The organism is Xenorhabdus bovienii SS-2004 (genome assembly GCF_000027225.1).
GTDB classification, from domain to species: Bacteria; Pseudomonadota; Gammaproteobacteria; order Enterobacterales; family Enterobacteriaceae; genus Xenorhabdus; species Xenorhabdus bovienii_C.
On the sequence record NC_013892.1, the window covers coordinates 1,844,932 to 1,902,602 of the forward strand.

Here is a 57,671-nt window from a genome sequence, read left to right on the forward strand (position 1 = left end):
ACTTCACCATGAATCAGCAAAGGTACTCCCAATTTTTCCATGGTTTCCAATAAGGGATAGATCTTTTTGGTATCAGAAACACCGTGGCTGGAGTTGGTTGTTGCATTGGCCGGATAAAGTTTGCAGGCAGTAAAGACCCCTTCTTCATAACCAATTTCAATTTGTGAACTGTCTGTTGAGTCAGTCAAGTAACAGGTCATGAGGGGGTGGAAATGATGGCCTGACGGAATGGCAGCGATTATCCGATCCCTATAGGCTTTGGCACTGGCAACATCTGTTACTGGAGGGGCTAAGTTGGGCATGACAATAGCTCGGCCAAAGAAACGGCTGGTATGAGGAACAATGATTTTTAGCATATCATCATCGCGGAAATGGACATGCCAGTCGTCAGGGCGGCGGATTTTAATTGTGTATGATTCAGTGGTCATGAAACCGGCTCCAGAATATAAGAGGAAAAATGATGGATGCTGATTCAGCACTCCTTAAGCCGGAGGAGGATGATAAAACGAAAATAGCTAAATAGCTATTATTGAATGATAAAACTCTATGAATTTCGAAAAGTTAGTCTTTTAAATATTATATGCAGGGTATTCAGAGGAAATTTATCGTATCAAAAAACGGAAAAAATAGAAGTAATAACACGAGGGTGAATTGAATTTGGCTCCTCCAACTGGACTCGAACCAGTGACATACGGATTAACAGTCCGCCGTTCTACCAACTGAACTATGGAGGAATTCCTTCAAGACGGGATGCATGTTAACGGTAGCTTTCACTTTTGTCAAAGGAGAAAATAACAATAACTATTTGTTTGCAGATAATCTGTACTTCGTGATGTTTTTTTGGACTTTTTTGTGTTTGCTGGGGAGGTATCAGAAAAACTGCCAACATAAATAGAATAAGCAGAGGCACTAAAAGTAGGGGATGATAGCAAGAATCTTGCAATGTCCAGAAATACATAGTGAAAAACTAACTTTAAAAGGAAAAATGGCTGGAAGGGAAAATGTTAGAAAGCCCGACTAGCAGAGCTAAATCGGGCTTTCTTAAACTTGGCTCCTCCAACTGGACTCGAACCAGTGACATACGGATTAACAGTCCGCCGTTCTACCGACTGAACTATGGAGGAATCGCTTCATTCCTGAGAACGAAACGAATACTAACGATATTGTTTTCGTTTGTCAAAGCAGAAAATAGCAATAACTGTTTGTTTGCTGAGAATATAGACTTGTTGTGGTATTTTTAGTCTGAATTTGTATTTGGATGGAAAAAAATACATCTGGAGCAGATAAGTTTGCAGAAAATAGATAACAAAAAGCCCGGTTAGTGGAACTAAACCGGGCTTTCTCGAATTTGGCTCCTCCAACTGGACTCGAACCAGTGACATACGGATTAACAGTCCGCCGTTCTACCGACTGAACTATGGAGGAATTACTTTGTTCCTGAGAACGGAGCGAATATTAGGGGAATGATTCAGGCTTGTAAAGCGGAAAAATGGAAAATAAATTTAAGTGTCTAACTGATGTGCAAGGTGATGATATTTTGTTATTTTTTACAGCAAAATATGACCATATTGTAATTTTCCATACCTTACTCAATCTCTTATTACTTCTTTGTTACCACCTTGATAAAAATTCAGCAAATCGATGTAAAGAGTAAGGAACAAATTTACCAACGTGAGAAAAGAGCACTTTGATATCGATCTGACCGACAAAAAACTTGAATACAGTCGGTTAAAAGTACATCTGAGTAAGGAGGGTAGCTGATTGATAAAATCAAAAGCAAAAATCCCGATTAGCAGAACTAAATCGGGATTTCTTTAATTTGGCTCCTCCAACTGGACTCGAACCAGTGACATACGGATTAACAGTCCGCCGTTCTACCGACTGAACTATGGAGGAATTGCTTCGTTCCTGAGAACGAGGCGAATACTAGCGATGAACGCTGGGAGTGTCAACGCAAAAATTCTATTTCCCTATCGTTTGCTTATCCTGTGAACGTATTGTGTCATGATTGAACTGCCTTACTGAAATTAAGCACTTTTATTCACCATTTCGGAAGGATGAAAATAGGGTGATTGTTCTGAAAAGGCAACTATAAATACATCATAAAAACAAATTCCGTCTTTTTTCCTCATGATTCTTTTGATCTCATCTTTCATTTCACTGGGTACTTTAGGATGAGTAAGTATTTTATTGATGGCTTTATGGGATACTTTTTCGTTGACGAACCATTCTCCGTTATAACAGACACGTAAATCCAGTACATCAATGTCTTCAAAATGATACACCGGCTTTATATCGAAAAGTAAAACGGCTGCCATGGCGACAAAAAGCACTGTAAATAAAATCAGTGACCAAGTACCAAAATAGGGAGAATACCCCATGAGCATGACAAGGAAAGCATAAGCAATAACCATTGCCAAGCATAGGTATGGATGATGATGAATAAAGGTACTATTGAAATGTACTTTACCATCACGGTGTTCTTCGAGATTAATCCGCTTAAGATCCTGAATCAATATCTGTTTGATGATATTCATAATACTAACCCGATTATTGTAAAAACGCGTTATCGAATTGAAGGTTATGCCATTTTTAAGGCTAGCATGCTCGGAGGACATATCTGTATATCAATTGCCTTATTTTATTTATAAAATTGTTATTGTCTGGAAACAATATCGATATTTTTGCTAAGATAAAAGTTGAATAAATCAAATAAAATTATAATTGTACCTATTCATCATGTCATTTTGTTCTAATATTGAGCACATGCGACTTTTTTAAATCGATAATACATAAAAAGGTTGCTATTCCTGTGCGGTCATGAGTTAATGCGTTTGGCCTGATAAACAGACCTACTTTATGTACGACATCTTGAGTTAATGAGTTATGTGTAAGTGCTATCTCCGGTAGCCTTTGTTGACCGTTTCCTTCTTAGTGCCTCCATAAGTAATAGCTGATACTGGCCAACACATGCCCGAGGTGGCGAGTTTTTTTTGATATATAGGAAAGTCAAATGTCTGACAAAATGAAAGGTCAAGTGAAGTGGTTCAACGAGTCTAAAGGCTTTGGTTTCATCACTCCAGCTGATGGTAGCAAAGACGTATTCGTTCACTTCTCTGCCATTCAAGGTAACGGTTTCAAAACTCTGGCTGAAGGCCAGAACGTAGAATTCACCATTGAAAATGGTGCCAAAGGCCCAGCAGCAGCAAACGTAACTGCTATCTAATCAGCCTTTATGCCTTTATTTAAGCTCGCCACACTTAAATGTCGTGGCGGGCTTTTTGTTTTTTTATCTTAGTTACTTTTATGCCAATTTATTTGGATGAGAAAAATAACAGGATGAAGAATGCGTTTGTCACCTATCCCCCAGACTCAGATAAAAATGAGTCACACGCTATTTAAGACCTATGATTTTTTAATGAAAAAGGCGATATCTAGTCGAATTAAGTATTCGGCATTATATTCCATGTGCAAGATAAATAGGTTATCTCTTTAGGTTATCTATGTGGTGTTCAGCGGGTATTGGCGTGTTATGCAGACTGGGTCAATATTGGTCTGCGAGTATTGCCACAAGCATTATTCTGTGTGCGAACATTCTCTTGAGAGAGGCCCACAACGGATTAATGCCCAACCTTATTAACAAGCTTTAGGTTTAGAACAACGCTATAAGATCTATATTGTTTGTGATATTCATGATGAAATCCTAGTAAGGACACTGATCCTACAAGCAATTAGTGGGTTAGGTGTCAGATTGCTACAGAATTGCTCACTTAGAATAATTTCATATTACTAATTCCATTATTTTATATCTATCAGTGGATAAGAACGGGTGATATTCCACCTATCTCTTGAACTCAATAAGGTGTTATCTAAAGCCAGCCAACCTTACACATGAAAAAGCACCTTATGCGTTTCTTCAGCTAATCCATCACTTTCCATAATTCGTTTAATTATGTCCTGATGCTTTTGGCGATGATCATTTTTTTACTGATTACTTTTTGTTGCCACGTCATGAAAATGGAATAAATATAACCGATATTATTATTATATTGATGATAATTTCATTGAGTGGCTTATTCTTGTTCTGACAGGGAAGATACCTCAGTACCTCATTGAGCATGGCTAAATAAGTGGCACTATAGATTTGATTGATCAAGCGGTTGCCAGGTATGGGAACGAAAAATCTGGTATTTGTTTCCTCAGCAGCTCCAGAAAAATTGATGAGTTATCTTTTGATTTTGTTAGACCTAGCTTGCCAATTTCTGTTTAAGAACAGTAGAAAAAGTACTAATCGACGGGCAATGGGACGACTGAGTAAATTCCATCAGTATGCTCTCATATGAGGTTAAAGGAGAAAATAATTTTTCTCACTGAAGAAAATCGTAACAATGTGATGGATCTGGTTAACCTCTATAAAGAGTAAGGTTTCAGAGGGTTAATCTTAGTGACAGGGGAGTTAAGTCTTGATGAAGTGAAACATCTATTTTCTGTTGCTGATGAAAAGGAGATAGTACTGCAAGTTTTATTAACATTTTTAGATTTGCCAAAAGTGAGTGCGGCGATGGCAATTACTGCATTAAGGGAAAATGACGTTTCAGCTAAGGCGCTTAACGGAGATAGCCCTGTCATTACCGCAGAAATTTAGATCCTAGTAATATTTTTATTAGTTTTGATATTGAATTTGCGAGTGATGAAGACCTTTCAAAAGAAGTGGAATTAAGAACAGCATTTTGTAAGTTAACCCTACGGAAAAGTCACGCATTTTAAAATAATTGACACACAGTTAGTTTTTTCTGTAATGGAATAAATGATATGTCTACATTGCGGTATGCTGATATCGATATTTCTATTGACACGAGAACCGATACTGCAAAAGGGTCAGAGGATATCATTTTGTTTGATAAAAATCTGATGGTATTAGGGGAACGAGTAATAAAGAGTAGGGAAACGTTTGGGAATAAGTATTTAAATATGACAGCCAGTCGGATTTCATGAATGTATTTTTGATACTGATTACCAGAGTATTTATTCCATTTTTACTGATGTTAGCCATCTATTTGCTTGTACAAAACCTAATGTACGATATTTCACAACTGTCTTTTGCGTAAGACAAAATGGATAAAAACTTATTGAGAATTTTTCGCAAATAGATATAAAGAATATAGGACATTTTATGATTGGGTTAGGGGCGATATTTTCTATCTTAGATATTACAATATTCGCTATGATTCTATGTGTATTTATAGTGAGCTGTGTGGAACATCAGCTTTATTCCAATAGACTAATTTATGGAAGGTCAGTTGTCTCAGGCACTGGCTGTACATATGTTGCGTACATAAAAAGTTCTGTTTGTCCAAAGTATCGTCGCATTATCTGTGTTATTAACGGAATCAATAACTATGACACTAGGTATATACCTGCCATTTTTACCATTTGATGTACTAATTGGATTACAGTCATTGCCTTAAAAATATTTTTTTTGGTGAATAAGAACACTAATATGCGATTTCGTTATCATCCAAATGATGAAGCAATTTTACATTCATCACGTTGGTGGATAGTTGTAAATAATTCTCATTAATTAACATCTTATTTTGTGTGGATTAAGGTGGCCGCCCACATAGCGGTTGCCATTAGCAATTTCATCATGACTCATTTTTACAGATATTTCGAATAGGTATTGATGTTATTCTTCGAATATGATCTTACTATCACAATAAATATAAATTTAATGAGGTAATAAGGTCATATTTACCCGTTATTCTTTTTATTTGAATCGTTACTTTTATATGTTCTATTGTTACTTATATTTTAAATTAAGTAAGATAATTTCCTTTTTCATGTTTATTTATTCTGTTTACATTTCCTGTTTTTTATTTAAAGTGTTTTTTCTTCTTTTAATTGTATTTTATGTTATAAGAATTTATTGTTAAATTTGTATTTGGGAGTTATTTTGTTTCTATTTTTTATGTTATTTAAGGAAATTAATTTTCTGTTAATGGGGGATTTTTCTTTTGCGTACACGGTCAGTCACTCCGTTCTGTATAAATGGCATAAACATTGATTATTCTTAACATTGGTAAAAAAGAGAGCGCTTTTAATGATAAATTTATCTTATTAATAATGAGTGTAAGGTAGTCAAAGAGGAGAAATAACCACCAGTGAGAATTTAGTTAAATTTATACCATAAACTGTCTATCTATGAGTTTATTTTGTTAAATTAAATTTATATATTATGGCGGTCTGGTGCGGTTTCTGTGGTTTTGAATAGTAGTGGCTTTTGTTGCGTTCTCGAAGCCTTGTCCGCTGTATTTACTCTAAGGTAGGGATGTAGATGTTTTTTTATTTCAACATCATACTGTATTTTATCTTATTTTTGTGATCTGTGTGATATTTATGCGTAAAGTGGCTTGAATGCCACCTTTTCCTCTGTGTGAAAAGAATACGATCGTAAACCAAAAATGATCAGAGTAGTAGCTTTTTAATAACTAGTATTCACATATAATTAATAAATTTGGCATAACTATGATCTAAGTCAACTTATAGTGGAAGATGAGTACCTACCTACATTATCAAGAAGCAAATTTTACTAACATATTGAAAATTTAACTAAAGTATATATTTTTTATCGCCATTTTAAATTTAGAAGTTTAATAGATCGTATAAAACAAAAAACAGTCCTTAATATTTTTATTTAGATAATTTAACTTATTAATTGTAGACTATTTCTCGTTTTCTGTTGCTTGAATAGTTAATGAGCTAGAATCATAATAAAAAGTGTCAGTTTTGTGATGCATGTCACATAGTATTTAAAATGGCATATATTCTCCGTTGTATAAGTTGATGATTCAGGAGTAAAGTTAATTAGCATTAAGAATATTCTTAATCAATTGTGGCAAGTGCATTAATCAGATGACGCAATAATACTTTCACAACCCATTACCGAAATATTTTAGAAATTGGGCGATCCCAAGAGTAATACAAAGGACAGTTACTGCTCTGGCTAAAGATGTATATTTCAGTTATGTCGGAGATTATTGAATCTCATGCTACTGGTAATTTTGTCGTGAGTGATTCTTTGATCACTTAATTAATTTTTCATATAATCGGACGGGATATATAGAAATGAGTACGGTTGAATTGCTCAAACATATTTATGACATAAATTTATCGTATTTGCTTTTAGCGCAACGGCTAATTAACCATGAGAAAGCATCTGCGATGTTCCGTTTAGGTATTAGTGAATCGATGGCTGATACGTTGGCCGAGCTGACATTGCCTCAGTTAGTAAAATTAGCTGAAACTAACCAACTGATTTGCCATTTTCGGTTAGAAGACCACGAAACGGTGCTGCAGTTAACGAAGGAATCGCGGGTGGACGATCTACAACAAATTCACACAGGTATTTTGCTGTCTACTCATCTTTTTCAGCAGTTATCTGCGCTGGATGACATTTCAATCAAAAAAAGAGCGTGAAGATGGTTGAAAAAAGTATTGTTCAGGAAGCGAAAGATATTCATCTTGCAATGGAACTCATCACTTTAGGTGCACGGTTGCAAATGCTTGAAAGTGAAACACAATTAAGCAGAGGGCGGTTGATCAGGCTGTATAAAGAGTTGCGGGGAAGCCCTCCGCCTAAAGGGATGCTTCCTTTTTCGACGGATTGGTTTATGACTTGGGAACAGAATATTCACTCTTCTATGTTCTACAATGCTTATCGTTTCTTGATGAAAAGCGGGCATTGTGACGGTGTTGAAGCTGTTGTAAAAGCTTATCGACTGTACCTTGAACAATGTCCTCCAAGCAGCGAAGGTGGGTCTGTTCTGGCATTGACCAGAGCCTGGACACTTGTCCGTTTCGTTGACAGCGGGATGCTACAGCCAACAGAGTGTCGCTGCTGTGGTGGCACTTTCATCACGCATGCCCACCAACCGGTGAACAGCTTTGTTTGTAGTCTTTGCCAGCCACCTTCACGAGCGGTAAAAAAACGTAAACTTTCCGTTCTGCCTGCCGATACTAATTCACAACTGCTGGATGGATTTGCTCAGCAAGCTATGTGAATTTAAATGGGAAACTTAAAAGCAGGTTACAGGTTTTTTATGTGCAGACCTGTAACTTGCTCTGTCATACCGTTCTTCGTTTACTAATTCGCCCTGTTCAAATCCCATCTGCTCACCAACTTAGCTAAAGGATATCGCGTGTTAGTACTTTTAGGATATATAGTGGTTTTTGGTGCGGTAATTGGTGGCTATCTGCTTGTCGGTGGCCACATGGGCGCACTTTATCAGCCAGCGGAATTTCTGATTATTGCAGGTGCAGGTATTGGCGCCTTTATCGTCGGCAATAATGGCAAGGCGATAAAGGCAACACTGCGTGTTTTACCAAAAATATTGCGCAGATCAAAATACAACAAAGCGATGTACATGGATCTCATGGCGCTGCTGTTCCGCCTGTTATCCAAATCACGCCAAAATGGGCTTCTGGCTTTGGAACGGGATATCGAAAATCCACACCAGAGCGACATCTTCACACAGTATCCCCGTTTGTTAAAAGATCCCTATTTGATGGATTTCACCACTGATTATATGCGTCTGATCATCAGTGGTAACATGAATCCCCATGAAATTGAGGCCTTGATGGATGAAGAAATCGAGACTTATGAACAGGAGAGTGAAGTCCCTGCGACCAGTCTGGCTATGGTTGGAGATTCATTGCCTGCATTTGGCATCGTTGCCGCCGTCATGGGAGTGGTTCATGCACTCGGATCAGCGGATCGTCCGGCAGGGGAACTGGGTGCGTTAATCGCCCATGCAATGGTGGGAACATTCTTAGGGATTTTATTGGCTTACGGGTTTGTTTCTCCTCTGGCAACCTTGCTGCGTCAACGTAGCAGCGAACAGGTAAAAATGATGCAGTGCATCAAGATTACACTGCTTTCCAGCCTGAATGGTTATGCTCCACAGATTGCGGTTGAATTCGGCCGTAAAACATTATTCCTCACAGATCGCCCTTCATTTACGGAACTTGAAGAACATGTTCGTCGGGTTAAATCGCCTGTACAACAAGAAGTTGAAGAATAATTATGAGAGCGAATAATGTTACTGTCATCAGAGTAAAAAAACGCAAAAAACACGGTGAGAAGCACTGTGGTGGATCATGGAAGATTGCATATGCCGATTTCATGACTGCGATGATGGCGTTTTTTCTGGTCATGTGGCTGCTATCGATCGCCAGCCCACAGGAGTTAACCAGCATTGCAGACTATTTTCGCACTCCCTTGCAGGTAGCGATAAACCAAGGGCCGCAAAGCAGCGATAGCACAAATCCGATTCCTGGAGGAGGGGATGAAGTTTTTCAGCAGGATGGAGAGGTTTTTCGCGAATCTAAACTTGTTGAATCCAATAAAGAAAAACGTCGTCTGAATCGCCTGCACCAACAACTTGATCAACTTATTATCACCGATCCTCGCCTAAAAGAACTACGTCCTCATTTGTTGATCGACATGATGGATGAAGGGTTGCGCATTCAGATCATCGATAGGGAAAACCGCCCGATGTTTATGATCGGCAGCGCAAAGGTTGAGAGCTACATGAGAGATATTTTGCAGGCAATTGCACCGATTTTGAATGAAATTCCGAACAAAGTCAGCCTTTCTGGTCATACCGATAATTTACAGTATGCCAATGGCCAAAGGGGTTATAGCAACTGGGAACTCTCTGCGGATCGTGCAAATGCTTCAAGACGAGAATTACTGAACGGTGGCTTGGATGAAGTCAAAATCCTGCGGGTTGTTGGTATGGCATCCACTGTGAGTATGCAGAAAGGCATTGATCCTAATGCACCGGTTAACCGCCGTATCAGCATTGTTGTCTTGAATAAAGATGCAGAAAAACGGATTGAGCAGGAAAACAGTGGTGGTGACGCCATGACCGCTAACAATAGTATGGATATGCAAGAAGTCATCAGAACGGATTCGAATAAGGGAGCGCCTTCTCAGCAATCCACCGAACAATCCAATGAAATCACAATATCGGTGCAGACTCAGATTGAACCGTCCAGTGATACTAATAAGGTGACAGAGTAAGTAACGATGGATATTACCGCGTTTTATCAGACCTTCTTTGATGAAGCAGATGAATTATTGGACGATATGGAGCAGCATTTATTGCTGCTCGATGCCGATGAACCTGATCATGAACAACTAAATGCAATTTTTCGCAGCGCCCACTCCATCAAGGGAGGCGCTGCAACTTTTGGTTTTGCCAAGCTGCAACAAACCACGCATGTTTTGGAGAATCTGCTAGACAGTGCCAGACGTGACGAAATACGCCTGACTACTGACATTATCAACCTGTTTTTAGAAGCGAAAGATATTATGCAGCAACAATTGGATGCCTATAAAAGTTCTCAGGAGCCGGATGAAGATACATTCAATTATATCTGCGAGACATTGCGTCAGCTTGCCTTAGAGCTACAGGACGATAAGCAGGATAAGAGTGCTGACGCTGCCGCCCCGGCAATTCAGTCTGAACCTGCATTGAAAGAGACTGTACTGGAAGCTGAAGAAGAACAGACAATCGTGATCAATCAGCCAGAAGAAAAAAATCTTCCGGCAGGCAAAGCTGATCAAGGGAGAATCCGCGTTCATCTATCCGGGCTAAAAGAACGCGAAGTCTCCTTGATGAAGGATGAATTGGGGCATCTTGGTGATGTTTATGATGTTGAACAGACCGCAGACAGCCTTGAAGCTTCATTGATCACATCTGCAACAGAGGATGACATCACCGCTGTAATGTGTTTTGTGATTGAACCTGAACAGATAACATTTCTGCCTGTTGCGGACTCGCATCCGGCAGAAGAAACTGAAGCAGACACTCAGTCTGAAAAAAAACCAGCGGCAGAAGGTGTGGCAATCGAAAGTCGAGTAGCTGCAAGTACAATAAGTACCGATAAGCCACAGCCTGCTGATGTGCCACAAAAATCAGAAGGACATGGAGTAGGGCGTCCGGCCTCGCGTCCGGTAGCTGGTTCACCACGTCAACGTGCTGAATCTTCCAGTATTCGTGTTGCTGTTGAGAAGGTGGATCAACTCATCAATCTGGTGGGAGAACTGGTCATTACCCAATCTATGCTGGCACAGCATTGTGATGGATTGGAGCAGACAAAACATAGCGAGCTGCTGAGTTGTATGGCTCAATTGCAGCGAAACTCCCGTGATTTGCAAGAATCCGTCATGTCGATCCGTATGATGCCGATGGAGTACGTTTTCAGCCGATATCCACGTTTGGTGCGGGATTTGGCAGGTAAACTGAACAAAAAAGTGGAACTGACGCTGATCGGCAGCTCAACGGAACTCGATAAAAGCTTGATCGAGCGGATTATTGATCCTCTCACGCATCTAGTACGCAACAGCCTCGATCACGGTATTGAAAACCCGGAAAAACGGATTGCAGCCGGAAAATCAGAAACGGGTAACTTGACACTCTCGGCTGAACATCAGGGCGGCAACATCTGCATTGAAGTTATCGATGATGGAGCAGGCCTGAATCGCGAGAAGATCTTGGCAAAAGCGCGGTCTCAAGGCCTGAATATCAGTGAAAACATGAGTAATGAAGAAGTTGCTATGTTGATTTTTGCGCCTGGATTCTCTACCGCAGAAGTGGTAACGGATGTTTCTGGTCGCGGCGTCGGAATGGATGTTGTTAAGCGCAATATTCAGGATATGGGTGGCCAGATTCAGATTAGTTTCCAAGAAGGGAAAGGGACGATCATTCGCATTTTACTGCCGTTAACATTAGCAATACTGGATGGCATGTCCGTCAAAGTCAATAGCGAAGTCTTCATTCTGCCATTGAGTGCTGTGGTCAGTTCATTACAGCCACAGGAAGAAGATATCTATCCTCTGGCGGGTGATGAAAAACTGCTGCAAGTCCGTGGAGAATATTTACCGCTACTGGAATTGTACCGGATATTTGATATTTCGAGCGGAGAAACCTCGCCAACCAAAGGTATTGCCGTCATTGTCCAGAGCGCGGGGCGCCGCTATGCTTTGCTGGTGGATAAACTGGTCGGACAGCATCAGGTGGTCGTTAAAAATATCGAGAGCAATTACCGTAAAGTACCTGGCATTTCGGCTGCCACCATTATGGGAGACGGTAGTGTTGCCCTGATCATTGATATTCCTGCTTTGCAGAAACTCAATCATGAACAGTTGGCTACGCGTAAGGCGGAGCTGGTGAATAAAAAAATAACACAGTGAAAGGTAACATCATGTCAGCCATAGAAGAATTCAGTAAATTATCGGGGGAAACAACCGGAAAGGAATATCTGGTTTTCACCTTGGGTGACGAAGAGTATGGAATTGAAATACTGAAAGTGCAGGAAATACGCGGTTACGACCAAGTTACCCGGATTGCAAATACACCTTCTTTTATCAAAGGGATAACCAATCTGCGTGGGGTGATAGTTCCCATTATTGACTTGAGGATCAAATTCTCGCAGGAAAACGTCACTTATAACGACAACACCGTCGTGATTGTCCTGAACCTGCTTAATCGTGTGGTGGGAATTGTGGTCGATGGTGTGTCCGATGTGCTGTCTCTGAAGGACGATCAAATTTGTCCAGCGCCGGAGTTTGCGGTTACCTTGTCAACTGAATATCTGACAGGGTTAGGTTCCATTGATGAACGAATGCTGATTCTGGTAGATATCGAAAAACTCCTGAACAGTGAAGAAATGGCATTGGTGGATTCTGTCGCTAAGAGCTGATATTTCAGGGCTGCCGTGATTGTTGCCACTCATTATAGCCAGTCGAGCAAAACGGCAGCCTTACTTGTTTTAGATCAAAAAAATAGTGCAAAAACTCAATTTTTTGGATTACACATAAAGTTCCCTTTAAGGGTGCCGATAACACTGGCATAGCAATTTATTACAAAAGGGAAGTCATGTTTAACCGAATGAAAATAGTGACGGGGCTAATCTCAGTCATCATATTATTTGGTGCTCTGCAATTTATCTCCGGGGGACTGTTCTTTAATGGTTTAAAGAACGATACAGAAGCCTTTGATTTATTGGATAAAATGCGGCAGCAGCAAAAATTATTGGATGAAAGCTGGATCAACCTGCTGCAAGCCCGTAATAACCTGAACCGCGTTGGCATCATCTATATAATGAAAGAACGCGATCTTGATGGTACTTACCAAATTGATGATGTTTTGGCTGAATCTAAAGTCAGTCTCGCTCGTGGGGAACGCCGCTTCGAGCAATTTGAACAGCTCAAAAAATTGCCCATACATGATCCAGACCATCTCCAACGTTTAAAACAAACTCATCATGAATATCTTAACGCGCTCAAAGAATTGGATGGATTTCTGGCAAAAAAACAGTATAAAGAATTTTTTGCTCAGAAAACCACCGACTATCAGAACGCTTTTAATGTGGAATATGACTACTATCTGAACCAGAATCAAAAACTGTATGATGAAGTGGCGCGCGAAGCAGATATCGCTTATCGCAATATCATCATTAGCTTAATCTCCGTGTTTGTGCTGCTGATTTCGGTTATGACAGTAAGCTGGATTGGCTTGCGTAAGGCATTGATCAATCCATTGAATAAGCTACTGGAAAATATTAAAGCCTTCTCGAAAGGTGACTTGACTCAAACCATCAATGTGTCCGGTACTAATGAAATGGGCATGCTGGCGGTTGGTTTGAGGCATATGCAGGATGAGCTGATCCATACCGTCAGAAGTGTTCATCAGAGTACGGAAACCATCTATACCGGCACCAGTGAAATTGCCGCAGGTAACAACGATCTCTCTTCTCGTACAGAACAGCAGGTGGCCTCGCTGGAGGAAACCGCTGCCAGCATGGAACAGTTGACGGCAACGGTCAAACAGAATGCTGACAATGCCCGTCAGGCCAGTAATTTGGCTGACAACGCCTCCGATATCGCCCGTCAGGGAGGTAAAGTGGTGGCGAATGTGGTGCAAACCATGCATGACATTGCTGATAGTTCCCGCAAAATTTCTGATATCACTGGTGTGATTGATGCCATTGCCTTCCAGACTAATATTCTTGCCCTTAACGCTGCGGTAGAAGCTGCCCGTGCAGGTGAGCATGGCCGCGGTTTTGCAGTGGTTGCCGGCGAAGTTCGCAATTTGGCACAACGCAGTGCGGAAGCGGCCAAAGAAATCAAATCCCTGATTGAAGACTCTGTGGATCGTACTGACACCGGCTCTGTGCTGGTGGAAAGTGCCGGCGAAACGATGAATAAAATTGTTGATTCTGTGACCCGCGTGACTGACATCATGGGGGAAATTGCATCGGCATCTGATGAACAAAGTAGAGGAATTACTCAAGTTGGTGTCGCTATTTCTGAAATGGATAGAGTTACACAACAGAATGCGTCACTGGTTGAACAGTCTGCGGCCGCAGCAGCGGCACTGGAAGAGCAGGCCATGATCTTGACCAAAGCAGTTGCGTTGTTCCAGCTACCGGAGCAGGCCGAAAGGAAGCAGTCTGAAAAAAGAAAACATGAAGTTTTATCGACGATAAAATCGCCGACTCCTCCAGCTAATAAAACGAATCCTCCTGTGCTGAAGAAAGGCAGCAATGTGGAAGACCCCTCTAATTGGGAAACATTCTAAAAAATAATAGCGATAACCACGGCTGCACAATGCAGCCGTTAAACGAGGTGATTACATGTTAGGCAGGCTTCGCATATCAACCAGTTTATATCTATTACTCATGATGTTTTGTGTTATGCAAATTATTTCGAGCGGTTTGTCTCTGGGAATAATTCATACAGACCAGTCATATATTGAAAGAATTGATTTGGGAACTAAACGAAGAGATACCCTTGGATTGAGCTGGGCAGCAATGCTGCAAACGCGTAACACTCTCAACAAAATTGCTATTGGCCAAAAAGTGGGTCAGTCGCAGGATCAGATCGACGCGATGGAAGCGTTGCTCAAAAGCTCATTGAATGAAGCTGAAAGGAATTTCGCACAGTTCAGTGCCTTACCTCAGATAGAAAAGAATGACCAAAGTGTCGCCTTATTGGCTGCGGTTGAACGTTCTTACCAAGAATATATTAATGCGTTGAAAGAGCTGAAAATATACCTTTATGAAGGGAATTTCCAGGCATTTCTTGATCAGCCAACAGAAAATTACCAGCGTCAGCTAGAAGTCGCATACAACAATTACATGCAGTATCTCGGCCATAACATCAGCACAGCGGTTTCCGATGGTGCCTTTTACTATAAAGTTTCCATCGCCATGTTTTTCGGTTCTATCCTGATGGTATTTGTTGTTTCGGCATCAGCGCACTGGTGGATGCGACGTAATCTGCTCCGGCCGTTTGATAATATGCGAGCCTGTTTTCAGGATGTAGCAGAAGGCCGCCTGAATAAAGAAATTGCTGTCACGACTAGTGATGAGATTGGCGATATATTCAGAAAACTGCGCGATATGCAGCAATCTCTGATTAAGTCGATTGCCTCTGTACGGGACAATACCAACCAGATGTATGCCGGTATTCAGGAAATTACACAAGGCAATACCGACCTGTCATCACGCACTGAAGAACAGGCTGCATCGCTGGAAGAAACCGCTGCCAGCATGGAAGAGCTCACTGTTACTGTCAAACAGAACGCTGAGAACGCACGTCAGGCCAGTGAGCTGGCAGTATCTGCTTCCCAGACGGCTTCGAAAGGCGGTGAATTGACCGTCAGCGTGGTGGCTACTATGGATGAAATTGCCAACAGTTCGAAGAAAATCAGCGCTATTATCAGTGTCATTGATGGCATTGCCTTCCAAACCAATATCCTGGCATTAAATGCGGCGGTTGAAGCAGCGCGTGCCGGTGAGCAGGGACGTGGGTTCTCTGTCGTGGCGGGCGAAGTGCGTGACTTGGCGCAACGCAGTGCTGAGGCGGCGAAAGAAATCAAAACCCTGATCGATGAATCTGTCCATCGAGTTAACCAAGGTTCTGAGCTAGTTAATCACGCCGGAAACACCATGGATGAATTAGTCAAATCAGTAAACCAAGTCACTGAACTGATGGCTGAAATTGCCGCTGCTTCTGATGAACAAAGCCGTGGTATTCATCAGGTTGCCCAAGCTGTCAGCCAGATGGATCAAGTCACACAGCAAAATGCGGCTTTGGTGGAACAATCTGCGGCAGCGGCTGCTGCGCTTGAAGATAAGGCCGACACATTAGTGAAAACCGTTGCTTTATTTGAACTGTCTGAAAGCTTAGATAATGAGTATGACCATCAGACATCCTCTGCTTCAAAAATGACCGATGAGTATATCGCAAGTCAAGTACGCTGAGGTCAGATGAAATCCAATTTAGCAGCCTCAGATACTGATGCTATTTCACCGCTGAACTTTATGTTTCAGCGGCATATTTTGTCGGATGCACAATTTGAACGCATCTGCCAGTTCATCTATCAACGGGCTGGTATTGTACTGGCCAAAAATAAACGTGAAATGGTTTACAACCGCCTGGTCAGGCGCTTGCGTGTACTGGGAATCAATGATTTTGGTCAATACCTGTCGATTCTGGAACAGAATATTCATAGCAAAGAATGGGAATTATTCATCAATGCATTGACTACCAATCTCACGGCATTTTTCAGGGAAGCTCATCATTTTCCCATTTTGGCAGCGCATGCCAGCAGAAAAAATGCAGGCACATATCGAGTTTGGAGCGCAGCCGCTTCGACGGGAGAGGAACCGTATTCTATCGCCATGACCCTGTGTGATGCATTAGGGCATCGGACAAATCGGATAAAAATCATTGGCAGCGATATTGATACTCATGTGCTGGAAAAAGCCCGTCAGGGAGTATATCGACTGGAAGAATTACAGCACATGAGTAATAGCCAAAAGAAAAAGTATTTTTTCAAAGGCATTGGTTCCTTTGAAGGATATGCCAGAGTGCGTCCCACACTGGCTGAACTGGTTAGCTTTCAGCACTTGAATCTATTGGATTCTGACTGGGCGCTCGAGGGTAAGTTTGATGCGATATTCTGTCGCAATGTCATGATTTATTTTGACAAAAAGACGCAGGAAAGAATTTTGCGTCGTTTTGCCAATTACTTAAAACCGGATGGTTTGCTCTTTGCGGGGCATTCCGAAAACGTCACTCAAATCAGCCGAGAGTTCTACTTGCAAGGACAAACCGTTTACGGTGTAGGTCGTCGGGCAGGAAGGGGTCATGAATAAAATAACTGTACTGTGTGTGGATGATTCGGCGCTGATGCGCCAAATCATGCGGGAAATAATCAATAGCCACCCGGATATGGAGGTGGTGGACTGCGCGCCAGATCCGTTTGTTGCCCGTGATTTAATAAAAAAACACAATCCTCAGGTATTAACACTGGATGTAGAGATGCCACGCATGGATGGCATTGATTTTCTTGAAAAATTAATGCGTTTGCGTCCCATGCCGGTTGTGATGGTTTCGTCTCTGACGGCGAAAGGATCAGAAATTACATTGAAAGCACTGGAGCTGGGTGCGGTCGATTTTGTGACCAAGCCGCAACTGGGCCTTCGCGAAGGAATGCTGGCCTATAGTGAGCTGATTGCCGAAAAAATCCGCGCTGCGGCGCAGGCAAAAATCAGTACCATGCCATCCAGTCCTGTGATTGCTACCCCATTGAATTTCAAGCCACTATTATCCAGCGAAAAACTGATCGCAGTCGGCGCTTCGACAGGGGGAACAGAGGCAATAAAAAACCTGTTGCAACCTTTGCCTGTCACCAGCCCGGCGTTACTGATCACTCAGCATATGCCGCCGGGTTTTACACGTTCATTTGCAGAAAGGCTCAATAAATTAAGCCAAATCACCGTTAAAGAGGCGGAGAATGGTGAGCGGGTTCTGCCGGGGCATGCTTACATCGCACCGGGGGATCACCATATGGAACTGTGTCGTAGCGGAGCTAATTATCAAATCATGACTACCCGCGCTCCGCCGGTCAATCGTCATCGTCCTTCCGTTGATGTGCTGTTCCGCTCCGTTGCCAAACATGCGGGACGCAATGCCGTTGGTGTCATCTTGACCGGAATGGGTAGTGATGGAGCTGCCGGCCTGCTGGAAATGAAACAGGCAGGTGCTTATACGCTGGCACAGAGTGAAGCAAGCTGCGTAGTCTTTGGTATGCCACGAGCGGCGATCCAGCTGGGAGCTATTGATGACATTATGGATATTCAAAAAATCAGTAAAGCGATGCTGGCCAAAATCAGCGCAGGGCAATCGATTCGTATTTAGTTGTTGTTATTTGATGTTAACTTTTGCGGCACTGTGCTGCCGGATGAATGAAATTCCAAGGAGTGTTTATGGCAAGTAAGGATCTGAGATTTCTGGTCGTCGATGATTTTGCAACTATGCGTCGCATTGTACGCAATTTATTGAAGGAACTGGGCTTCAACAACGTTGATGAAGCTCAGGATGGAGCTGAAGCACTCGCTAAGCTTCGTGCTGCTGAATTTGATTTTGTTATTTCTGACTGGAATATGCCCAATATTGATGGTCTTGAACTGCTGAAAATCATTCGCGGTGAAGAAAAGCTGGCTGCCTTACCTGTCTTGATGGTAACGGCAGAGGCGAAGAAAGAAAACATTATTGCAGCAGCACAGGCCGGAGCCAGTGGTTACGTCGTTAAACCGTTTACTGCGGCGATCCTGGAAGAGAAACTCAATAAAATATTTGAAAAATTAGGGCTCTAAGGAGACAAAATGAGTGAAAATCCAGTCATGCCGAGAGATGAGGCAGTTACTACCAGTGAAATAATCAGTCGTATTGGGCAGTTAACGAGAATGCTGCGCGATAGTCTGCGTGAACTGGGGTTAGATCAAACCATTGCTCAGGCGGCTGAGGCGATCCCTGATGCGAGGGAGCGATTGAATTACGTTGTCCAGATGACGGCACAGGCGGCTGAAAGGGTGCTGAATTGCGTTGAAGAGGCACAGCCCCACCAGAATGAATTGGAATCTTCGGCGAAATCCTTAACCCAGCGCTGGGATGAGTGGTTTGCAAACCCGAACAATCTGGAATTGACAGAGGCTCGCTCACTGGTGACAGATACCAGAGATTATCTCAATCTTGTACCTGAACATGTCTCATTTACCAATACTCAATTGCTTGAGATCATGATGGCGCAAGACTTTCAGGATCTGACAGGGCAGGTCATCAAACGGATGATGGAAGTTATTCAGGAGCTGGAAAAACAACTGGTTATGGTGTTAATGGAAAATATGCCTTCTGACCAGATGGCCAAAGCGAAAAAAGAAAACGACAGCCTTCTTAATGGCCCTCAGGTTAATCAGAATGGAGCAGGTGTTATTGCCAACCAAGCACAGGTTGATGATTTATTGGATAGTTTAGGTTTTTGATAACGAATGACGGGACTTTATAACGAATAGTACAGAAGGCGAAATAGGGGGTTTCTACCACTTGCAGTTGTGGTTTGATCAATTCATTGAGTTTTTTCACATGGCACATCGGCACACCTTGGTGGAAATGATGTGCTGTGTGGATGTGATTACCGTTCACGTACCATGCGATGAGCCGGTTAGTGCTCTTTGTTTGAAAAATAGCCCTCTTTTTCGGGTGATTTTTGGGATTTTGCTCTTAGCTACTATACCTTTAGTATTCATTGAAGGTTATTTGCCAACATTTTTCAAAGTGAAGCAGGGAAAGTCAGCCATGTCGGTGGTAGTAGAGGTTTTATTAAGTAGTTTGTTGAAGTATTTTCAGTTTCTGGAGGGATGTATTGAATAAATAAAATGTAGCGATATTGGGAATAGTTACCTAATGTGTGAAGTTCATCAAAATAGCATACATAAAAAATGAATAATGATTATGCCGCGTAAATCGAAAGTTTAACAGAATGTATAAATACGGTTAAATATTTTTAAAAATATAACTTACTTATTTTATTAATGTATTGCAATTCATTCATTGCAGCTAATGAAATGAATAAATGATTTTTTATTAATGTAAAATCATGTTGATTCAATAAAATATATTGTAAATATTAATGGAATACTTCATTAAATATCTCTTGGGTAATAAAAAATATAACATGAAAATAGTGTAATTTCGAGGTGATTATTTGTAATTAAAGATCTATTTAAATAGTATTGTTACTGTTTTTGAAGAGTGTATTAAAGATTATTGAAATGTATAGCATAAAACTCTATATAATTTATTTAATTAATAATTATTTTGTGCGTTTTCTTAGGATTATAATTCATGGCGGTGTTTTTAGACGTCTTATATAAAATGATTGATAAATAAGCCATATTAATGCTCTTTTATTGGGAATCATCATGATATGAAAATACTTTTTTAATTATTTTACAAAGAGTATAGAGGTATCCTTATGTACAATACAGAAAATATATTGTTTAGGCTTAATAGGAACAATCCCCAAAAACCGATGACATTGATTCATATTATGTCAATGTCATTCTCAGCATTCAGGAAAGAAGCCAAAGATACACTGAATTGGGGAGAGAATCATCACCTGTATCTAACCGCCAAGAAAGCCGAAAAAGAAAACAGGATTTTTGACGCACGTTTATTATCCCGCACCAATTCGCAGTTACCTGCCATTTGAAGGGATTAATATTCCGAAAGATAAAGATACAAGTGCACTGGTGCTGAGTTTCCCCAATGTGAACGTTAAACAGAAAACAATGTTTCTCAGTTTGAACGGCATCGTTTTCTGTTTAACGTTTGCTACACCATTTGCAAATAATTGCTTACTTACTGCAAACAGGCTCCCTACGGAGGAGACTGAAGGAGCACGATGATATGACACAAGATTCACAGGACATGACAGTAACACAACTGTCTCTACCCAAAGGGGGCGGTGCGATCAGTGGTATGGGTGACGCCATCAGTAATGCAGGGCCGGATGGGATGGCTTCGCTTTCTGTGCCTTTGCCTATCTCTGCCGGTCGGGGGAGCGCACCGAATTTATCCCTGAACTACAGTAGTGGGGCAGGAAACGGGCCATTTGGTATTGGCTGGCAATCCAGTACCATGGCTATCAGCCGTCGTACTCAACATGGCGTACCGCAATATCACGGTGAAGATACTTTTTTATGTCCGATGGGAGAAGTGATGGCAGTTGCCGTCAATCCGAGCGGGCAACCCGATGTACGTCAGACCGATAAACTATTAGGCGGGCAACTGCCTGTTACTTATACTGTTACGCGTCATCAGCCCAGAAATATTCAGCATTTCAGCAAACTTGAATACTGGCAATCGCTAACGGATGTGGAAACCACGCCTTTTTGGTTAATGTATTCACCTGATGGGCAAATTCACATTTTCGGAAAAACTGAGCAGGCTCAGATCGCTAATCCGGCAGAGACGTCACAGATTGCCCAATGGCTATTGGAAGAGACCGTAACACCAACGGGAGAACACATTTATTACCAGTATCGGGCAGAAGACGATATCGGTTGTGATGACAGCGAAAAAAATGCCCACCCTAATGCCAGTGCTCAGCGTTATCTGGCTCAGGTGAACTACGGTAATATCACACCTGAATCCAGCCTGCTTGTGTTGAAGAATACGCCACCTGCTGATCACGAATGGCTATTCCATTTGGTATTTGATTATGGTGAACGAACGCAGGAAATAAACACGGTTCCTCCTTTCAAAGCACCTTCAAACAACTGGAGAATACGCCCAGACCGTTTCTCCCGCTTTGAATATGGTTTTGAAGTACGAACCCGCCGCCTGTGCCAACAAATTCTGATGTTCCATCGCCTGAAATCTCTTACAGGAGAACAGATTGACGGAGAAGAAACTCCTGCCTTGGTTGCCCGTCTGCTTCTCAGTTATGACCTGAACGACAGCGTGGCAACCCTGACTGCCATTCGGCAAATGGCGTATGAAACGGACGCAACCTTAATTGCTTTACCGCCACTGGAGTTTGACTATCAGCGCTTTGAGGCAAAAGTCACGCAAAAATGGCAGGAAATGCCTCAATTGGCTGGATTGAATGCCCAACAGCCTTACCAACTCGTCGATCTCTATGGTGAAGGTATTTCCGGCATCCTGTATCAGGATCGGCCTGGGGCATGGTGGTATCAGGCCCCCATCCGTCAGAAAAGTGTTGAAGATATTAACGCGGTAACCTATAGCCCAGTAAAACCCTTACCTAAGATCCCCAGTCAGCAGGACAGGGCAACGTTGATGGATATCGACGGTGATGGACATCTGGATTGGGTTATCACTGGCGCAGGCATTCAGGGACGGCACAGTATGCAGCCGAATGGCGAATGGACACACTTTATTCCCATTTCTGCACTGCCAACAGAATATTTTCATCCACAGGCACAACTGGCGGATCTGGTGGGAGCCGGGTTATCTGATTTAGCGCTGATTGGTCCCAGAAGTGTGCGTTTGTATGCCAACGACCGGGGAAACTGGAAAGCGGGTATTAATGTTATGCCACCTGATGGTGTGAATTTGCCGACATTCGGCGGTGATGCCAGCAGTCTGGTCGCATTTTCTGATATGTTAGGGTCGGGACAGCAGCATTTGGTAGAAATTGCCGCTCAGAGCGTTAAATGCTGGCCGAATCTAGGACATGGCCGTTTTGGTGAAGCTATTCTGCTGCCGGGGTTTAGCCAACCGAGTGGAATATTCAATGCTAACCAAGTTTTTCTGGCAGATCTCGATGGCTCCGGCACCGCCGATATCATCTATGCACACAGCAAGTATCTGGAAATTTATCTGAACGAAAGCGGCAACCGTTTTAGTGCACCCGTTCGACTTGATTTGCCGAAAGGGGTGATGTTTGATAATACCTGCCAGTTACAGGTGTCGGATATTCAAGGATTGGGCGCTGCCAGCATTGTACTGACCGTACCTCATATGGCACCGCGCCATTGGCGTTATGATTTTACTTACAATAAACCTTGGCTGCTCAATGTCATCAACAATAATTCTGGTGCAGAAACCACTTTGTTTTATCGTAGTTCCGCCCAATTCTGGCTGGATGAAAAAAGTCAGATCGAAGAATCGGGGAAATTTGCAGCGAGTTATCTTCCTTTTCCCATACATTTGTTGTGGCGCAATGAGGTTCTTGATGAAATTACCGGTAATCGGCTGACTAAGGGCATGAGTTATGCCCACGGTGCATGGGATGGCAGAGAAAGAGAATTCTGCGGATTTGGCCGTGTAACGCAAATTGATACCGACGAATTTGCCAAGGGAACCACAGAGAAAACGCCGGATGAAAATATCTATCCTTCCCGTAGCATAAGCTGGTTTTCCACGGGTCTGCCCGAAGTGGATTCTCAACTTCCGGCAGAATACTGGCGTGGTGACGATCAGGCATTTGCCGGCTTTACACCGCGCTTCACTCGCTATGAAAAAGCGGATGCAGGGCAAGCGGGGCAGGATATCCCGATTAAAGAACCGACCGAAACAGAAGCGTATTGGCTTAACCGCGCCATGAAAGGCCAATTACTGCGCAGTGAAGTCTATGGTGATGACAAAACAGAAAACGCTAAAATTCCGTACACCGTCACAGAAGCCCGTTGTCAGGTCAGATTAATTCCCAGCAATGACGAAGCCGCGCCGTCGTCTTGGGCATCGATCATCGAAAACCGCAGTTATCACTATGAGCGTATCGTCGTCGATCCGAGTTGCAAACAACAGGTCGTGCTCAATGCGGATGAATATGGCTTTCCGCAGGCAAAAGTGGATATCGCCTACCCACGGCGTAACAAACCGACACAGAACCCCTATCCGGATTCGTTACCGGATACTCTGTTCGCCGATAGCTATGACGACCAGCAAAAACAGTTATATCTGACAAAACAGCAGCAGAGCTACTACCACCTGACTCATCAGGATGATTGGGTGCTGGGTCTGACGGATACCCGATACAGCGAAGTTTATCATTATGCACAAACTGACGCTCAAAGTGATATTCCCAAGGCAGGGCTGACATTGGAAGACCTGCTGAAAGTTGACGGCCTGATAGGTAAAGACAAGACGTTTAGCTATTTAGGGCAGCAGCGAGTAGCTTACGTGGGTGGAGATGCAGAAAAACCGACACGTCAGGTGCGGGTGGCTTATACAGAAACCGCAGCTTTTGATGACAACGCGCTGCATGCCTTTGATGGCGTGATGACTTCTGCTGAACTGACGCAACAGTTGCTGGCGGGTGGGTACCTGTACGTACCGCAGGTTTCTGATGCGGCAGGTAGTAGTGGAAAGGTATGGGTAGCTCGACAGGGATATACCGAGTATGGTGATGCTTCTCAGTTCTACCGGCCACTCACCCAGCGCAAGAGCTTGCTGACCGGAAAATATACACTCAGTTGGGATACTCACTATTGTGTGGTGGTAAAAACCGAAGATGGTGCGGGAATGACCACGCAAGCGAAGTACGATTACCGCTTCCTGCTTCCGGCACAATTGACAGATATCAATGATAATCAGCATATTGTGACATTCAATGCATTGGGACAGGTGACTTCCAGCCGTTTCTGGGGTACAGAAAATGGCAAAATGAGTGGTTACTCTACGCCGGAAAATAAACCGTTCACAGTGCCAGATACCGTCGAAAAAGCCTTTGCTTTGCAACCGGCGATCCCGGTTTCACAGTGCAACATTTATGTGCCGGATAGCTGGATGCGGCTTCTGCCCCAACAGTCTCTGACTGGCCGGCTAAAAGAGGGGGAAACCTTGTGGAACGTATTATACAGGGCGGGTGTAGTGACGGAAGATGGTTTGCTCTGTGAACTGGCCTGCCGTCGTTGGCTCAACCGTCAGACAACGTCTTCAATGGCAGCCGTGACATTACAGCAAATCTTGGCTCAGACTCCACGACAACCTCCCCATGCCATGACGATCACGACAGATCGTTATGACAGTGATTCTCAGCAGCAACTTCGGCAGTCAATAGCATTGAGTGATGGTTTTGGTCGTGTACTGCAAAGCGCGCAGCGTCATGAAGCAGGAAAGGCATGGCAGCGTGCAGAAGATGGCTCTTTGGTTGTTGATAGTACCGGTAAACCCGTTGTTGCTGATACCACAACGCGCTGGGCAGTATCTGGTCGCACAGAATACGATGGTAAAGGGCAGACGATCAGAGCTTACCTGCCTTATTATCTCAATGATTGGCGCTATGTCAGTGATGACAGCGCACGGGATGATCTGTACGCCGATACCCATTTTTACGATCCTCTGGGGCGTGAATATCAGGTAAAAACCGCGAAAGGCTTTTGGCGTGAAAACAGGTTTATGCCGTGGTTTGTAGTCAATGAAGATGAAAATGACACGGCAGCACGTTTAACATCTTAGCAACTCGCTCAACCTTCCCTGTTATATATGCGGGGAAGGTTCAGACTTCTTTTAACGTCAATGATGCGAGTGCCAGTGGTCGGTAAATCGCCAGTATCGGTCAGCAAGGTGGCTAACTGCAGTTTCGTTTTGGTTAATTCCCGATAAGCCTTCATAATCCCACAGGCAAATATTTATAAATTGTTGACAGAGAAACATGATAAATAAGGGAAAGTTGTTTTCTGGTATGCCCCTTATCCAGCAATCTGGCGGCCTGCTGCCGATCTTCTTCGGTAAATATCACCGGCCGCCCACCAATGCGCCCTTGTTCCCGCGCTGCGGCTAACCCTGCATTGGTTCTTTCAACAATCAACTCTCGCTCCATTTCCGCCAATGCGCTCATCACATGAAAGAAAAAACGTCCCATCGCGGTACTGGTATCAATGCTGTCGGTCAGGCTCTGAAAATGAATTCCGCGGTCATGCAGCTCTGAAATCAACGTCACCAGATTTTTTACACTGCGTCCCAGACGATCCAATTTCCAGACCACCAGCGTATCACCGGATTGCAGATACTTTAAAGCGCGTTTCAGCCCCGGACGATTGGCGGTTTTTCCACTGATTTTGTCTTCAAAAATGCGCTCGCAGTCAATATTGACCAGCGCATTTTTTTGCAAATCACTATTTTGGTCATTTGTTGACACTCTGATATAACCGACTCTTGCCACTGATAATCCTTCAATACCCCCAAAACCATTTATTATGCAAATAATACCTATTTTTTTATATAAAAAACTATTAATTTTCTTGATTGCGAGATAAAAGTTGGTTGATCCAGGTTTGGCATTTGAGTTAGTGATGGATAGGTAATTGTATCCGGAAGATCAATACATCGTTACCAGAGCGAGTGACTTAACTCACAGGATCAATTTTTTCTTACCAATGATAACCAATTGTCCTCGCTTATTTTCCCAAAATGCTCTTTATTTAATTGAAACAATTTTGTTGCCAATTTGTTATGCAAGATTATGGGAGTGTATATGGAACTGATTACACAATGGTTAAATGCGATAAACGGGATAGTATGGGGAATACCTATGCTGGTTGGTATTCTGGGCATTGGCATTTTTATGCAAATCCGCCTGTCCTTCTTACCGATCCGAAAATTGGGAACGGGGTTTAAGTTACTTTTTCAGAAAAATGAACAGCGTGGTGAAGGTCAGATCTCTCCTTTCAATGCCTTGATGACTGCATTGTCTGCAACAATAGGAACAGGAAATATTGCCGGTGTGGCGACGGCTGTCGTAATGGGCGGGCCGGGAGCATTGTTTTGGATGTGGATGACGGCATTATTGGGTATGGCAACTAAATATTCTGAAGCCGTGTTGGCGGTACGCTTTCGTGAAACAGATAAAAATGGCAACTACGTTGGCGGCCCCATGTATTACATCAAAAATGGCTTGGGGAAAAAATGGATTTGGTTGGGAACACTGTTCGCTTTCTTTGGCAGCATAGCCGGTTTTGGCATTGGTAATACCGTACAGGCCAACTCCGTGGCTGATGTACTGCAAAGCAACTTTGGTATTGAAAAAACTGCGACTGCGGGCATTCTGGTGATTTTGGTCGGAGCGGTACTGATTGGTGGTATCAAACGCATTTCTGATGTGGCCGGCAAGTTGGTTCCCGTCATGACTGTCGGCTATTTTGGTGCCGGCATCATCGTACTGGCACTCAATATCACCGCCATCCCAGAAGCCTTTGTCTTGATCATTAAATCTGCATTCACTCCCGTTGCAGCACAAGGTGGGTTTGCCGGTGCAGCAGTCTGGGCGGCGATCCGTTTTGGTGTTGCCCGTGGTGTATTCTCCAATGAAGCTGGTTTGGGTAGTGCTCCGATAGCCCATGCTGCGGCAAAAACCCAAAATCCCATCCGTCAGGGTTTGATTGCTATGCTGGGGACATTTATTGACACCATCATCGTCTGTTCCGTCACCGGGCTGACCATCGTTATCACTGGCGGTTGGTTGACAGGGGAAACAGGGGCAACGCTGACAGCCTCCTCATTCTCTACGGTGATTCCGGGAGGTAATTACATTGTTGCTGTTGCTCTGGCTATTTTCGCCTTTACTACCATCTTGGGATGGAGCTTCTACGGTGAAAAATGTATCCAATACTTACTGGGGCCAAAAGCCATTGTGCCTTTCCGTATTGCCTGGATCATAGCACTGCCGATTGGTGCCACTCAGTCGCTGAACTTTGTCTGGTTGCTGGCGGATACACTCAATGCCATGATGGCGATCCCCAACCTGATAGCTCTTGCGCTGCTAAGCCCTATCGTGTATCGCTTGACCAGAGACCATATCCGTGACGTTAACGCCGATAGCATCGAAGTTAAAACAGCAGCCAAAACAGATTAATATCACCTATATTATCAGTGATAAGTAACACCAATCACACGATGCCGGAGCCTCCCAAGCTCCGGCATCGTGTGATCCCCCAAATACCTCTGCAAACTTTGCAGTATTCCCGCCATTGAATTTCTTGGTTTTTGTCATGCTTAACACAATTTTATTTGCTCTTTCCCAAAAGCAATTTTTCTGCATGCAATAACGAACGCTCACCAAGGAAAGTCGTGGCTGAAGATAGCGATCTCGAAAAAACCGAAGAACCCACGCCCCATAAACGGGAAAAAGCCCGCAAAGACGGGCAGATTGCGCGTTCAAAGGAACTGACTTCTATCCTGATGCTGGTGGGAGGGGTAAGCCTGCTCTGGATGAGCGGAAATTCGATCACTCATGAACTTTCACTGATGGTTTTTGAAGGGTTTAACTTTGACCATAATATGGTCAGCAACGATAAGCAGATGATTCAGCAGGTCGGTCGCTTATTGAAACAGGCAGTATGGGCATTGCTGCCAGTATTCGTTGGTCTGGTTCTGGTTGCCCTCAGTGCACCGACATTGATGGGGGGGCTGATATTCAGTTCAAAATCTATCAAATTTGATTTGGCTAAGCTGAGCCCGATCTCTGGATTGAAGAAGATCTTCTCCATGAACGCACTGGCAGAATTGTTCAAGGCCATATTGAAAGCCTCGCTGGTCGGTGGTGGAACTGCCCTGTTTATCTGGCTGAATTGGCCGGCTATGTTGAACTTGACTGCCCAGCCCCCGCTGATGGCGTTGAGTGATGCCATGATGATGCTGATCTTTGCTGGCTACATTGTCTTATTTATGTTGATACCGATGGTGGCGTTTGATGTGCTCTATCAAATCCGCAGCCACTTGAAAAAGCTGAGAATGACCCGTCAGGAGATCAAGGATGAATTCAAGGAGCAAGAAGGTGACCCACATGTAAAGGCTCGCATTCGTCAACAACAACGGGCGGCTGCGCGTAAGCGTATGATGAGCGATGTGCCGAAGGCTGATGTTATTGTGACCAACCCGACCCATTATGCTGTTGCCTTGCAGTATGACAGCAAAAAAATGGGTGCCCCAAAAGTATTGGCAAAAGGGGCGGGGCTTATTGCCTTACGCATCAAAGAGATTGGTGCAGAAAACCGAATTCCGTTATTGGAAGCGCCACCACTGGCAAGGGCGTTATTTCGTCATGCCGAAGTGGGGGGCTTTATTCCTGCGACGCTTTATGCTGCCGTCGCTGAAGTGCTTGCCTGGGTTTACCAATTGAAACGTTGGAAACGAGAAGGTGGCCTGAAACCGAAAACACCTGAAAATCTGCCGGTGCCATCTGCACTGGATTTTGCTGGAGAAAATAATCGTCATGGCTAATCTGGCCTCATTACTTCGTTTACCGGGGAATATAAAAGGCTCCCAGTGGCAAATGCTTGCGGGGCCTGTACTGATCCTCATGATTTTGTCAATGATGGTGCTGCCGTTACCACCATTCCTGCTTGATCTGCTATTCACTTTTAATATTGCACTTTCCATCATGGTCTTGCTGGTAGCGATGTTTACCCGTCGGACACTGGATTTTGCCGCATTTCCGACTATTCTGCTGTTCTCAACATTACTGCGCCTGTCACTGAACGTTGCATCTACACGTATCATTCTGATGGAAGGCCATACGGGTTCAGCGGCAGCGGGACAAGTGGTGGAAGCTTTCGGACACTTTTTGGTTGGTGGTAATTTCGCGATTGGTATCGTGGTTTTCGTTATCCTGATCCTGATTAACTTTATGGTCATTACCAAAGGTGCGGGGCGTATTGCGGAAGTCGGTGCGCGTTTTGTGCTGGATGGCATGCCCGGTAAACAGATGGCGATTGACGCTGATTTAAACGCTGGCTTGATTGGTGAAGATGACGCCAAAAAACGCCGCGCCGAAGTGACACAGGAAGCAGACTTTTACGGCTCAATGGATGGTGCGAGTAAATTCGTGCGCGGAGATGCCATTGCCGGATTGATGATTCTGGTGATTAACATTATCGGTGGACTGATTGTCGGTGTTGCCCAGCATAATATGAATCTGGGAGATGCAGCGGAAGCTTATACCCTGCTGACTATCGGTGACGGGTTGGTAGCTCAGTTGCCCGCTCTGATTATTTCCACGGCGGCGGGTGTGATTGTGACCCGAGTGGCGACCGATGAAGATGTCGGTCAGCAAATGGTGACTCAGCTTTTCAATAACCCACGGGTGTTGATGTTGAGTGCAGGAGTACTGGGCTTGCTTGGTCTGGTGCCGGGAATGCCTAATTTAGTTTTTCTATTATTCACGGCGGCATTGGCGGGTTTAGGATACTTCCTGCTGCGCAAAGATAAAAATCCGCTTGCGGCACAGCACGAAGAGATGAAAGCCGTAGAGGAACAGCAACAAACCGCAGAAGCCTCATGGTCTGACGTACAACTGGAAGATCCACTGGGCATGGAAGTGGGCTATCGTTTGATCCCAATGGTAGATTTCCGCCAGAATGGTGAACTACTTGGGCGTATCAGTGGCATCCGCAAAAAATTTGCGCAAGAAGTGGGCTATTTGCCACCGGTGGTGCATATTTGCGATAACCTGGAGTTGGCGCCTGCCAGCTACCGTATTTTGATGAAAGGGGTCGAAATTGGCCGTGGTGAAGCTCACCCAGGACGCTGGCTGGCAATTAACCCTGGTGGCGCAGTTGGCGAGTTACAGGGAGATTTGACGCAAGATCCTGCTTTTGGTCTGTCTGCGGTCTGGATTGATGATTCCCTGCGAGAACAGGCGCAGGTACAGGGTTATACCGTTGTTGCGGCCAGTACCGTTGTTGCGACTCACCTGAACCACCTGCTATCTCAACATTCCAGCGAACTGTTTGGAAGACAGGAAGCACAGCAACTGTTTGAGCGTGTCAGCCAGGAAATGCCGAAACTGACGGAAGATTTCATACCTGACGTGGTGAGTTTGACCACCTTGCACAAAGTATTGCAGAACTTGTTGGCAGAGCAGGTGCCGATCAGGGATATGCGTACCATTATCGAAACACTGGCTGAGCATGCGCCAACACAAGCTGATCCTTATGAATTAACCGCCACGATTCGAATTGCGCTTGGCAGAGCCATTGCCCAGCAATGGTTCCCCGGGGCGGATGAAATCAAAGTTATTGGGTTGGATGCAGGCCTTGAACGCCTGTTACTTCAGGCATTGCAAAGCGGCGGAGGGCTGGAGCCTGGTTTGGCCGAAAGCCTCGAACGGCAGGCGGCAGAAGCGCTGGAGCGTCAGGAAATGTTGGGTGCACCGCCTGTACTGTTGGTCAATCATGCACTGCGTCCGCTGCTGTCTCGTTTCCTGCGCCGCATATTGCCGAGATTGGTTGTGTTGTCTAACCTTGAAATCACCGATAACCGTCAGATCAGAATGACGGCAACGATTGGTGGAGCAAGATAAACATTAATAGCATGATGACAAACCTCACACAAACGGTGAGGTATGTCAGGATTTTTCCGATACCATTACTGACAGTGTCATTAAATATGGCAATTTAGTTTCTTTTCTTTTTAGTCAGGTGCTTAAGCCCGATGTAATCTGATGAGATTGACGCTATGTGGGACGTCCATCTTATCAGATCAGGGCTGAGCTAATATATGAGACTCTGTTTTTCGGCCTAAAAAGCGGTTCCAGATATCGAATTTTTACTATTCGTAGAGTACAAAGTCTTTTTTTTATACCGCTTAGCATATATTTTCATCTTGTTGCAACTCTCGGTTATGGAGGGGTTTTTTCTAAATTAGATTCACTTACACAGTGTATTTAGCTAAGTCTTTAGGGGTTATTTTCTTTGACACATGGTCTTTATTAATAGATAAAACTATTTTTCCATGTAATCCATCCAAAGGATTATCACCTATTTTTTTTACCGTCAAAATTGCAGCTCTATTTTTAACTCCGGAAAAAATAGAGTCATCTTCATTTTTAAGCCTATTAATATCTCTTGGAGAATACATATCATTAATCATGACTTCTTTAGAAATATTCTCAGGGAAATAGAGTTGGCCTACAAAGTAGAATTTATCTTCCTGTCTTTTTTGTACATTCGCACTCCTTGCTGATAAATGGATATGTATAGCTCTTCCAGCATAAAATCCAGGGAAAATTGTGGTGAATCTGACTATGCCTTCTTTATCTGTTCTTTGTGCCCCACGAAGAAATATGCTTTCATCCGTTCTTGAAATCGTCCCGATATCACTAGATGGAGCCTCGAGGTCTGGATTAATATATTTCCAACCTGAATATTTCCCCATTGAATTACAATGCCATATATCAATAAGGATATCATCTAAAGGTTTACAGGTTACAGAATCAATGATTTTCATTGTCAATAACAAAGGTATTCCTTGTTCATCCTCTGTGATATTCCTTCTCAGCAGTTTGTTATTTATAAAATATGGGCCTGACATTTCCTCTGGAGTCAACTCGCAAACACCGATGCCAATACCATCTCCTTTTTCTGGTTGACTAGGTGAAGAGGCGAAGGCTCCTGCTGGAAGCAGAGGTAATAATGAAAATATTGCACCAGTAACACTAGCCTGTTTCAGAAAATGTCTTCTTTCATTTTTCATAAAGTGGTTCCTTATATTCCATTTAATAATATTATTTGTTGTATAATTTTAGCTTTATTTTAACAGATGAAAATGGCGTAAGTTCACGATGAATCGTATTGTGTAAAGTAAGAAGATTTAATCTTATTTTATGTTAAAGTTAAATAAAATAAATTCTCTATTTAATTTTTTATTATTTTTAATAAGATGGATTTATTATTATCAGAAATATTTATCAGTGTCTAGTATTTATTTTTAAATGGTTTTTATTTTCGAGATAAGTCACAAAAAACCGTTATTTATAATTTTATGTTGTTTTTTTATTATAATATTTATATCAATTATTATTAGTGTTCCTAAATTGAAGTTATTAATTACTATGAAATCTTCTAATTTACGATTTTTGATATGGGGATCATTTTTCTGATGATAAATATTGATAGAAGTGCTCAAACGATTGATGCAGATAAGGGGCTTGAAAAAAGAATTTATATGCTAAAACGGATAATGAGAGCGCATGTCTGCGGATGAAGTTTTTGAACAAAATAGCTGGATTAAAGGGACGGAGAATTTATTGACTGGCAAGAGCATGGGAACTTTCCGCGTTTTTATCTGAAGCCGCATTTGCAGTAAAAAAACTGACGAAAAAACTTAACCGAGAGAAAACATCAGACACTTCGAAAATACAGGTAAATAAATGGAATGGTGTGATACTTTAATATCTGGGTGGCAATGCTTTTATTCCGTTTCTGCGTAGATAAAAGAAAATAATAAACTAAAACAGATGATGTTTTTAATTGCCTTTTTTATACTCCCCCTAAAATAGATTCATTAACGAACTCAGCGATATCTTTTAACAGATTTACTTTCAAATTTTCACAATGAATTTTTTTAATGTTAATTTATCTTATCCTGTCTGCTTTTATATGGTTAATGAGTGATGATTTAAAAAATTATATTTATATGCTATCCATTTTATGGCACCGCACTTCATAGCTGCCACGAACGAAGTTATTTGTATGTAATTCCAACGGATAGAATTTGTACGTAAACAATAAGTTTTGCTGAAAATAGCCTCATTTTATACAAATAATTAATTTATTAACCAAGAATCCGAAGATTAGCTCCAGCGATCAATTAATTAATATCAATAGGAAATTCCTATCAATTATAATTAATTGATCGTTAATAACAATTTTAATAACAAAATGAGTTGGTGTATCTTTCTCCAGCCACTAAAGTGGAATTTTTTAATTAAGGCGTGTTAAAACTAATGCCGTTAATCAAATATGCGAGATGTTATAGGTATGGAAACCCGACATGGATAGTTGTTTAAGGTTGATTATTTTTTATAAAACATATGGATAGAGTTATTTTAACCACCTCACCAATTGACACATCATTTATACGTAATAGGCATAAGTCATCAGGTCAAGCTCAGGATTCCTGACCAGATGTTTAGAGGATTACAAAAATTGTTTGTGCGTATAAAAGCAGCTCTCATTAGTTTTTAAGGTAAGTTGCCTTGAATCTTGGGAATATATATTTGCAACGTGTAAAACAGTATAACCAAGCTGGGCATCTATACGGTTATCTGAAAGGTTGCTGATATATTTCTACCTATTTTGAGTAGTCCAATATTACGCTTTTCGGCATCATGTGCACTATTGAAGAGCCTCTTGTGTATTAATAGACTCTAGTAAGGAATATCATTCTTTATTAGCAGGAACATACCCTTAGTTTTGTTCTTAAAAACACAATTATCATTTATTAAAATTTATTGAATTTTCTTAACCGAAAATAGGTATTTTTATTTCGCTCGAGGGAATTTTTATGTTTGTAATTAAAGGAATAAAAATGAAATTATTAAAATTATTTATCGCAGCAGTTATTTCTGGATCTATGGCTGCACCGGCATTCGCTGCTGATGGCACAATTAACTTTAACGGTAGGATTACTAAGGCGACATGTACTGTCAGTGCCTTAACGGATAATAGTGTCAATTTACCTGAAGTAGGCGCGACTGCCCTTGCAGGAAAAGGTACAACCGGGGGAGAAACTCTCTTTAGAATTGGTCTGGAGAACTGCGGGATAGTGGGTGGTTCGGCTAATGTGCAGGTGAAGTTTGGCGGTGTTAAAGATAGTATCGATGGCAATCTGCTGAGAATTAACTCTGAGAGTGGTGGAGCGAAGGGTGTTGGCATTGGTATTTATGAGAAAGATGGTAGTACGCCAATTAATATGGGGGCGCTTAGCAAAGGGATTCCGGTAGTTTCACCCGCAACTACACTTGAATTTAAGGCTAAATATGTGGCTACAGAAGCAACTGTCACGCCCGGTACAGTGAAAGCTTCTACGGACTTTACACTAGACTACGAGTAATTCCTTACATTCCCCATTTACTGTTTTTTTATTGCTTTTGTGATATCTCCACCGTATTCGGTGGGGATGTCTCTCATTTTTAGTTTGTGTAGGGATATTGTTATGTTAAAACGTTTTTTGTTCGGGTTGCTATTGTCCCTGCCGGTTGTCTTTGCCGCACCCGTCCATGCCGGAATAGCGCTCAGTAGTACCCGGGTGATCTATGAAGCATCTCAACGTGAAGCGACTATTTCCGTAATCAACGACAGTAAGGAGCATGTTTACCTTATTCAGTCTTGGGTAGATACCTTTACAACAACGACCGAACTATCTGATCGCAAAGCGCCATTTTTAGTGACACCACCCTTATTCCGTCTGGATGGCGAGCAAGAAAACCGTCTGCGAATTATCCTGACAGATGACTCTTTGCCTCGGGATCGTGAATCTGTCTTCTGGTTGAACGTTAAAGCGATTCCTGCGGTGGAAAAAAACGATGCAAACCGCCTGCTGATATCGGTGAAAAACCGGATAAAGCTCTTTTATCGGCCAGCCGGACTGACAGAACAACTGGCGGATAATGCCTATCAAAAATTGACTTTTTCCCGCCAGAATGGGCAATTAGTGGTGCAGAATCCAACCCCTTTTCATATCTCTTTCCACAACATTACGGTCGGGAATAATCCAGTACCGGAAGCCGGTATGGTCGCCCCGTTCAGCCGCCGTCAATGGCCTTTACCCGCAGGTTCCGGTAATACCGTGACTTGGTGGGCTATCAATGATTTTGGCGGCACCACTGAGCCACAGCATCAAACATTATCATCCTCGTAATAACCGATAATTCAGAAGATATTTTATGTTATGAGTTTGATTACTCCTTCTATCCGTGCGCAGTTAATATTGCTGCTGTTGGCCGGGTTCCTGCCTGTCGCTGGGTATGCCAGTGACTATTTTGATCTCGATGCTCTGGAAATTCATGACCCGTCTGCGCCGCCGCCTGATTTGAGCTATTTTGCAGAGAAAGGGGGTAGTGCACCGGGGACATACCATGTTGATATCCGTGTTAATGGCCAGAATAAAGGTGCACAGGATATCCAGTTTGTGCTGGGCGCCGGGAGAAAACTTCAACCCGACTTATCGGTTCAACAACTGGCCGACTGGGGAGTCAATGTTGCGGCTTTCCCGGTCTTGAACTCAAAAATGCAGGTCACTGACCTGGCTGACATTATCCCTTATGCCAGCACCTCATTACAGCTTGGTCAACAAACGCTAATTATCAGTATTCCTCAGGCGGCGATGACGGCTGAAGCGCGCGGTGCGATTGATTCATCACTTTGGCAACAGGGTGAATCGGCGCTATGGATGAATTACGATTTTAACGGTGCTGAAACTCGCAGTAAGAGCGGCTCTAAAACCAACAGTATCTATATGAATCTGCGTAGTGGATTAAACTGGGACGCCTGGCGCTTACGGAATTATTCTACTTACCACCGAGTCAGTAGCGGTGAGTCACGTTGGGAAAACCTTAACACGTATCTTCAACGTGATGTTCATCTGCTAAAAAGCCAGTTGGTGATAGGTGAAACCAATACACGTGGAGAGCTGTTTAGCGGATTTGCTTTCCGCGGTATTACCCTGATGTCTGATGATAATATGTTACCGGACAGTCAGCGGGGATTCGCCCCGATAGTGCGGGGAATAGCGGAAAGCAATGCACAGGTTACCATTCGTCAGAACGGATTCATGATTTATCAGGCTTATGTTCCGCCCGGGGCTTTCGTGATTGATGACCTTTATCCTGCCTCCTCAGGAGGAGACCTGAATGTGACTATTCAGGAAGCGGACGGCCGTGAACGGCACTTTGTTCAGCCCTTTTCGTCGGTTCCTATTATGTTACGGGAAGGTGGGTTCAAATACAGTCTGACGGCGGGAGAATACCGCACTTCGCACGAACAGATTCGGCAGCCGCTCTTTATGCAGAGTGAAGTTTATTATGGCCTGCCACATGCCACAACTGTGTATGGCGGTACGTTATTGTCTCCGAACTATCAGGCCTATGTCGTTGGTGTCGGATACAGTCTTGGCCGTTGGGGTTCTTTGTCTTTTGATATCACGCGGTCACAGGCTGATATTATCAATGAAGGTCAACAACACGGCCGGGTTTACCGGTCGCAGTATACCAAAGACTTCGAGCAGACGGGGACTCGCTTGTCGCTGACCAGTTACCATTACTCTTCACCACACTTTTATGATTTTCAGGACGTTAATAACCGGGCTGCACATGATGAGCTGTCATATCAACGTAAACATAAATTTCAGCTTAATCTGAGTCAAAACTTGTCGGATTATGGCAGCATCTATGTTTCCGGCTATTTGCAGGATGATTGGGGAAGCCGTAGTACGACCCGGAGTTTAAATGTCGGGTACAGTGTGAATTATGCCGATATCAATTATACCCTGAACTACACCCAAAATATGAGTTCAGGTAACTCAACAGCCGATAACCAACTGGCATTCAATATACAGGTTCCGCTCGACCGCTGGCTGCCGAACAGTTGGGCTACCTATAGTCTCAATCATAATCGCCAAGGAGATATGAACCAATCAGCTGGACTGAGTGGTACGGCTCTGGATGGCAATGTTCTGGGTTACTCTCTACAGCAGCGTTACGGTAATAACGGTCAGAATTCCAGTGGGAATATTAATCTCAACTATAAAGCCCGTTATGGGGAGCTGTCCGGTGGATATAACTATAACAATAGCTCGCAGCAGATTAACTACGGACTCAGGGGGGGATTGGTCGCTCATCGTCATGGCATAACTTTGTCTCAATCATTGGGTGAGACGATTGTCTTGGTCAAAACTCCCGGAGCAGCAGGGGTTAAGGTTAACGGCTATAACGGGGTTGAAACGGATGGACGAGGCCATGCAGTATTGCCCTATGTCAGTCCTTATCACCATAACCGTATTGCTTTGTCACCGGATTCTTTTGGCGATGGCGTGGAAATTGAGTCCAATATCCAGACTGTCATTCCGACACAGGGAGCGATGGTCGTGGCTGATTTCCGAACACGGATCGGCCACCGAGTGCTGTTTACTCTGACCCATCTGGATAAACCGATTCCTTTTGGCGCAATAGCTACCCTGAATGAAGAAAATACAATCAGCTTTCTTACTGAAAATCAGAGCATTGTTGGCAATGGAGGAGAAATTTATTTCGGTGGTGTGCCGGAGCGGGGGCAGTTATCTGTTCAATGGGGTAATGGTCAGTTTGAACAGTGTAAAGCGCGTTTTATTTTGCCAAAAAGTGAAGCGGCGGTGATTTCGATGAAGGCAGATTGTCAGTTATGACGGGAAGTCATCCTATTTCTGCTTTAAGCATGACGGCACCACAATAATTTATAGACTCGATATAAGGAATGATTGATGAAGGTATTCGTTTATCCGTGGTTATTGTTAGCCTCGGTGTTTTTTTCCTCCGGTAAGGTTTATGCCGATTGTTCCGGGGGCAGTGGAATCATATCGACTGTTGCGGTGTCCATTCCGCAACATATATCGAGGGATGAAATATACCGTAGCTTAAATTCCCAGTCTCGGGCAAGTATGGCGATAACTTGCACAAATATGCCGATAAGAGCCACTCACATAACAGTCGGCATAAAAGCCTATGGGGACGATTCGGGGATGACTTCCATCTCCCGTAAAATTTTCAAACTGGGTGACAGTGGTATTGGATATGTCGTCATTGGCGTGGATGATACGCACGATGAGAAACCGGTAACAACAACCGCGGATCGTTTTTGGGGCGGGAATGCCAGAGAGCTATATACCACTGAGATAAGGTCTGATAGCACTATCAACCTGAATGCCGCACTCAGACTCGAATTTTACAAAATTGGCCCGATAAAGCCGGGTCGTTATTCCCAGTCAGTAGCCGCAGCTATTGTAGCACCGCGCGGATCCAGAATACCCAGTGTGACTCAAGAATTCCGATTCACCACGGGTATGATAACGATTAACGCTCCAACCTGTTCCGTCGATAACAGCACAATTCCTGTAACATTAGGCCGGATAACGACAATGCAATTACCTTATGTGGGTTCAACGGCAGCGGAAACACTATTTAATATACCTTTGACCTGTGAACCCAAAGCCAACGTTTTTATGACCTTAGAGGCAGGTCGTCAAGGGGCTTATAATCTGATGCAAGGTATTATCGAGCTTAAACGTGGGCTTAATGAGAGAGCCAGGGATGGTGTTGGTGTGCAGATTTTAGATGGTAAAACGAATAGACCCATTCACCTCGGTGAAAAAAAATACTATACAACCACAGGAATGGGCGGGCCTGTAAACATACCTTTAAAAGCACGTTACTATCGGTATGGTGACGTTAGAGCAGGGGTTGCCAATGCAACAGCGACATTCACAATGAGTTATGAGTGATGAAGAGTGAAAGTCTGGAATCGATAGGTGATTATCTGAACAGAGAAAAATGATGGCTGGGGACGTTAGCAGCTAAAACAGACCCTTTATTTCACTGATAAATAAAGAGGTCTGTACATATGACGACTTAAAGTCGCACCACTCAAAATCAAACACTGATCTTGTGACCAGACAGTGCTGTGTTGTGATGGGCTTGCCCATCAGCACCATAAAGAGAAGGGCTGTGGTGACTTTTCAAGAAAGCAATCGCCTGGCTGTTCAACTCAATATGCTGATCCAGTAAAAACCCATTATGTACATTGAGATCACGGATACGTTCAACAGTTTGGCTGATTTGATCCCATAATATCGCCAGTATTTCATGACTAGAATAGGGTGCGCTCACTTTCAGCGTTTCATTTAATTGCTGGCGTCTTCGTTCAGCATGATCGAGTGCCGAGAGAAAGAATGTCTTTTGTTCGGTGACTCGATGTAAATGATTCGCTTCAATAAAGCCTTCGCTCAATATGCGTTGTTCTTCTGCCATAGTGTTCGAAAGCGAATTTAAGTGTACGTTTTGCTGCTCAAGCAAGAGTTGAATTTCTTCCATTTATGGCTCTTTATGATTTTGATGGTTTATTTATCATATTCCATGTTTTCAAGGGCTTCTCTGAACAAAGCATCAGCGATTTTACCGCTGTCCATGGTCAGCGTTCCTTTCGCAATGGCTTCTTTCAATTGTTGTACTTTCTGGATATTAATATCTTGGCTACTTGGCTGAACGAGCTTTTTCTGCGCCTCGCTCAGCTTAACTTGCGTATCGGCGCTTTTTTCTGCGACAGCCACAGTTCTGCGAGTGCTCTGGGCACCTTCATTGGCATTGCGCTGCTGCACAGCAGCAATAGCCAGTAGAGGTTGAGTGCATTCAATACTCATAATTGTAATCCTTTAATCAGGCATTAATTTGTCTTAGGTAGCAGGCGATATACCGCTGGCATGCCTGTAAATCATGGTCTGTTGGTTATATCGGCTTGAAAGAATAAAACTTTAGCCATTTATAACATCATTTTTACACTGCCATTTTCCTGAGTTTCTCCGGTAATCACCTGTCCAGAAGCCAGGCGGACACGGATATTATCAAAACTTGCGGCGTTGTTAATTGCTTTCCCTTCGTAGCGTACCTGAAAATGATGCCCATCTACGATGACGACGACATTTTGTCCGGCGCGAATCGCCCACGGGCGTCGGATCATGTTACGAGTGATGAATTGTCCGGCAGGGATGTTGCGAATGGCAATACCATTTTGTATGACCTTTCTGTTACGGATTATGTCATTTGGCAACTTATCCAAAGCCCCTGTTTTTACCTGAAAATCTTTTTCTGTCAGCACAGTATTACGCTGAATTGCGCGGTTAGACATCAGATAGGAACCTGTAACACCGACGTATACCTGAATAAAACGGCGCTGTTGGCCACAGGTGACGGGAATGGACAGACTACCCCAGTTTCTGTTGCTCAGTGACGGCTGTATTTCAGGAAATTCACATACCGGCCATTGCTGCTCAGGCGTTTTAATTTTCACGGTGACTTTTTGATCCGCGTTGTGGTGAAGCTGAGTGAAATAATTATTGATTGATTGCGGTAAATTGCCCGCTAATGCCAAAGTACTATGCAAAAAACTGCTAAGGAAAAAGGTAATAAACCCGATAAATTTTAATGCAGGCATTTTCACCACCCTGACCCTGTTTGAGAACCATGATTTCAAAAAATATTCAGTACCTGTTGGATGTTAATAGTGTAACGCGGTTGATTATTCGTTAATGGGATAAATAGCAATTCAATTTGTGTCTATTCATCGAATCAGCTTTTTCTTCTGAGTTTATTCTGTTAGCTGCTTAGAGCTTAATACATGGGCTTTAATGAGTTACAAGGCTTGCCCTGCATAACAGACCAGAGGGAGAAATATGCTCGATAAATTAGATGCTGCCTTTCATTTTCGACAAGAAGCGCTGGCACTCCGCAACCAGCGGCAGGAAATTCTGTCTGCAAATATCGCTAATGCGGATACCCCCGGCTATCAGGCGCGTGATATCGATTTTGCTGCTCAACTGAAACAAGTAATGGCAGAGGGTCGTGTGACGGGAAATGGAATGAAGCTGCGTCTGGCTTCCGATCGGCATATCCCCGCTCAGTCTCAGAATCGTTTGGAAATGGATCTGCTCTATCGGGTGCCTTACCAGACGGCAATGGATGGGAATACCGTTGACATGGATGTAGAACGCAGCCATTTCGCAGATAACAGCCTGAAATATCAGGCTGAACTTACGATGACGAATTCGCAGCTTAAAAGCATGATGTCAGTTCTACAGTCACAAGGATAATAAAAATGTCTTTACTCAGTATTTTTGATATTGCTAGCTCCGCACTTTCTGCTCAGTCCCAGCGACTGAACGTCAGCGCCAGCAATATGGCGAATGCCGATAGCGTTGTAGGGCCTGATGGCGAGCCTTACCGTGCTAAACAAGTCGTCTTCCGCGTTGCGGCTCCGGCAGGGCAGGAGATCGGTGGCGTGCGTGTCAGTGAAGTTGTGGATGATCCCACTCCTTTCCGCCTTGAATACCGGCCGGGCAATCCACTGGCGGATGAAAAAGGTTATGTCCGTATGCCAAATGTGGATGTCGTCGGGGAAATGGTCAATACCATCTCTGCTTCCCGCAGTTATCAGGCAAACATTGAAGTGCTTAACACCACCAAATCCATCATGTTGAAAACGTTGACTCTGGGTCAGTAACAGGAATTCCATTATGGCGGTTACCTCTTCAATCAATGACTCATTAGATAATTCAACGGTAGGCGAACTCGCCACCCTGAACAAACAACAACCACAAAAAAGTGGTGATATCAAAGATAACTTCTTGAATTTATTGGTTGCTCAACTTAAGAACCAAGATCCCACCAACCCAATGCAAAACAATGAATTGACGACACAGCTTGCGCAGATCAGCACCGTTCAGGGTGTTGAAAAGCTCAATAAAACGCTGGGCGCTGTGGTTGGGCAGATGGAAGGCAATCAGGCGATGCAAACAACAATGCTGATTGGCCGAACGGTTATGATCCCTGGCGATAAGATTTTAGTCGGTTCCGGTGAAGAAAACGGTATTAGCACATCGCCATTCGGTTTCGAACTGACCCGACCCGCTGATAACATCAAAATTACCATTAGAGATAAAGAGGGTGTTGTCGTTAGGGAAGTGGAGGCTGAAAAAGTGAATGTCGGTGTACATAAAGTTCAGTGGGATGGTAAAGACGCAGACGGTAAGGAAGTGATAAACGGTGCCTATAATTTCACTGTTTCCGCAAGCTATCAAGATCAGGCGTTGGTGACACTTCCGCTGACCTCTGCTGAGGTTAACGGCGTCACACGGGGTGAGGATGGCACTAAATTAGATTTAGGGCTGGCGGGTACGGTAACCATGGACCAAGTACGTCAGATTCTTTAGTTAAACGGAGGACATATGGCTTTTTCACAAGCGGTCAGTGGCTTGAATGCCGCAGCAAGTAACTTAGACGTTATCGGTAATAATATCGCGAACTCGGCGACATTTGGCTTTAAATCCAGTTCAGCCGCCTTTGCGGATGTATTCAGCGGTTCAGATGTGGGGCTGGGGGTGAAAGTTTCTGGCATGGTTAAGAACTTTAAGGATGGTTCAACCACCACTACAAGCCGTCAGCTGGACATGGCGATCACTCAGGGCGGTTTTTTCCGCATGCTGGATTCCAACGGCAGTACTTTCTATTCCCGTAATGGTCAGTTCAACATGGACTCAGACCGTAACCTGATCAACATGCAAGGCATGAAGTTGACCGGTTATCCGGCGGTACAAGGGGCAAATGGGCCTGAAATTCAAAAGGGTGCGGCACCGGGGCCGATTTCGATTCCAAGGGATATGCTGGATGCCAAGGCGACGACGAACGTCACGATGACGGCTAACCTGAATTCGATGAATAAGAAAGTCGATATTAACCCATTTAATCCATCAAACAAAGACAGCTTTAACTATAGCTCTGGTCTCTCGGTATACGATAGCCTGGGTAATGAGCACAATATCAATGTGTTCTTTGTTAAAACGAACGACAATGAGTGGGATATTTATGCTCAAGATACCTCTGTGCCAGGTTCAGATCACCAAAAGCTGAATGATAAGAAAGTAGTCGAAAAAGAAGGTGAAAGTAAAAGCGTTCTATTTAGTGGTAATGGCAAGATTATAGGTAATAACAACGCATTTGCTTTCGATATGCCTGGGTTAAATGGTTCCATTGGTGCTCCAATCACCATAGATTTCAACAACAGCAAACAGCAGAGCATTTCACAGGATTCTATCTCCAACCAGCAGCAGAATGGCTATGCCGCAGGGAGTTTTACTAACTACCGCGTGGATAGTGATGGCAAAATTCATGGTCTCTATTCTAACCAGCAAACACAGGTGTTAGGTCAGGTCGTACTGGCAAACTTCTCTAACCCGGAAGGTTTGGCTGCACAGGGTGATAACGTTTGGGTAGAAACAGGTGCATCCGGTAGCCCAATAGTAGGAACTGCGGGATCAGGTAACTTTGGTAAGCTGATCAGTGGTGCACTGGAAGCGTCAAACGTGGACATGAGCCAGGAGCTGGTCAATATGATCGTCGCCCAGCGTAACTATCAATCCAACGCTCAGACCATCAAGACACAGGATCAGATCCTACAAACACTGGTTAGCATGCGTTAATAAGCTCAGGCGGATAGTTTTATGGATCACGTCATTTATACCGCGATGGGTGCTGCGCGCCAAACGCTGGAACATCAGGCCGTCACAGCCAACAATCTGGCCAATGCTTCGACACCGGGTTTCAAAGCCCAGCTTGCCGCACTGCGTTCTGTGCCCATTGAAGGCGAAACTCTGCCGACCCGCACATTGACCGTTGCTTCCACCCCCGGCATGGATAGCCGTCAGGGGCCCATGAATTATACTTCCCGCCCGTTGGACGTGGCTGTCGGACAAGGTGGCTTTCTGGCTGTCCAACTCGACGATGGGACAGAAGCTTATACCCGCAACGGTGGTATCCAGATGTCACCAGAAGGGCAATTGATGGTGCAGGGGCGTATGTTGATGGGCGAAAACGGGCCGATCGATGTTCCGCCACAGGCTGAACTTACTATTGCGGCAGATGGTGCCATTTCTGCCTTGATTGCCAGCGATCCTCCGACACTGCTGGGGCAGATTGGTAAGCTGAAAATCGTTAAACCGGAAGCGGGCCAAGTGGTGCGGGGCGATGATGGCCTGTTTCATTTAACGCCACAGGCGCGGGAACAGCAGGGCAATGAACTGGCAGCCAGCACGGAAGTAAAAATCATGCCGGGTGTACTGGAGGGCAGTAATGTCAATCCGGTGGAAAGCATGGTGAACATGATTGCCAATGCGCGTCGTTTTGAAATGCAGATGAAAGTCATACACAGTTCCGATGAGAATGCCCAACGGGCTAACCAAATTCTCGCCATGAGCTGAATCGGGAACAGGGGATAAATTCATGATCCGATCTTTATGGATTGCCAAAACTGGGCTGGATGCTCAGCAAACAAATATGGATGTTATTGCCAACAACTTGGCAAACGTCAGTACCAATGGTTTTAAACGCCAGCGCGCGGTTTTTGAAGATTTACTCTATCAGACCGAACGCCAGCCCGGCGCGATGTCGTCTGAACAAACCAATCTGCCATCTGGCTTACAGATTGGTACAGGAGTTCGTCCGGTGGCGACAGAGCGGCTGCACAGTCAGGGTAACTTGGCACAGACCAACAACAGCAATGATGTGGCAATCAAAGGACAGGGATTTTTCCAGATCCAGATGCCTGATGGCACAACCGGTTATACCCGTGATGGTTCATTTCAGAAGGATCAAAACGGGCAATTGGTTACTGCGGGTGGTTTTCAGGTTGTGCCTGCCATCATCATTCCAGACAATGCCACCAAAATGAGCATTGCCCGTGATGGGATTGTGAGTATCAACGTGCAGGGGCAAAACGCACCTCAGCAGGTTGGTCAACTGACGCTGACCACTTTTATTAACGAAAGTGGCCTGGAAAGCATCGGTGAGAACTTGTATCTGGAAACCAACAGTTCCGGTGTCCCTGTAGAAAATGCACCGGGAATCAATGGGGCTGGTCTGCTCTATCAGGGCTATGTTGAAACGTCCAATGTCAACGTGGCGGAAGAACTGGTCAATATGATTCAGGTTCAGCGAGCCTACGAAATCAACAGTAAAGCCGTATCGACTTCTGACCAGATGCTGCAAAAACTGACCCAGTTATAACCTATACCCAATAGATTTCCCGTTGCAGCCAGCAAAGCAGCAACGGGAAAATGAAAGGTATAATTATTAATCAGGATAGTCGGGGAGGAAATTCTCCGGCTATTTCCGCGATAAATTTAAGAGCATCTAAGATGGATACAATGCCCGTTGCCGAGAACAACGTAGCTTATGACTCTCCCGGTTTACGGAAAAACCGGGGATATAAGTGGCGCATCAGCATGGCTCTGGCGGTACTGTCACTGGCGGGCTGTGCCTATATGCCGCACAAACCGCTGGTGAAAGGAGCGACAACCGCAAACCCCGCCGAAGCCCCTGCTCCAACACCAAATGGTTCTATTTTTCAGGTTTCCCAGCCGGTTTATTACGGTTATCAGCCGTTGTTTGAAGACCGCCGTCCCCGCAATATCGGTGATACGCTGACCATTATTCTGCAAGAAAATGTCAGTGCCAGCAAAAACTCCTCAGCCAACGCCAGTCGCAGTGGAAAAACCGGTTTCACGGCTGCTCTGACCCCCCGTTTCTTAAAGGGATTGATGGGCGGCGACAAAACGGATTTGAGTATGGAAGGCGATAGTGAATTTGGGGGCAAAGGGGGAGCCAATGCCAACAATACCTTCAGGGGCACGATTACCGTGACTGTTGATAGGTTGCTGGCCAATGGCAACTTACATGCTGTGGGGGAAAAACAGATCGCCATCAATCAGGGAACGGAATTCATTCGCTTCTCTGGCGTTGTGAACCCGCGCACCATTACCGGCACCAATACGGTGAGCTCCAATCAAGTAGCAGACGCCCGCATTGAGTATGTTGGTGATGGTTATATCAACGAGGCACAGACAATGGGTTGGTTGCAACGTTTCTTTATGAATATCTCACCGTTTTAAAAGAGGATGGTCAGGATGGAAAAATTAGTCGCCAGCCTTTTTACACTTTTACTGGCATTATCCAGCATATTCGTGTCTGGCACCGCTTCGGCAGAGCGCATTCGTGATTTGGTCACCATTGAGGGCGTTAGGGATAACGCATTGATTGGCTATGGTTTAGTGGTCGGGCTGGATGGGACGGGCGATCAGACCATGCAAACTCCTTTTACCACCCAAAGTCTGAGCAATATGTTATCGCAGTTGGGGATCACTGTGCCGCCCGGTACGAATATGCAGCTTAAAAACGTGGCTGCTGTGATGGTGACAGCCAAACTGCCTCCTTTTGCGCGTTCAGGGCAAAATATCGATGTTGTGGTTTCCTCATTGGGTAATGCCAAGAGTCTGCGGGGAGGAACATTGCTGATGACGCCCCTGAAAGGGATTGATAATCAAGTGTATGCGCTGGCACAGGGTAATATTCTGGTCGGTGGGGCAGGTGTCAGTGCCGGTGGTAACAGTATCAAAATTAATCAGCTTGCGGGTGGGCGTATTTCCAATGGTGCGGTGATTGAGCGGGAGTTGCCGACCCAGTTTGGTCAGAAAGGAACGCTGAACCTGCAACTGAATAATGATGATTTTAGTCTGGCCGAGCAAATCAGTGATGCAGTCAATCGCCTGCAAGGAAAAGGAACGGCAACGCCGCTGGATTCCCGCACGGTACAATTGCGTTTACCGAGAGAAAACAGTGAACAGGTAAGGTTCCTGTCTCAAATTCAGAACCTGAATATTCGCGTGGATGCGGGTGATGCCAAAGTGATTTTCAATTCCCGCACGGGATCGGTTGTGATGAACCGCAATGTTACGCTGGATAGCTGCGCCATTGCACATGGCAGCCTGTCTGTCACTGTTGAACGTCAGACGGCGGTTAATCAGCCTAATACCCCATTAGCGGGGGGCAACACCGTAGTGACCCGTAATACGGGGGTCGGAATTCAGGAACAGGGCGGTGCATTGCAACAAGTTAATGCCAGTGCCAATCTCACACAGGTTGTCCGTGCATTGAATGTCCTGGGCGCGACACCGACAGATTTAATGTCCATTTTGCAGGCGATGGAAACAGCGGGTTGTTTGCGGGCGAAACTGGAGATCATCTGATGAGTGATTTTTTGACAACGCCTACTGCGGCTTACGACGTCAATTCGCTGCATTCACTGAAAGCTAAATTGTCACAGGAACCACAACAAGGGCTACGTCAGGTAGCCCAGGAACTTGAAGGCGTTTTCGTTCAGATGATGCTGAAAAGTATGCGTTCCTCGTTGCCACAAGATGGCATATTGAGCAGTGATCAGACCCGTTTTTATACGTCGATGTACGATCAGCAGATTGCCCAGGATCTTTCCCAAAAGGGGCTGGGTTTTGCCGACATGATCGTCAAGCAATTTTCCAACGCGAACAACGTTGCCAGCGAACAGGCCGGAACGGTACCGATGCCGCTGGATAAAGAATTCCTGCAAACATTGCCGAAGCAGGCACTGGAACAGTTTATGCGCCGTACCATGACGGCGCCGTTTTCTTCGGCGGCTTCCAAGGGTTCCGTGCAATCGAAGTCATTGCCAGTTAGCAGTACTGACTTTGTTTCCATGCTCTCCCTGCCTGCGCAGATAGCGAGCCAGCAAAGCGGTATCCCTCATTTGTTGATCATTGCACAGGCGGCGCTGGAATCCGGCTGGGGACAGCGGGAAATTCTGACAGAGGAAGGCAAACCGAGCCATAACCTGTTTGGCATCAAGGCCGGCAAGCATTGGAAAGGGGCGGTCACCAACATCATGACAACGGAGTACATTGAGGGTGAACCGAAGAAGATGCACGACAGTTTCCGGGTTTATGGCTCTTACCGGGAAGCAATAACGGATTACGTCAAACTGCTGACGGAAAATCCGCGTTACGCTAAGGTCGCGCAATCAACGACGGCAGAGCAGGGCGCATATTCTTTACAGAGTGCGGGATATGCCACCGACCCGGGCTACGCCAAAAAACTGGTGTCACTGATCCAGCAGTTAAAGAGTACCGGAAATCAAATGGTAAAAGCCTATACCGATGATTTCGACAACCTGTTTTAATCGAACAGATTAACGCCGTTTTTGTTCAAGGATCAGAGAATATTGCCGATAACTGTAGCAGTGAATTACCTCCCATGACGGAGGCATAACGAAAACGTAAAAGGATCTACACATGTCTAATAGTCTTATGAATACTGCCATGAGTGGTATTAATGCTGCGCAGGTGGCGATGGGTGTAGTGGGTAATAACATTGCCAACTCCAAGAATGTGGGCTATAACCGACAGACAACCGTGCTGACACAGAATAACGGAACCCTGTCACCGGCGGGTTTTATTGGCAATGGTGTGGCTGTCAGTTCGATTAACCGCGAATATAGCGAGTTCATCAACCAGCAACATAGCTCTGCACAAACCAAACATGCTGCTCTGACCGCTTACAACCAGCAAATCACCAAAATTAATGATCTGTTGGCCGATAAGGACACCAGCCTTTCTAATTCCATCGAAGAGTTTTTCAAAAGTCTGGGTGCGGCTGAAAGTAATGCGGAAGACAGTGCGGCAAGAACGACGGTTCTGGGTAAAGCCGAAGGATTGGTGAGTCGATTCAAAGAAGCGGATGAATTTCTGCGTCAGATAGATAACAGCATCAATTCTCAAATTGAGCAGAATGCCAGAGAAATCAATAAATACGCCGAAGAAGTTGCCACGCTGAACAATGAAATTACGCGTATGCGCGGTACGGGTACGGGCGAACCACTGGCTTTACTGGATAAACGTGACGAAGCGGTCAACAAATTAAACCAGCTTGTTGACGTGAATGTAACTCAGCAGGATGGGGGCGTTTATAACGTCTCATTCGGTGGTGGCATGTCACTGGTATCGGGCAGTAAATCCTATCGGCTGGAAGCGATCTCATCCAGCACTGACAGCAGTCGTATCACGCTGGGCTATAACAACGGCACCGTGGGAACGAAAGAAATTGACGAGCGCTTTATCTCACAAGGCACATTGGGTGGTGCATTGCAGGTACGCAGGGAAGTTGTAGATTCAAGTCGCAATCAATTGAACCAATTGGCTCTGGTAATGGCTGATCAGTTTAATCAGGTGCAAAACGGCGGTTTTGATCTGAAAGGCAAGCCGGGTGTCGATTTCTTTAACTTCACCAAGCCGGATGTTATTTCCAACAGCAATAACAAAGGAACGGCTGATATTAAGGTGGAATATGCAGATACCACCAAAGTGAAAAATAGTGACTATACCCTCAAATATGAAGGCGGAGATTGGAAAGTACAGCGCGTTTCTGACAAGGCAGCGGTTCCTGTTACCAAGAATGGCAATGCGCTGGAATTTGATGGACTGAAAGTTGAAATCGATGCTGCTCATTCTCAGGATCACGATACCTACACGCTAAAAACCGTCAGTAACGTAGTGGCAACACTGGAAGTGAATCTCCAAGATTCTTCTCAACTGGCGACTGCGGGTGATAAAGATGCCGGCCCAAGTGATAACCGCAACGCGAAGAAATTTCTTGCCTTGCAGGATCAGCGTCTGATTGATGGCAAGTCTTCTTTTGCGGGGGCTTATGCGTCACTGGTTAGTCAAGTGGGGAGTAAGGCCAATGAAGCTCAGGTCAGTGTCGAAACACAGGGGCATATCGTTGACAAACTCTATGCGACCCGCGAATCGATTTCTGGCGTCAATATGGACGAAGAATATGGCGCCATGCAACGCTTGCAGCAGTACTATCTGGCAAACGCCCGTGTGATCCAGACAGCGGCGACCTTGTTCGATGCTATTTTGGGCATTCGCTAATTACCGCCCGGTTGATAATAAAAAGGACGTGATATTGTGCGTGTAAGTACGAATCTATTATACAGTCAAAAAATGGATGGGATTTTGGGCGCCCAATCCAAATGGATGCGCTATGGTGAGCAACTGTCCACGGGGAAACGGGTTATTAACCCGTCAGATGATCCCTTAGCGGCTTCACAGAGCATCATGGTTTCTCAGTCTGAATCGAAAAACCAGCAGTTTATGACAGCGCGTATTTTTGCCAGAAATTCCATGTCAGCTCAGTTAAGCATCACCTCAAATATCGTTTCGGTTGCGACCAATGTTTTTGAGACTTTGGTGGCGGCAGCGGATGAGCAGAGTGATCAGGATCGTGAATCCTATGCGCAGCAGTTGGAGGGTTTTAAACAACAATTGCTGAACCTCGGTAATAAAACGGATGGTAATGGCCGTTATATCTTTGGGGGTTACAAAACCGACGTTCCACCGTTCAAAGCGGATGAGTCTGGGAAAATTCACTATAAAGGCGGACATGAAGAAATTACCCAGCAAGTTGATGATAACCGCTCGATGATCATTGCTCATACGGGGAAGCAGGTTTTTTTATCGACAACAACCAATCCGATTAAAGAACCCGGTGGTGGCACTGGAGAGGCAGATGTTTTTGCTACCCTCGATCTGGCAATCAAGGCGTTGAGAACGCCATACAGTACAGCCAGTGAGTCGGAAAAAAATGATGCTATGGAGCTGATCAATAAAGCCAACCGTGGTATCCGCAATAGTCTGGACAACTTTTCTTCGGTAGAAGCCGTTCTCGGTCTTCAGCTTCAGGAACTGGAACAACTGGATTCGCTGGGCAGTGAGCGCAGCATATCCAATAAAGTCCGTACAGGGGAATTGGTGGACGTGGATTGGGCATCGTCCATTTCCAGCTATTATCAGCAGCAGGCTGCCCTGCAAGCTTCTTATAAAGCTTTCACTGACTTAAAAGGTTTGTCTCTATTTGAGATGTATCGCTAAGTCAGCTTGGTATAAATTTTTTCTTTTCAGTCCCTTACCTGTTTCTCTGCAACATGGGGAAATGGGTATTGGATGCTCTTTGGTCGGTTTATTGCTTGTCCATTGGTGACGTATTAATGCACTTAATCTTCCTTTGGTACTTCTTCTCTCGCATTCAACCCGTAATCACGAATCATATACAGGATCTTAAGCAATAACGCGTTATTTTAGGTAGAAAAAAGGCTTCATTTATGATCTGATAATCGTCGCCAAACTCATATCAAAACCACGGATGAAGCCTGTGACGATTATCGCTATAAAACACCAGTTAATGCAATTCTTCAGTGACATTTCTTTGCAACATATTGCTTTCCAATGTGCGTTTATGAAACGCATCAGAAATATCGAGCCCCACGTGTTGATCCTCAGCCTTATCGCTGCACTGAGCACGGGTAAAATCACGTCTATTGCCCAGTTACACCAAAAATTTAATGGCCTGTGCCCGGATAAAAAGCAACCAGTCAGTTACCGCCCCTTTTATAACCAGCTCCGTAAAGCGGCTTTTGTCGAATTTGTCAAAATATTGGTCAGATTTGCCATGGCGCAATGGGTGGAGAAACAGGTCTCCTCACCCCAAAAGCTCATGAAATTTAAACAGGTTATTCTCCAAGATGGGAGTTCGTTCAAAGTCCATTCTGCCCTGGCCGATGTTTTTCCCTATCGTTTCAGGACAACGGGGGCCGCGGTGGAATGTCACATGACAATGTCCTTGCTGACTCAGTCACCGGTAAAAATGACCGTGACCGCAGATACCGCCCCTGAGCGGGCTTACCTGCCTGTACCGGCGATGTTACGTGACCAATTATTATTGGCCGATGCCGGTTATGTCGACTTTGCGTATTTTGAGCAAGTGTCACTTTCCGGTGGTTCGTTTATTGTCAGGGGAAGCAAGTCCCTTAATCCTCAGATAGTGGTGGCCCGCAATGGTCAGGGGAAATTATTGCCCAAGCTGCTCAATAAGCCGCTGAAATCCATCACTCGCCGAACCAACCGTTCCGAAGGGCAGTGTCGCGTTAACGGCGGCAAGTTAGCAAAAGTGGTGTTGCCGGTTATTTAGGCCGCCAGCAAATAGAATTGTTCCGCGGGTGATAATCCATCACTTTGTGGATGTTGATATTGCCCTTTGCGTATCATGTGAATCAGTTCGATGCCGGCCAGGAGCGTCTGTGCCCGGCGAAACGATTTGAACCCCAGCATCTGTCGTATCCGACGTTTGATATTGCGGTGATCTTGCTCAACCAGATTATTCAGGTATTTATTTTGCCGGATTTCAATCCCCTGCTGAGGCGATCCTTCCGCATTGAGGAGAGTGAGCGCGGCAGTATTGGCCCCACTTTTATCGATAGTCACGACGGCGGGTCTGCCGTGCTGGCGTATCGCTTTACGGAAAAAACGCTGGGCAGCCATTGCATCGCGGCGAGCGGTCAGCAGGAAGTCAACCGTCTGACCGTCGGTATCGACCGCCCGGTAAAGGTATTTCCACTGACCTTTCACTTTGATATACGTTTCATCCATTCGCCACCGGGAGCCACCGGGAGCCAACGGGCTTTTTGCGAGGTCGGAAAGCCTTGCCGAGCAGGGGCACCAGACGTAACACCCAACGATGTATTGTGGCATGGTCGACCTCAATGCCGCGCTCTGCCATCATCTCTTCGAGATTGCGCAGACTCAAGGCATAAGCGAGGTACCAACGGACACATTGGGCCATGATATCGACAGGATAATGGAGGCGTTTAAACGCGTTTCGGATCAGGGACATCACTCTGGACTCGCTCAAAAACAGGGGAGCTTACCTGATGACCGCTTAATGCGACAGAACCGCCAGACGAGTATGTAGTGAGAGCAGTTCCTGTTCCCAGATGTTGGTCGGTGAGTGCATTGAACACCTCCCGTATTTTCAGTAAAAAATGTCAGGGACTATCATGCCACAATGGGGCGTACGGCTGTAGTACTAGGGAGGTTTCCACCTCTACTGACAAGTACTGACTCATTTATCCTTCCGACCAAATCCGTGAGGTTTTACCTATCCGAACCAAACCGTAGACCTTGGGTTGTTCGCGTAATCCAATTTCTGCCATAGCCCAGTAACAAAGTGCTCAATCTGCGGGCTGGACAACATGGTCATGTGATTACCGGGTACATGCATCGTGCTGAGTTGAGCGGCGTGTGTACTCCACAGAGCTTCGCGGGTTTTTGTTTCCTCCACATCTCCCTCTTCTGCGCTGATCAGATGAACAAGACCCTCATAGCGGGCACGAGGTGTATAGCAAGTGTTCAGATTGGCCTGCATGACGCGGACGACACCTTGCAGCAGTGATATTGGTGTTTTGGCCAGAAAGAGACCTGCGTTTACCAGAGCACTAAGCAGGTATTGAAACTGTTCATTCGGAGTCAGATCGTCAAAATCCGGCTTCGTCAGCGGCAGGGGCCGATCCAATATCATATTGTAGATCTCAATCAGCTTCATTATCGTTTCGGTACGGTTGACTGACTTGGGAATACTGCCTTGCGGATCAGGTTCATCGGTATCGACGAGAATAAGGTCGGAGACTTGTTCCCCTTCTGCTTGCAGTTGCAAGGCCATCTCAAACGCGATCCAGCCACCGAAAGAATGACCCAGCAGGTGATAGGGACCGTGAGGTTGCGTTTGACGGATGATCTGGATATAGGCATGAGCAGCACCTTCGACACTGACATAGGGAAAATTGTGTTTGTCAGTCAGTCCCAGACCGCGTGTCTGCAAGGCGTAGACTGGAAGTTGCTGTGGGAGCGACAGCGCCAGCCCGAGAAGACTAGAGGCGCTGGCACCGGCACCGGGCATGCAAAATAGCGGCGGAACCGACCGAGACCCGCTTTGGATGATAACGCGCGGGTCATAGGGAGGAGCGGGCAGTAAGTGCTCGGTGAGTGAATCCACTATCTGGTTGAGCGAAGGGGGACGCATGATGGAGAAATGCGTTCCACCGATAGCGTGGAGTGTCGAATCAGTGCCGACGATATTACGCCAACCGTGCCAAATTTCCCCGTTGAGTGCCTCATCCGCGGTATACAGGTGGATGGGCAGGGGGGATTTTGGCGCGATATAGTCTTGACCCAGTTGTGTAATGATCTCGGCGGTGTATAGGCGAAGGAGGATATCCTCGCGTGTGATACTGGCCGGCAGCCATTGGTGTTCAATACAGCGGTCAAGAATTTGGTTCACATCGCTGAGATCGTGCAGTTCTTCTAATACCTGCTCGTCACTCGTGCCGATTTGAGCACGCAGTGAGTCAATGATTATCTCAATTCGTTTTGCTTCCTTGTCTATCGGCTGGTCGGTGGAGATTTGTAGCCCATTTATGGAATTATAGGAATCGATCATACCGAGAAATCCTACCGTTTCGCCGCAGCTCATGAATTGTTGCGCCATCTCATAGGCGATCAAACCACCAATTGACCATCCGGCAAGGTGATAGGGGCCTTGCGGCTGAACGCGACGAATAGCCTGAATATGGCAGGCCGCGAGCGCTTCAAGCGACGCAGGAGGATGCTCCAGCGTGTGGATACCAAGAGCCTGTAATGCATAGACAGGAAGCTCAGATGGCAGTAAGGCTGCCAGTGGCGAATAGACCAGTGGATCGCCGGAAGTCTCGTGTATCAGGAACAAGGGTGGCAGGCCGCCTGTTGGGTTTAGCGGCACGGGATTCGCATCGAACGGAGACGTTGATTGGGCAAAACGCTCGCCAATAGCTATTGCCAGATCACTCAATGTCGGATGCACGAACAAGACGGTCAGAGGAACCGCCATGTCTTGCTCCCGCATCCGGTTCAGCAACTGCACAGCGAGCAGTGAGTGACCGCCAAGCTCAAAGAAATGATCGTGACGGCCGACCCGCTCCAGTCCCAATAAGTCTTGCCAGATCTGCGCCAAGGTGGTTTCCGCCGCGCCGACTGGCGCTTGATAGCCACGCGCCACCACGGCGGACGAATCAGGGGCAGGGAGCGCCTGACGGTCAAGTTTGCCGTTGGGGGTGAGCGGGAAAGCGTCAAGTGTCATAAAGGCGCTGGGCAGCATATATTCGGCAAGGTGTCGGGCGAGTTGCTGACGCAGCTCGGCGGGAACCAGTTCAACGCTGGCCTGAGGCCGTACATAGGCGACCAGACGTTTCTGGCTCGGCTCATCTTCGCGCGCCAATACCACCGCTTCGCGCACGCCGTGGCATTGCATCAGTTGCGCCTCGATCTCACCGAGTTCAATACGGAAGCCGCGCAGTTTGACCTGAAAATCATTGCGGCCGAGGTATTCAATATTGCCGTCAGAAAGCCAGCGGCCGAGGTCGCCGGTCTTGTACATACGGGCATCTGGTGCCGAGGAGAACGGATCGATGAGGAAGCGTTCGGTGGTCAGTTCGGGTCGGTTCAGATAACCGCGAGCCACACCGGCACCGGCGATATGGATTTCGCCGGCGACACCAAGAGGCACGGGCTGACCATGTGGGTTGAGGATATAGATCTGTGTGTTAGCTATCGGGCGGCCGATATGACTGACAAAGCCCTCCGTCCGGTTCATCCGTATCCAGGTTGAATAAGTTGTTGTCTCAGAGGGACCATACAGATTGCACACATTCTGTACGGATGAGTGGGCAAATAAATGCTCAACGACCTGTGGTTTCAATGCTTCACCGGCCAAATTGACCGTCCGGGCAGTGAGGGGAATCGCATTGGCTTCGATCAAATGTGCGATGGCCGACGGCACAGTGTTGATCAGGCTGACCGGTTGTTCGGTAGTGACCAGTGACAACGCATCAGGGACGAGATGAACCGTGCCGCCAGAGACGAGGGGCGCAAAGCATTCGTATACCGCCAAATCAAAATTAAGCGAAGTAGCGAAAAGGGTATTCGCCAATTCCTCTGGGCTGAAAGTCCGCTGCGCCCAGATGAGGAAATTCACCGTATTACAGTGGGCGATCGTCACCCCTTTGGGTAGGCCGGTAGAACCGGAAGTGTAGATCACATACGCCAGATGGCGTGACGTCAGCCCCAACGTCTGCGGTTCCGGATTATGGATGGGTTGTGCTGCCATAACCGGTTCTTGGGCGTCGAGCACCACCGTAGGCACGGGGCTGACCAGCATGTTAACCCATGCCGTCTGGGTCAGTAAGGCCACGGGTGCCGCGTCATTGAGCATATACGCCAGTCGTTCAGTCGGATACGCCGGATCGAGCGGCACATAGGCACCGCCCGCCTTGAGAATAGCGAGCAGGCCGACCACCATCTCAGGGCTACGTGTCAGACAAATTGCCACCCGATCGTCCGGACGTACCCCCAGCGCGATCAGATGATGAGCCAGACGATTGGCGCGGTGGTTCAGTTCGCCATAGCTGAGTGCTTGCTCCCCGCATACCACGGCGGTGGCATCGGGGTTATACGCCGCCTGAACCTCGAACAGTTGGTGGATCAGGGCATCCTGCGGGAAGTCCGCCTGAGTCGCGTTGAAGTTCACCAGCAGTTGCTGGCGTTCGTCTTCGGGCAACACGTCCAAATCCAGTGCAGGCGTGTCTGGCGCTTCAACCAATATTGATATCAATTGCTCTATCGCTCTTGTGAGATAGGTATTTATTCTATTGGGATCAATGTTATTGACGGTTTGAGCTGATAACACAAAATATTCACCATCATCGTCAATGGACATTTCAAATGGGTAATTGGTACGTTCGCAGCTATCTAAACTTGCCAGACCAAACAGATCCAGACTAGGTGTACGGGTATTTTTGTCATTACCATGCCGGAAATTGAGCAGGGCACTGAACAGGGATATGCCACCGAGTCCACTGCAACGCTGTGCAAGCGACAATGGGGTCTGTTCGTAGAGCAGCAGGCTGGCACAGGCGTCATTCGTCATTTTGACGAGTTCATCCACGCTGCTTCCTTTTAGCTTCAGTCTCAAGGGCAGGGTATTGATGAACATGCCTAAAGCGCGAGCACTCCCATCAACTCCCGACATGCGGCCTGACAATACGGTGCCAAATACAATGTCATCGCGTCCACTCGTGCGTGCGATGACGAGCGCCCAAGCTGCGTGGAACAAAATTGCGGGGTTAGTGCCGAAGCGGCGCGCTGTTTTACGGATTGCTTGTGAGAGTTCAACATCAAGAACCTTTCGTGCCGCCGCGTTATGTTCGCCATTCCCCTGAACATCCGCCAGGCCAAAAGGTGCGGTGGCCTCGTCGATATCTGCCAGGAATGTCCGGAAGAAGGCTTCCGCTTCCTGAGTTTTACCTTCCTGACGTGCGTAGGCGACAAAGTTACGATAAGGAACGGATGGCTGCAAATCCGCGCCAAGTCCCATCAGGAAAGCGGTCGTTTCTGCGAGCAAACACCGGAGTGAGAGGTTATCGTCGATGATGTGATGCAACTGGAACAAGACGTACAACTTGGCTGAATGTGG

General features: G+C 45.2%; 45 protein-coding genes, 4 tRNA genes and 2 pseudogenes (2 of these 51 only partly in view). 37 read left to right on the forward strand and 14 right to left on the reverse strand.

Annotated elements, in window-relative coordinates; all coding sequences use genetic code 11:
- The 6 genes from pyrC to XBJ1_RS08135 all read right to left on the reverse strand — a co-directional run.
- Window positions 1–428, reverse strand: the start of a protein-coding gene (pyrC, locus tag XBJ1_RS08105) for a dihydroorotase (protein WP_012988383.1). Its footprint begins 625 nt before the window's first position; 428 of the gene's 1,053 nt are visible here — the first part of the coding sequence; it begins with the start codon at window positions 426–428; its stop codon lies off the left edge, out of view.
- Window positions 429–658: 230 nt separating this feature from the next.
- Window positions 659–734, reverse strand: a tRNA-Asn gene (locus tag XBJ1_RS08110).
- Window positions 735–1,048: 314 nt separating this feature from the next.
- Window positions 1,049–1,124: transfer RNA gene (locus XBJ1_RS08115), tRNA-Asn, on the reverse strand.
- Window positions 1,125–1,349: 225 nt separating this feature from the next.
- Window positions 1,350–1,425, reverse strand: a tRNA-Asn gene (locus XBJ1_RS08125).
- A gap of 395 nt (window positions 1,426–1,820) precedes the next feature.
- A tRNA-Asn gene (locus tag XBJ1_RS08130) sits at window positions 1,821–1,896 on the reverse strand.
- A 131-nt stretch (window positions 1,897–2,027) separates the two neighbouring features.
- Entirely contained in the window at window positions 2,028–2,537 is a 510-nt protein-coding gene (locus XBJ1_RS08135; RefSeq protein ID WP_012988387.1) for a YlaC family protein, read from the reverse strand.
- A gap of 476 nt (window positions 2,538–3,013) precedes the next feature.
- Between XBJ1_RS08135 and cspE the strand changes: the two genes are divergently transcribed.
- From cspE to XBJ1_RS08220, 18 genes and pseudogenes are all read left to right on the forward strand, one after another.
- Window positions 3,014–3,226, forward strand: a complete 213-nt coding sequence (gene cspE, locus XBJ1_RS08140) for a transcription antiterminator/RNA stability regulator CspE (protein ID WP_010847246.1) — start codon at window positions 3,014–3,016, stop codon at window positions 3,224–3,226.
- Between the two features lie 274 nt (window positions 3,227–3,500).
- Window positions 3,501–3,634: pseudogene (locus XBJ1_RS21885) on the forward strand (MgtC/SapB family protein); the annotation flags it as partial.
- Window positions 3,635–4,444: 810 nt separating this feature from the next.
- Window positions 4,445–4,645 carry a hypothetical protein gene (locus tag XBJ1_RS19030; protein ID WP_012988391.1) on the forward strand — a complete coding sequence of 67 codons (201 nt, stop codon included), beginning with the start codon at window positions 4,445–4,447 and terminating at the stop codon, window positions 4,643–4,645.
- A gap of 2,480 nt (window positions 4,646–7,125) precedes the next feature.
- Entirely contained in the window at window positions 7,126–7,476 is a 351-nt protein-coding gene (flhD, locus tag XBJ1_RS08150) for a flagellar transcriptional regulator FlhD (protein WP_012988397.1), read from the forward strand.
- A 2-nt stretch (window positions 7,477–7,478) separates the two neighbouring features.
- Window positions 7,479–8,060, forward strand: a complete 582-nt coding sequence (flhC, locus tag XBJ1_RS08155) for a flagellar transcriptional regulator FlhC (protein WP_012988398.1) — start codon at window positions 7,479–7,481, stop codon at window positions 8,058–8,060.
- Window positions 8,061–8,198: 138 nt separating this feature from the next.
- Complete coding sequence (motA, locus tag XBJ1_RS08160; RefSeq protein ID WP_012988399.1) at window positions 8,199–9,080, forward strand: flagellar motor stator protein MotA; 882 nt, start codon at window positions 8,199–8,201, stop codon at window positions 9,078–9,080.
- 2 nt (window positions 9,081–9,082) lie between these two features.
- Window positions 9,083–10,084 (forward strand): flagellar motor protein MotB, encoded by a 1,002-nt coding sequence (motB, locus tag XBJ1_RS08165; RefSeq protein ID WP_012988400.1) that lies wholly within the window; start codon window positions 9,083–9,085, stop codon window positions 10,082–10,084.
- Between the two features lie 66 nt (window positions 10,085–10,150).
- Window positions 10,151–12,259 (forward strand): chemotaxis protein CheA, encoded by a 2,109-nt coding sequence (gene cheA, locus XBJ1_RS08170; protein WP_419184849.1) that lies wholly within the window; start codon window positions 10,151–10,153, stop codon window positions 12,257–12,259.
- Between the two features lie 11 nt (window positions 12,260–12,270).
- Window positions 12,271–12,768, forward strand: coding sequence for a chemotaxis protein CheW (gene cheW / locus XBJ1_RS08175; protein WP_012988402.1), 498 nt, complete (start codon window positions 12,271–12,273; stop codon window positions 12,766–12,768).
- A 176-nt stretch (window positions 12,769–12,944) separates the two neighbouring features.
- Window positions 12,945–14,648, forward strand: a complete 1,704-nt coding sequence (locus tag XBJ1_RS08180) for a methyl-accepting chemotaxis protein (RefSeq protein WP_012988403.1) — start codon at window positions 12,945–12,947, stop codon at window positions 14,646–14,648.
- A 55-nt stretch (window positions 14,649–14,703) separates the two neighbouring features.
- Window positions 14,704–16,335: a methyl-accepting chemotaxis protein gene (locus XBJ1_RS08185; protein ID WP_038198714.1), complete on the forward strand. Its 1,632-nt coding sequence runs from the start codon at window positions 14,704–14,706 to the stop codon at window positions 16,333–16,335.
- A gap of 6 nt (window positions 16,336–16,341) precedes the next feature.
- Window positions 16,342–17,232 carry a protein-glutamate O-methyltransferase CheR gene (gene cheR / locus XBJ1_RS08190; protein WP_012988405.1) on the forward strand — a complete coding sequence of 297 codons (891 nt, stop codon included), beginning with the start codon at window positions 16,342–16,344 and terminating at the stop codon, window positions 17,230–17,232.
- The gene (locus XBJ1_RS08195) at window positions 17,225–18,277 is read left to right on the forward strand and encodes a protein-glutamate methylesterase/protein-glutamine glutaminase (protein ID WP_038198716.1); all 1,053 of its coding nucleotides are present in this window, start codon (window positions 17,225–17,227) and stop codon (window positions 18,275–18,277) included. The genes cheR and XBJ1_RS08195 overlap by 8 nt, the downstream gene beginning before the upstream one ends.
- A gap of 68 nt (window positions 18,278–18,345) precedes the next feature.
- A complete protein-coding gene (gene cheY, locus XBJ1_RS08200) occupies window positions 18,346–18,735 on the forward strand; it encodes a chemotaxis response regulator CheY (RefSeq protein WP_012988407.1) in 390 nt (129 codons plus the stop codon).
- Between the two features lie 9 nt (window positions 18,736–18,744).
- A complete protein-coding gene (gene cheZ / locus XBJ1_RS08205; protein ID WP_012988408.1) occupies window positions 18,745–19,401 on the forward strand; it encodes a protein phosphatase CheZ in 657 nt (218 codons plus the stop codon).
- A gap of 139 nt (window positions 19,402–19,540) precedes the next feature.
- Window positions 19,541–19,789, forward strand: a complete 249-nt coding sequence (locus tag XBJ1_RS08210; protein WP_143827649.1) for a hypothetical protein — start codon at window positions 19,541–19,543, stop codon at window positions 19,787–19,789.
- 679 nt (window positions 19,790–20,468) lie between these two features.
- Window positions 20,469–20,630, forward strand: a complete 162-nt coding sequence (locus XBJ1_RS21775; RefSeq protein WP_155270684.1) for a hypothetical protein — start codon at window positions 20,469–20,471, stop codon at window positions 20,628–20,630.
- A gap of 197 nt (window positions 20,631–20,827) precedes the next feature.
- Window positions 20,828–25,348, forward strand: a complete 4,521-nt coding sequence (locus XBJ1_RS08220) for a SpvB/TcaC N-terminal domain-containing protein (protein ID WP_012988413.1) — start codon at window positions 20,828–20,830, stop codon at window positions 25,346–25,348.
- Window positions 25,349–25,356: 8 nt separating this feature from the next.
- Here the strand turns inward: XBJ1_RS08220 and XBJ1_RS21780 are convergent, their stop codons facing one another.
- Both XBJ1_RS21780 and XBJ1_RS08225 read right to left on the reverse strand, forming a co-directional pair.
- Window positions 25,357–25,503 carry a hypothetical protein gene (locus tag XBJ1_RS21780; protein ID WP_012988414.1) on the reverse strand — a complete coding sequence of 49 codons (147 nt, stop codon included), beginning with the start codon at window positions 25,501–25,503 and terminating at the stop codon, window positions 25,357–25,359.
- Window positions 25,500–26,054, reverse strand: coding sequence for a recombinase family protein (locus XBJ1_RS08225; protein WP_012988415.1), 555 nt, complete (start codon window positions 26,052–26,054; stop codon window positions 25,500–25,502). The genes XBJ1_RS21780 and XBJ1_RS08225 overlap by 4 nt, the downstream gene beginning before the upstream one ends.
- Before the next feature lie 312 nt (window positions 26,055–26,366).
- Here XBJ1_RS08225 and XBJ1_RS08230 point away from each other — a divergent pair, with 312 nt between their 5' ends.
- The 3 genes from XBJ1_RS08230 (at window position 26,367) to flhA (ending at window position 31,190) form a co-directional block, all read left to right on the forward strand.
- Entirely contained in the window at window positions 26,367–27,743 is a 1,377-nt protein-coding gene (locus XBJ1_RS08230) for an alanine/glycine:cation symporter family protein (protein WP_038198722.1), read from the forward strand.
- A 215-nt stretch (window positions 27,744–27,958) separates the two neighbouring features.
- Window positions 27,959–29,110 (forward strand): flagellar biosynthesis protein FlhB, encoded by a 1,152-nt coding sequence (gene flhB / locus XBJ1_RS08235; protein WP_012988417.1) that lies wholly within the window; start codon window positions 27,959–27,961, stop codon window positions 29,108–29,110.
- Complete coding sequence (gene flhA / locus XBJ1_RS08240; RefSeq protein ID WP_012988418.1) at window positions 29,103–31,190, forward strand: flagellar biosynthesis protein FlhA; 2,088 nt, start codon at window positions 29,103–29,105, stop codon at window positions 31,188–31,190. Before flhB ends, flhA begins: the two co-directional genes overlap by 8 nt.
- Window positions 31,191–31,540: 350 nt before the next feature.
- Here flhA and XBJ1_RS08245 read toward each other — a convergent pair whose 3' ends face one another.
- Window positions 31,541–32,362 (reverse strand): intradiol ring-cleavage dioxygenase, encoded by an 822-nt coding sequence (locus XBJ1_RS08245; RefSeq protein WP_012988419.1) that lies wholly within the window; start codon window positions 32,360–32,362, stop codon window positions 31,541–31,543.
- Between the two features lie 1,812 nt (window positions 32,363–34,174).
- Here XBJ1_RS08245 and XBJ1_RS08250 point away from each other — a divergent pair.
- The 4 genes from XBJ1_RS08250 (at window position 34,175) to XBJ1_RS08265 (ending at window position 39,142) form a co-directional block, all read left to right on the forward strand.
- Window positions 34,175–34,723: a fimbrial protein gene (locus XBJ1_RS08250; protein ID WP_230578741.1), complete on the forward strand. Its 549-nt coding sequence runs from the start codon at window positions 34,175–34,177 to the stop codon at window positions 34,721–34,723.
- Between the two features lie 102 nt (window positions 34,724–34,825).
- A complete protein-coding gene (locus tag XBJ1_RS08255) occupies window positions 34,826–35,530 on the forward strand; it encodes a fimbrial biogenesis chaperone (RefSeq protein WP_012988423.1) in 705 nt (234 codons plus the stop codon).
- 30 nt (window positions 35,531–35,560) lie between these two features.
- A complete protein-coding gene (locus XBJ1_RS08260) occupies window positions 35,561–38,050 on the forward strand; it encodes a fimbria/pilus outer membrane usher protein (RefSeq protein ID WP_012988424.1) in 2,490 nt (829 codons plus the stop codon).
- A 75-nt stretch (window positions 38,051–38,125) separates the two neighbouring features.
- Window positions 38,126–39,142, forward strand: a complete 1,017-nt coding sequence (locus XBJ1_RS08265; RefSeq protein WP_038198727.1) for a fimbrial protein — start codon at window positions 38,126–38,128, stop codon at window positions 39,140–39,142.
- 148 nt (window positions 39,143–39,290) lie between these two features.
- Here XBJ1_RS08265 and XBJ1_RS08270 read toward each other — a convergent pair whose 3' ends face one another.
- From XBJ1_RS08270 to flgA, 3 genes are all read right to left on the reverse strand, one after another.
- Window positions 39,291–39,731, reverse strand: a complete 441-nt coding sequence (locus XBJ1_RS08270) for a flagella synthesis protein FlgN (RefSeq protein ID WP_012988426.1) — start codon at window positions 39,729–39,731, stop codon at window positions 39,291–39,293.
- A 26-nt stretch (window positions 39,732–39,757) separates the two neighbouring features.
- Window positions 39,758–40,057 (reverse strand): flagellar biosynthesis anti-sigma factor FlgM, encoded by a 300-nt coding sequence (gene flgM / locus XBJ1_RS08275; RefSeq protein WP_012988427.1) that lies wholly within the window; start codon window positions 40,055–40,057, stop codon window positions 39,758–39,760.
- A gap of 119 nt (window positions 40,058–40,176) precedes the next feature.
- On the reverse strand, window positions 40,177–40,848 hold the full coding sequence (gene flgA, locus XBJ1_RS08280; protein ID WP_012988428.1) for a flagellar basal body P-ring formation chaperone FlgA: 672 nt from the start codon (window positions 40,846–40,848) through the stop codon (window positions 40,177–40,179).
- Window positions 40,849–41,086: 238 nt separating this feature from the next.
- Here flgA and flgB point away from each other — a divergent pair, with 238 nt between their 5' ends.
- From flgB to XBJ1_RS08340, 12 genes are all read left to right on the forward strand, one after another.
- Window positions 41,087–41,503, forward strand: a complete 417-nt coding sequence (gene flgB / locus XBJ1_RS08285; RefSeq protein ID WP_012988429.1) for a flagellar basal body rod protein FlgB — start codon at window positions 41,087–41,089, stop codon at window positions 41,501–41,503.
- A gap of 5 nt (window positions 41,504–41,508) precedes the next feature.
- Complete coding sequence (flgC, locus tag XBJ1_RS08290) at window positions 41,509–41,913, forward strand: flagellar basal body rod protein FlgC (protein WP_012988430.1); 405 nt, start codon at window positions 41,509–41,511, stop codon at window positions 41,911–41,913.
- 13 nt (window positions 41,914–41,926) lie between these two features.
- The gene (locus tag XBJ1_RS08295) at window positions 41,927–42,622 is read left to right on the forward strand and encodes a flagellar hook assembly protein FlgD (protein WP_012988431.1); all 696 of its coding nucleotides are present in this window, start codon (window positions 41,927–41,929) and stop codon (window positions 42,620–42,622) included.
- A 15-nt stretch (window positions 42,623–42,637) separates the two neighbouring features.
- Complete coding sequence (gene flgE / locus XBJ1_RS08300; protein WP_012988432.1) at window positions 42,638–43,888, forward strand: flagellar hook protein FlgE; 1,251 nt, start codon at window positions 42,638–42,640, stop codon at window positions 43,886–43,888.
- 21 nt (window positions 43,889–43,909) lie between these two features.
- Entirely contained in the window at window positions 43,910–44,665 is a 756-nt protein-coding gene (locus tag XBJ1_RS08305; RefSeq protein ID WP_012988433.1) for a flagellar basal body rod protein FlgF, read from the forward strand.
- A gap of 22 nt (window positions 44,666–44,687) precedes the next feature.
- Complete coding sequence (flgG, locus tag XBJ1_RS08310; protein WP_012988434.1) at window positions 44,688–45,470, forward strand: flagellar basal-body rod protein FlgG; 783 nt, start codon at window positions 44,688–44,690, stop codon at window positions 45,468–45,470.
- Window positions 45,471–45,601: 131 nt separating this feature from the next.
- On the forward strand, window positions 45,602–46,354 hold the full coding sequence (locus XBJ1_RS08315; protein ID WP_012988436.1) for a flagellar basal body L-ring protein FlgH: 753 nt from the start codon (window positions 45,602–45,604) through the stop codon (window positions 46,352–46,354).
- A gap of 15 nt (window positions 46,355–46,369) precedes the next feature.
- Entirely contained in the window at window positions 46,370–47,488 is a 1,119-nt protein-coding gene (locus tag XBJ1_RS08320) for a flagellar basal body P-ring protein FlgI (RefSeq protein WP_012988438.1), read from the forward strand.
- Window positions 47,488–48,453, forward strand: a complete 966-nt coding sequence (flgJ, locus tag XBJ1_RS08325; RefSeq protein WP_012988439.1) for a flagellar assembly peptidoglycan hydrolase FlgJ — start codon at window positions 47,488–47,490, stop codon at window positions 48,451–48,453. Before XBJ1_RS08320 ends, flgJ begins: the two co-directional genes overlap by 1 nt.
- A gap of 112 nt (window positions 48,454–48,565) precedes the next feature.
- Window positions 48,566–50,206 carry a flagellar hook-associated protein FlgK gene (gene flgK / locus XBJ1_RS08330; RefSeq protein ID WP_012988440.1) on the forward strand — a complete coding sequence of 547 codons (1,641 nt, stop codon included), beginning with the start codon at window positions 48,566–48,568 and terminating at the stop codon, window positions 50,204–50,206.
- 36 nt (window positions 50,207–50,242) lie between these two features.
- The gene (flgL, locus tag XBJ1_RS08335) at window positions 50,243–51,205 is read left to right on the forward strand and encodes a flagellar hook-associated protein FlgL (RefSeq protein WP_012988441.1); all 963 of its coding nucleotides are present in this window, start codon (window positions 50,243–50,245) and stop codon (window positions 51,203–51,205) included.
- A gap of 280 nt (window positions 51,206–51,485) precedes the next feature.
- Window positions 51,486–52,301: an IS4 family transposase gene (locus XBJ1_RS08340; RefSeq protein ID WP_041573269.1), complete on the forward strand. Its 816-nt coding sequence runs from the start codon at window positions 51,486–51,488 to the stop codon at window positions 52,299–52,301.
- On the opposite strand, the pseudogene XBJ1_RS08345 reads toward XBJ1_RS08340, so the two are convergent.
- Together XBJ1_RS08345 and XBJ1_RS19040 are read right to left on the reverse strand one after the other, a co-directional pair.
- A pseudogene (locus XBJ1_RS08345) lies at window positions 52,298–53,003 on the reverse strand (IS6 family transposase). The gene XBJ1_RS08340 and the pseudogene XBJ1_RS08345 overlap by 4 nt on opposite strands.
- Window positions 53,004–53,267: 264 nt before the next feature.
- A protein-coding gene (locus XBJ1_RS19040; RefSeq protein WP_049778810.1) for a non-ribosomal peptide synthetase crosses the window boundary here: on the reverse strand, window positions 53,268–57,671 show its 3' portion. Its footprint extends 19,893 nt past the window's final position; 4,404 of the gene's 24,297 nt are visible here — the last part of the coding sequence; its start codon lies beyond the right edge, outside the window — the gene reads right to left on this strand; the stop codon is at window positions 53,268–53,270.

What these genes read in the sequence shown, in the direction of transcription:
- flhD (WP_012988397.1), top strand. Translation starts at nt 7,126, where the DNA reads ATGAGTACGGTTGAATTGCTCAAACATATTTATGACATAAATTTATCG.
- XBJ1_RS08135 (WP_012988387.1), bottom strand. Translation starts at nt 2,537, where the DNA reads ATGAATATCATCAAACAGATATTGATTCAGGATCTTAAGCGGATTAAT.
- flhA (WP_012988418.1), top strand. Translation starts at nt 29,103, where the DNA reads ATGGCTAATCTGGCCTCATTACTTCGTTTACCGGGGAATATAAAAGGC.
- XBJ1_RS21780 (WP_012988414.1), bottom strand. Translation starts at nt 25,503, where the DNA reads ATGAAGGCTTATCGGGAATTAACCAAAACGAAACTGCAGTTAGCCACC.
- flhC (WP_012988398.1), top strand. Translation starts at nt 7,479, where the DNA reads ATGGTTGAAAAAAGTATTGTTCAGGAAGCGAAAGATATTCATCTTGCA.
- cspE (WP_010847246.1), top strand. Translation starts at nt 3,014, where the DNA reads ATGTCTGACAAAATGAAAGGTCAAGTGAAGTGGTTCAACGAGTCTAAA.
- XBJ1_RS08180 (WP_012988403.1), top strand. Translation starts at nt 12,945, where the DNA reads ATGTTTAACCGAATGAAAATAGTGACGGGGCTAATCTCAGTCATCATA.
- cheZ (WP_012988408.1), top strand. Translation starts at nt 18,745, where the DNA reads ATGAGTGAAAATCCAGTCATGCCGAGAGATGAGGCAGTTACTACCAGT.
- XBJ1_RS08195 (WP_038198716.1), top strand. Translation starts at nt 17,225, where the DNA reads ATGAATAAAATAACTGTACTGTGTGTGGATGATTCGGCGCTGATGCGC.
- XBJ1_RS08245 (WP_012988419.1), bottom strand. Translation starts at nt 32,362, where the DNA reads ATGAAAAATGAAAGAAGACATTTTCTGAAACAGGCTAGTGTTACTGGT.
- XBJ1_RS08250 (WP_230578741.1), top strand. Translation starts at nt 34,175, where the DNA reads ATGTTTGTAATTAAAGGAATAAAAATGAAATTATTAAAATTATTTATC.
- cheW (WP_012988402.1), top strand. Translation starts at nt 12,271, where the DNA reads ATGTCAGCCATAGAAGAATTCAGTAAATTATCGGGGGAAACAACCGGA.
- motB (WP_012988400.1), top strand. Translation starts at nt 9,083, where the DNA reads ATGAGAGCGAATAATGTTACTGTCATCAGAGTAAAAAAACGCAAAAAA.
- cheY (WP_012988407.1), top strand. Translation starts at nt 18,346, where the DNA reads ATGGCAAGTAAGGATCTGAGATTTCTGGTCGTCGATGATTTTGCAACT.
- XBJ1_RS08260 (WP_012988424.1), top strand. Translation starts at nt 35,561, where the DNA reads ATGAGTTTGATTACTCCTTCTATCCGTGCGCAGTTAATATTGCTGCTG.
- XBJ1_RS08185 (WP_038198714.1), top strand. Translation starts at nt 14,704, where the DNA reads ATGTTAGGCAGGCTTCGCATATCAACCAGTTTATATCTATTACTCATG.
- flgB (WP_012988429.1), top strand. Translation starts at nt 41,087, where the DNA reads ATGCTCGATAAATTAGATGCTGCCTTTCATTTTCGACAAGAAGCGCTG.
- flgK (WP_012988440.1), top strand. Translation starts at nt 48,566, where the DNA reads ATGTCTAATAGTCTTATGAATACTGCCATGAGTGGTATTAATGCTGCG.
- flgC (WP_012988430.1), top strand. Translation starts at nt 41,509, where the DNA reads ATGTCTTTACTCAGTATTTTTGATATTGCTAGCTCCGCACTTTCTGCT.
- flgE (WP_012988432.1), top strand. Translation starts at nt 42,638, where the DNA reads ATGGCTTTTTCACAAGCGGTCAGTGGCTTGAATGCCGCAGCAAGTAAC.
- XBJ1_RS08320 (WP_012988438.1), top strand. Translation starts at nt 46,370, where the DNA reads ATGGAAAAATTAGTCGCCAGCCTTTTTACACTTTTACTGGCATTATCC.
- flgG (WP_012988434.1), top strand. Translation starts at nt 44,688, where the DNA reads ATGATCCGATCTTTATGGATTGCCAAAACTGGGCTGGATGCTCAGCAA.
- flgM (WP_012988427.1), bottom strand. Translation starts at nt 40,057, where the DNA reads ATGAGTATTGAATGCACTCAACCTCTACTGGCTATTGCTGCTGTGCAG.
- XBJ1_RS08270 (WP_012988426.1), bottom strand. Translation starts at nt 39,731, where the DNA reads ATGGAAGAAATTCAACTCTTGCTTGAGCAGCAAAACGTACACTTAAAT.
- XBJ1_RS08315 (WP_012988436.1), top strand. Translation starts at nt 45,602, where the DNA reads ATGGATACAATGCCCGTTGCCGAGAACAACGTAGCTTATGACTCTCCC.
- XBJ1_RS08220 (WP_012988413.1), top strand. Translation starts at nt 20,828, where the DNA reads ATGACACAAGATTCACAGGACATGACAGTAACACAACTGTCTCTACCC.
- XBJ1_RS08265 (WP_038198727.1), top strand. Translation starts at nt 38,126, where the DNA reads ATGAAGGTATTCGTTTATCCGTGGTTATTGTTAGCCTCGGTGTTTTTT.
- XBJ1_RS21775 (WP_155270684.1), top strand. Translation starts at nt 20,469, where the DNA reads ATGTCAATGTCATTCTCAGCATTCAGGAAAGAAGCCAAAGATACACTG.
- flgJ (WP_012988439.1), top strand. Translation starts at nt 47,488, where the DNA reads ATGAGTGATTTTTTGACAACGCCTACTGCGGCTTACGACGTCAATTCG.
- flgA (WP_012988428.1), bottom strand. Translation starts at nt 40,848, where the DNA reads ATGCCTGCATTAAAATTTATCGGGTTTATTACCTTTTTCCTTAGCAGT.
- cheA (WP_419184849.1), top strand. Translation starts at nt 10,151, where the DNA reads ATGGAGCAGCATTTATTGCTGCTCGATGCCGATGAACCTGATCATGAA.
- XBJ1_RS08295 (WP_012988431.1), top strand. Translation starts at nt 41,927, where the DNA reads ATGGCGGTTACCTCTTCAATCAATGACTCATTAGATAATTCAACGGTA.
- XBJ1_RS08230 (WP_038198722.1), top strand. Translation starts at nt 26,367, where the DNA reads ATGGAACTGATTACACAATGGTTAAATGCGATAAACGGGATAGTATGG.
- XBJ1_RS08255 (WP_012988423.1), top strand. Translation starts at nt 34,826, where the DNA reads ATGTTAAAACGTTTTTTGTTCGGGTTGCTATTGTCCCTGCCGGTTGTC.
- XBJ1_RS08305 (WP_012988433.1), top strand. Translation starts at nt 43,910, where the DNA reads ATGGATCACGTCATTTATACCGCGATGGGTGCTGCGCGCCAAACGCTG.
- cheR (WP_012988405.1), top strand. Translation starts at nt 16,342, where the DNA reads ATGAAATCCAATTTAGCAGCCTCAGATACTGATGCTATTTCACCGCTG.